Below are 42,869 nucleotides of genomic sequence, written 5' to 3' on the forward strand. Positions count from 1 at the left end.
GCGGCGCATCGCGAGCTTTGCTCGCTCCTACGTTTGTTTCGGGCCAATTATGCCGGGGGCGTTTGTGCGCGAACGCCTTTGCGCAGGGCGCGATATCGTGCCGTACGAACCAGGCAGGCGCCGCCGCTCAGTGCCCACCCAGGTAGGCGCTGCGCACCTCTTCGTTCACCAACAACTCCTGCCCCGTCCCGGTCATGCGGATTTGCCCGTTGACCATCACATAGGCGCGGTCCGACAGTTTCAGCGCATGGTTGGCGTTCTGCTCCACCAGAAAAATAGTCATCCCGGTCTTGGCCAGCTCACGCAGGGTGGCGAAAATCTGCTTGACCACGATCGGCGCCAGCCCCAGCGAAGGCTCGTCCAGCAGCAGCAACTTCGGCCGGCTCATCAGTGCGCGGGCAATTGCCAGCATCTGCTGCTCGCCCCCGGACATGGTCATGGCACGCTGGTTGCGCCGCTCCTTGAGGCGCGGGAACAATTCGTACATGCGCTGCATGTCCTCGTCGGCGTGCTTGTCGCCGATGGGGATGGTGCCCATCATCAGGTTTTCTTCCACGCTCATGTCCGGGAACACCCGCCGCCCCTCCGGGGATTGGGCAATGCCGTTGGCCGCGATGTAGTGCGTGGACTTGCGGGTGATGTCCGTCCCCCGGTAAATGATCTGCCCGGCAGCGGCGCGCGGTTGGCCAAAGATCGACATCAACAAGGTGGATTTACCCGCCCCGTTGGCGCCAATCAGGCTCACCGTCTCACCTTCATCGATGTGCATGGACACTTGCTTGAGGGCTTGGATCGGGCCGTAGAACACGTCCAGGTCACGCAGTTCGAGAATGGGTGCAGTCATACCAGTTCCTCTTCGTCGGCACCCAGGTAGGCAGCGATCACGGTCGGGTTGTTGCGGATATCCTGCGGGGCGCCTTCGGCGATCACGTTGCCGTGGTCCAGCACGACGATATGGTCGGAAATGCTCATGACCATGCCCATGTCGTGCTCGATCAGCACCACCGTGATGTCGTGCTCGTCACGCAGCACCCGCACCATACGGCTGAGCGCCTCGGTTTCCTGCGGGTTCAGGCCGGCCGCAGGCTCGTCCAGGCAGATCACCTTGGGCCGCGTGCACATGGCCCGGGCAATCTCCAGGCGCCGCTGCTGGCCGTACGACAGCTCGCCAGCCAGGCGGTTGGCACAATCAACCAGGTCGACCACCTCCAACCAGTAGAAGGCGTGGTCCAGTGCATCGCTCTCGGACTTGCGGTACGCCTTGGTGTTGAGCACCCCGGCCAGCAGGTTGCGGTTTACCCACATGTGCTGCGCCACCAGCAGGTTCTCGATGACCGACATCTCCTTGAACAGGCGGATGTTCTGGAACGTACGGGCCAGGCCTGCGCGGTTCACCAGGTGTGTGCCACCGAACATCTTGTAGTAGAGACGGCTGGCGAAACGGGACGGGGAGACAAAATCCGCCGCCTGGAAGCTCTCGCCCAGCAACTGGATAACATTGGTGTGGCCGCCCCGCACGTTCAGCTCTATGCGCCCGCCGCTGGGCTTGTAGAAGCCGGTAAGGCAGTTGAAAACCGTGGTCTTGCCGGCGCCATTGGGGCCGATCAGGGCGAAGATCTGGTTGCGCCTGACCTTCAGGCTGACGTCGCTGAGCGCCTTGATGCCACCAAACTGCATCATCAGGTTATCCACAGACAAAATGATTTCGTCGCTCATGGCGCCACTCCTTTACGCGGGGTCACACCGGTACGGCTGATGCGAATCAGGCCCCGCGGTCGCCAGATCATCATCAGCACCATCAGCACGCCGAACAGCAGCACCCGGTATTCCGAGAAGCTGCGCAGCAGCTCGGGGGCGACGGTGAGCACGAAGGCCGCGATGACCACGCCCACGGTCGAACCCATGCCGCCCAGCACGACGATGGCCAGAATGAGCGCCGACTCGAAGAAGGTAAACGAAGACGGGTTGACGAAGCCCTGGTAGGTGGCGAAAAACACTCCGGCAAGGCCTGCAGTCGATGCGCCCAGGGTGAAGGCCGACAGCTTGACCAGCACATGGTTGAGCCCCATGGAACGGCAGGCGATCTCGTCCTCGCGCAGCGCTTCCCAGGCCCGCCCAACCGGCATCCGGGTCAGCCGGTGCTTGATGTAGAGCACCGCCAGCACGACCAGAAACAGCACCCCATAAATGAACACGAACTTGAGGTTGGCGTTGTAATCGAAGCCGAAGAACTCGTGAATCGGCACGCCGCCGTCCTTGGCACGCCGCCCGAACTCCAGGCCGAAGAAGGTCGGCGAAGGCGCCGGCATGCCGTTGGGCCCGCCCGTGAACGACAACCAGTTGTTCAGTACCAGGCGGATGATTTCACCAAAGCCCAGGGTGACGATGGCCAGGTAGTCGCCGTGCATGCGTAACACCGGGAACCCCAGGATGCACCCAGCCAACGCAGCGGCGATGGCCGCAAGCGGCAGTACGCTCCAGAAGCCCAGCCCCAGGTACTGGTAACCCAGCGCCAGGCCATAGGCGCCGATGGCGTAGAACGCCACGTAGCCCAGGTCGAGGAGGCCTGCCAGGCCCACCACGATGTTCAAACCAAGGCCCAGCAAAACGTAGATCAGCCCCAGGATGACTACGGTCAGCAGGTACTTGTTGGCAAAGATGGGGAACACGATGGCGATGATCACCAGCGCCGGGATGATGTAGCGCAGGCGCGACTTGTAGTCCGGTGCGTTGACATGCACGCCCGAGCCACCGCTGTCGAAGCCCTGCAGCATGCGCCGGCCAGCGGCGGTCTGCAGGTACAGGCTGAGCAGAAAGCGCCCCACCATCACCCCGCCAACCAGCCAGGCCACACGGCGCGGCTCGGCGTTGAAACTGTAGCCATCGAGCACCACGCCCACTACCGGGCCAAACACGATCAGCGCCAGCAGCCCTGCGACCAGGGTTTCCAGCAGGCTGCGCTTCAGGTCGAAACCCTTGGTTTCGGAAACAGAGGCAATTTTGGTAACGGACATGATCACACCTTAGCCACGAGTGGGCGACCCAGCAGGCCTTGAGGGCGGAAGATAAGGATGAGCACCAGCAGCGAGAAGCTGAATACGTCCTTGTAGTCCGAGTTGATCAGCCCCGAGAACAGCGATTCGGAAATCCCCAGGATGATGCCGCCAAGCATCGCCCCCGGCAGCGAGCCGATGCCGCCGAGCACGGCAGCGGTAAATGCCTTGATGCCGATGATGAAGCCTGCATAGAAGTCGAAGGTGCCGTAGTTCATGGTGATCAGCACACCGGCCAGCGCGGCCATCACCGCACCGATCACGAATACGTAGGAAATCACCCGGTCGGTGTTGATCCCCAGAATCGACGCCATCTTGCGGTCCTGCTGGGTGGCACGGCACATGCGTCCAAGCTTGGTGTACTTGATGACATAGGTCAGCAGGCCCATGCCGACGAACGCAGCCACCAGGATGAAGATCTTGGTGTAGGTCAATTGTACGAAGCCACTGCCCACATCGACGCGCCAGGCGCCCTCGAGCAACGTCGGTACACCCTGCTGGCGGGCGCCCTGGCTGATCTGCGCGTAGTTTTGCAGGATGAGCGAAATGCCGATGGCACTGATCAGCGGTGCCAGGCGGGTGGAGTTACGCAGGGGTTTATAGGCGATGCGCTCGATGGTGAAGCCATACACCCCGGTGACCACGATGGTGAACAACAGCGTGCCCAGCATCAACAGGGGGAAGGATTCGATACCGAAGTAAGCCAGCAATGCCAGGCTGATCGCCGCCAGGTAAGCGGAGATCATGTACACCTCGCCGTGCGCGAAGTTGATCATGCCGATGATGCCATAGACCATTGTGTAGCCGATGGCGATCAGGCCATAGACCGACCCAAGGGTCAGGCCATTGACCAGTTGCTGCAGGAAAATACCATCCATAACGCAATCTCACCTGATGGAGACTGCACGGGCGCCGCCCACGGCGGGCCCGGGTCAAGGCGGCCCTCGCAGTGCAGACCCGTGCAGGTCTACGAATAAAGACAGGTACCGCAGGGGCCTGGGCCCAGGGCGTGTGCACCTGGGCCTTGGGCCGTTGTTATTGTTGTTTTTCCAGCTGGTGGTACTTGCCGTCCTTATCCCACTGGTAGACCACGTAGTCGGACACCGTCAGGTCGCCCTTGCTGTCCCACTTCTTCTCACCCATCACGGTCTGCACCGGGTTGGCTTTCAGCCACTTGGCGGCGTCCTCGCCCTTGTTCGACTTGGCGCCGTTGAACGCCGCTGCCAACGCCTGCAGCGAGGCATAGGCATACAGGGTGTAGCCTTCAGGCTCGGTGCCGGCCTTGCGGAATGCTTCCACCACCGCCTTGCTGTCCGGCAGCAGGCGCGGGTCGGCGCCGAAGGTCATGTACACGCCATCGACGTACTGCGCGCCGCCAGCAGTAGACACCAGCTCGTCGGTGACGATGCCGTCGTCAGACATGAACTTCACGTCCTTCAGGCCCTGCTCGCGCAGTTGCCGAACCAGCGGCCCGGCCTCTGGGTGAAGGCCGCCGAAGTACACCACGTCGGCGCCCACGGAGCGGATCTTGGTGACCACGGCGCTGAAGTCTTTCTCGCCACGGGTCAGGCCTTCATACAGCACCGGTTTCACGCCGCGCTTTTCCAGCTGCGCCTTGGTCGCGTCGGCCAGGCCCTGCCCGTAGGTGTCCTTGTCGTGCAACACCGCCACCTTCTTGCCCTTGAGCACATCGACGATGTAGTTGCCCGCGACCACGCCCTGCTGGTCGTCCCGGCCGCACATGCGGAACATGGCAGAAAGGCCACGCTCGGTGACCTGCGGGTTGGTCGAGCCGGGGGTGATGGCGATCACGCCTGCTTCGTCATACACCTCCGAAGCCGGGATGGTGTTGGACGAGCAGAAATGGCCGACCACGCCAATGACCTTGTCCTGGTCCACCAACCGGTTGGCCACGGCCACGGCCTGCTTGGGTTCGCAGGCATCATCGCCCTTCACCAGCACGATCTTCTCGCCGTTCACGCCACCTGCCGCGTTGATCTTGTCGGCGGCGGCCTGGGCCCCCTTCATGTACTGCTCGCCAAACGCTGCGTTCGCCCCGGTCATCGGGCCCGCGACACCGATCTTCACGTCGGCCTGAACATACGAAGAAACACCCAGTGCCGTGGCGACGGCCAGGGCCAGAAAACCTTTCTTGTAAAACGTCTGCGACATGAGGTGGTGCTCCTGAATTTTTTTTGGTTGGCACTACAACGACTCAGCCCTGTCCTCCGAGCAAGGGCCGTGCCATCAGTTTTACATCGCTGTTAAACACTTCGTTTAACGGACGTGCCAGCGTGGCATGGCCTTTTGTTACTGAGCGTGCAACCGTCTGCGACGCGCAAGGCGCCACCCTCATCCAGCAACCAGGGCAACCCGACCCTGCCATCATTGCAACCCTGCGCCACACCACCGTGCAACCCGCCTGTAACAAACAACGTCACCGAACTGCACACACGTGGTGCGCGACTGCTACAGCCGGCACCGTTTCAAGGCTGGCCGAAACATCAAAGTGAAAAGGCTGGCACAATGGCCGCCATTCGCCGTTTCTGGAGTCACCCCTGATGAGCGAGAGCGCATTCGCCGAGCGCATCGTGCATAACCTGCTCGACACCGATTTCTACAAACTCACCATGATGCAGGCTGTGTTGCACAACTACCCGGATGCCGACGTGGAATGGGAGTTCCGCTGCCGCAATGGCGAGGACCTGCGCCCGTACCTTGGCGAAATCCGTCAGCAGCTCGAACGGCTCAGCGACCTGACCCTGGATGACGGGCAGTTGGGCTTTCTGGAACGCATCAGCTTTCTGAAGCCGGACTTTCTGCGGTTTCTGCGGTTGTTCCGCTTCAACCTGCGCTACGTACAACTGGGCATCGAGGACGATCAGCTGTGCCTGCGCCTCAAAGGCCCCTGGCTGCATGTGATTCTGTTCGAAGTCCCGCTGCTGGCCATCATCAGCGAGGTCCGTAACCGCCACCTGCACCCGCACATGCGGCTGTCGGAGGCACGCGACCAGCTCTATCGCAAATTCGACTGGCTCAATGCCAATGCCAGCGGTGACGAGCTGGCCGAGATGCAGGTCGCCGACTTCGGCACCCGCCGGCGCTTTTCCAGCCGCGTGCAACAGGAGGTGGTGCGGGTGCTGCGCGACGACTTCCCGGCCCGCTTCGTGGGCACCAGCAACGTCGACCTGGCCTGGAAGCTGGATATCAAACCCCTGGGCACCATGGCCCACGAATGGATCATGGCCCATCAGCAGCTCGGCCCCCGGCTGATCGACAGCCAGATCGCCGCACTGGACTGCTGGGTGCGGGAGTACCGCGGGTTGCTGGGCATCGCCCTGACCGACTGCGTCACCATGGACGCCTTCCTTGGTGATTTCGACCTGTATTTCGCCAAGCTCTTCGACGGCCTGCGCCATGACTCCGGCGAGCCGGTGGCCTGGGCGGAAAAAGCCATCGCCCACTACCAGCACCTGGGCATCGACCCGATGACCAAGACCCTGGTGTTCTCCGATGGCCTGGACCTGCCCCGGGCGCTGCAAATCTTCCGTGCGCTGCGCGGTCGCATCAACGTAAGCTTTGGTATCGGCACCAACCTGACATGCGACATCCCGGGGGTAGCGCCGATGAGCATCGTGCTCAAGATGACCGACTGCAACGGCGCCCCGGTGGCGAAGATTTCCGACGAGGCGGCCAAGACCCAGTGCCGCGACCCGAATTTCGTCGCCTACTTGCGTCATGTATTCAAAGTCCCCAGCAAGGAGTAACCCATGCAAGCGGTTCAACAGGAAATTGCCCAGGCCCTGAAGGTACAGCCGCCGTTCGCCGACGCCGCTGCCCTGGACGCCGAAGTCGCCCGGCGTGTGGCGTTCATCAAGGGCTGCCTGGCCAACGCCCGCCTCAAGACCCTGGTGCTGGGCATCAGCGGCGGTGTCGACTCACTCACCGCTGCACTGCTCGCCCAGCGCGCCATCAACGAGCTGCGTGCAGAAACCGGCGACAAGGCCTACACCTTCATCGCCGTACGCCTGCCCTACCACGTCCAGCACGATGAGCATGACGCCCAGGCCTGCCTGGAAGTGATCAAGGCCGACGAAGTACACACCGTCGACATCGCCCCTGCGGTGAAGGCACTGGCCGCCGAAGTGGTCGAGCTGAAGGCCGGTTCGCCCACCCTTGTGGACTTCGTGGTCGGCAACGTCAAGGCACGTACGCGCATGGTGGCGCAGTACACCATTGCCGGCGCCCGTGCGGGGCTGGTGATCGGTACCGACCACGCCGCCGAAGCGGTAATGGGCTTCTTTACCAAATTTGGTGACGGTGCCTGCGACCTGGCCCCGTTGAGCGGCCTGGTGAAGCGCCAGGTACGGGCGATTGCGCGCAGCTTCGGGGCGCCCGACTCACTGGTGGAGAAGGTGCCAACGGCTGACCTGGAAGACCTGGAACCGGGCAAGCCGGACGAAGCGTCGCACGGTGTGACATACCAGCAGATCGACGACTTCCTGCAGGGGCAACCCATCGATCAGGCGGCGTTCGACATCATCGTCGCCAACTACCGCAAGACCCAGCACAAGCGCGAGCTGCCGTTTGCGCCGTAACAATGCAATGGGGCCGCAAAGCGGCCCCAATGACACGTACCCACGCGCTTTAGATCACTTGACGACAACCTTGCCCTTCATCATCGAGATGTGGCCAGGGAAGGTGCAGAAGAAGCTGTAGTCACCGCCGGCATCCAGCTTGGAGGTGTCAAACTTGATCTCGGTTTCTTTCTCAGGCGCACCAATCATCTTGGTGTGGGCAATGATCGCGGCGTTGTCGGCCTTGATGTAGTCCTTCTCCAGGCCCTGGCTCATGCCTTCGGTCGCAATGCCCTGCATGTCGGCAGTCTTGCTGATGACCAGGTTATGGCCCATGACGTTCTTCGGCAGGTTGCCGGAGTGCGTCAGTTTTACCGTGAACTCCTTGCAGCTCTTGTCGACGGTAATTTCCTTGGTGTTGTACGACATCTGGTCGGTGGAATCGACAGTCACCGAACACTCGGCTGCGAAGACAGAGGCGCTGGCGAGGGTCAGCAGGGATACCGCTACAGCTTTCGCAAACATCATGAATCTCCTTGGCAGGGTTTTATCAATTGCGAGACTGCCTTAAACCGTTCAGCCCCTCGCTGATGTGGGTCAAGGGGGTGTCAATAGGCCAGGCAGTTGAATTGTTCAATGGATTGTATACAACCAATCTAAGGGCACATCATGCCCCTTTATTAGACGATGGGACAACCACTCATTTAGGAGCAATACCAAATGCCCATGTCCAGCCTCATCAACAGCCTGCTCGCCGCTTACGCACACGCAGCCACCGGGGCGATCTGCGAATTCTCGCGCCCGGAATAACAACTGATTGAAGGATTCACAGTGTTGCGGGGCCGCCAGGCGGCCCCGAACGAGGTCGACTAGCGCGGGATGACCGGCTGACGCGGTTTCTTGCCCTTGCCCGCTTTACCACCTTTGCCTGCATCCTTGCGCTCTTTGGCGGCTTGCTGGTTGCGCGCGAATGCTTCGGCCTTGGCCTTTTCTCGCTTGTCCCAAGGCTTGCTGCCATCACTGGCACGCGGCGGCAGGCCGGTGTGCTGGGTCAGCACCTTCTGCTCCTTGGCCACCTTGTGGCTACCTGCAGGCGTGGAGTTCTTGCGCCGAGCACTCTGGTAGGTGTCCGATTGCGGCTGGTGCAGGGGGATCAGCTGGTGCTTGCCCGGGCCGATCAGGTCGGCGCGGCCCATGCGCTCCAGCGCCTCACGCAACATCGGCCAACCCTTGGGGTCGTGATAGCGCAAAAATGCCTTGTGCAGCCGGCGCTGCTCGTCGCTCTTGACGATATCCACGCCTTCGCTCTTGTAGGTCACCTTGCGCAGCGGGTTCTTGCCCGAATGGTACATGGCCGTGGCCGAGGCCATCGGCGAGGGGTAGAACGCCTGCACCTGATCGGCACGGAAGCCGTTGCCCTTGAGCCACAGGGCCAGGTTCATCATGTCTTCATCGGTGGTGCCTGGGTGCGCGGCGATGAAGTACGGGATCAGGTACTGCTCCTTGCCCGCTTCTTTCGAGAACTTCTCGAACATGCGCTTGAAGCGGTCGTAGGTGCCGATACCGGGCTTCATCATCTTGTCCAGCGGGCCACGCTCGGTGTGCTCCGGGGCAATCTTGAGGTAACCGCCCACGTGGTGGGTGACCAGCTCCTTCACGTATTCCGGCGACTCGACCGCCAGGTCGTAGCGCAGGCCCGAGGCAATCAGGATTTTCTTCACACCTGGCAAGGCACGGGCCTTGCGGTACAGCTCGATCAACGAGCTATGGTCGGTGTTAAGGTTCTCGCAGATACCGGGGAACACGCACGACGGCTTGCGGCAGTGCTTTTCGATGTCCGGGCTTTTACAGGCGATGCGGTACATGTTGGCGGTCGGGCCGCCCAGGTCAGACACCACGCCGGTGAAGCCAGGCACCTTGTCGCGCATTTCTTCGATCTCGTGGAGGATCGACTCGTGCGAACGGTTCTGGATGATCCGGCCTTCGTGCTCGGTGATCGAGCAGAAGGTGCAGCCGCCAAAGCAGCCGCGCATGATGTTCACCGAGAAACGGATCATCTCGTAGGCCGGAATGCGCTCCTTGCCGTAGGCAGGGTGCGGCACACGCGCATACGGCATGCCGAACACGTAGTCCATTTCTTCGGTGCTCATGGGAATGGGTGGCGGGTTGAACCACACATCCACTTCGCCGTGTTTTTGCACCAGGGCGCGGGCGTTGCCGGGGTTGGTCTCCAGGTGCAGCACACGGTTGGCGTGGGCGTACAGCACCGGGTCGTTGCGCACTTTCTCGAACGAAGGCAGGCGGATCACCGACTTGTCGCGGGTCATGCGCGGGCTGTCGAGAATCTGCACCACCTTGGCTTCGTTCGGGTCTTCCTGGTCACCTTTGGCCTGCTCGATGGCGCAGGCCTGGGTGTCCTGGGTATTCACGTAGGGGTTGATGATCTTGTCGACACGGCCCGGGCGGTCGATGCGGGTGGAGTCGATCTCGTACCAGCCTTGCGGGGTATCGCGGCGCACGAACGCGGTGCCACGTACGTCGGTGATGGTGTCGATGCGCTCGCCATTGGACAGGCGCTGGGCGACTTCGACCACGGCCCGCTCGGCGTTGCCGAACAGCAGGATGTCGGCGCTGGCGTCGATCAGGATCGAGTGGCGGACCTTGTCCTGCCAGTAGTCGTAATGCGCGATACGGCGCAGCGAGGCCTCGATGCCGCCCAGCACGATCGGCACGTGCTTGTAGGCTTCCTTGCAGCGCTGGCTGTACACCAGGCTGGCTCGGTCAGGGCGGCTGCCGGCCAGCCCGCCCGGGGTGTAGGCGTCATCGGAGCGGATTTTCTTGTCTGCGGTATAGCGGTTGATCATCGAGTCCATGTTGCCGGCGGCCACCCCGAAGAACAGGTTCGGCTCGCCCAGCTTCATGAAGTCGTCTTTGGACTGCCAGTTCGGCTGGGCAATGATGCCCACGCGGAAGCCCTGGGCCTCCAGCAGGCGGCCGATGATGGCCATGCCGAACGACGGGTGGTCGACGTAGGCATCCCCGGTCACGATGATGATGTCGCAGGAATCCCAGCCGAGCAGATCCATCTCCTCCCTGCTCATTGGCAGGAAAGGTGCTGGCCCGAAGCATTCGGCCCAGTACTTGGGATAGTCGTAGAGTGGTTTGGCTGCTTGCATGTCAGTGACCGGTTCTGGTGTGCAGGAAAATCGCGGGCGCGAAATATAGCACAAATTTTAACCAAGTCCGACTGGAATCGTAGGGGATAGGTGGGTTGCGCGACAGTTGGTGTAAAGGCCCGCCGTGGTGATAGCTTCGCTTGTCAGATCGAGCGCCGCCCTCGCGGCGCTTGAACTCAACAACACTGAAACTGCCAAGGCGAACGCCTGGTCGAGCCTTACTCGTCGTCGTCGAAGTTATACATCCCCGGCGCCAGGTTCTCGAAGCGGGTGTATTTACCAATAAACGCCAGCCGCACAAAACCAATCGGCCCGTTACGCTGTTTACCGATGATGATTTCCGCCACGCCCTTGTGCTCGGTTTCGGGGTGGTACACCTCGTCACGGTAGACGAACATGATCACGTCGGCGTCCTGCTCGATTGCACCGGATTCACGCAAGTCGGAGTTCACCGGGCGTTTGTTCGGGCGCTGCTCCAGGGATCGGTTCAGCTGGGAGAGCGCGATGACCGGGCAGTTGAACTCCTTCGCCAGCGCTTTCAGCGAGCGGGAGATCTCGGAAATTTCGTTGGTACGGTTGTCACCGGCCGACCCCGGGATCTGCATCAGCTGCAGGTAGTCGACCATGATCAGGGCAATTTCGCCGTGTTCGCGGGCCAGGCGCCGCGTACGCGCACGCATCTCCGATGGGCTGATGCCGGCGGTATCGTCGATGAACAGCTTGCGGTCGTTGAGCAGGTTCACAGCCGAGGTCAGGCGCGGCCAGTCATCATCGTCCAGCTGCCCGGAACGCACCTTGGTCTGGTCGATACGGCCAAGCGACGACAGCATACGCATGACCAGCGATTCGCCTGGCATCTCCAGCGAGAACACCAGCACTGCCTTGTCGGTACGCAGCACCGCGTTTTCAACAAGGTTCATGGCGAAGGTGGTTTTACCCATGGAGGGTCGACCCGCAACGATGACCAGGTCGGCCGGCTGCAGGCCGCTGGTTTTCCCGTCCAGGTCGGTAAAGCCGGTTGATACCCCGGTGATATCGCTGTCGGAGTTGAACAGTGTGTCGATACGGTCGATGGCCTTGGTCAACAGCTCGTTGACACCCACCGGGCCACCGGTCTTGGGCCGCGCCTCGGCGATCTGGAAGATCTGCCGCTCGGCATCGTCGAGAATTTCCGCGGCATCGCGCCCCTGCGGGTTGAACGCGTTGTCGGCAATGTCGGTACTGATGCTGATCAGCTGGCGCAGCGTGGCCCGCTCGCGAATGATCGCGGCGTACGCCTTGATGTTGGCCACCGACGGCGTGTTCTTGGCCAGTTCGGCGAGGTACGCCAAGCCACCCACCTGCGTGGAAAGGCCTTCCTTGTCCAGCTGCTCGTGCAGGGTCACCACGTCGAATGGCTGGTTGGCGTCGGCCAACTTGTGCACGGCACGGAAGATCAAACGGTGGTCATGCCGATAGAAGTCGCCATCCGACACCTGGTCCAGCACCCGCTCCCAGGCATTGTTGTCCAGCATCAGGCCACCGAGCACGGCCTGTTCGGCCTCGATGGAATGCGGCGGCACCTTCAGGGCTGCGGTTTGCAGGTCAAGCTGTTCGGAGGAAGTGATCTCGTTCATGTCCACGGAAGAATGCTGGAGGATTAGAAACACAAAGGGCACGGCCTGTCGAAGACAGGACCGTGCCCGATGTTAACCGGCTGACACCTGACGGGCCAGCCGGTCAGCGCAGCTTAGGCAGCTACGACGACCACACGTACGGTGGCTTCAACGTCGCTGTGCAGGTGCACGGCTACGTCGTATTCGCCAACCTGACGGATGGTGCCGTTCGGCAGACGCACTTCAGCTTTGGCCACTTCAACGCCAGAGGCGGTCAGGGCGTCAGCGATGTCGTGGGTGCCGATCGAACCGAACAGCTTGCCTTCGTCGCCAGCGGTGGCAGTGATGGTCACTTCCAGCTCGGCCAGTTGGGCAGCGCGGCTTTCAGCCGAAGCTTTCTTGTCAGCGGCTGCTTTTTCCAGCTCGGCGCGACGCTCTTCGAACGCAGCCAGGTTGGCGGCGGTCGCAGCGGTGGCCTTGCCGAATGGCAGCAGGTAGTTACGGCCGTAGCCAGCCTTAACATTTACTTTGTCGCCCAGGTTACCCAGGTTGGCGACTTTTTCCAGCAGGATCAGTTCCATTTGGTAAAACCTCTTAACTTTTAACCTTCACCGTTCGCGGAGTCATTCCCCTTGGGGGACTTGCGACCGCGAAAATCAATCAGGCTGTCGACAATGGCCAAAACCACCAGCAACGGATAAATCAGCTGCATGATCAGCGGCAACGTCACGTAGATCCCCACCAGCCAGAAACCAGCCAGTCGGCCCTGTGCCACGAGCCCATGCATCAACGCGATGCCGGCCAGCACCAGTACCAGGCTCGAAGCCGATGCCAGGATGATGAACTGCGGCCCGATGAACGGAGCCACCACCATCACTGCCACCAAGACCGCCATGGTCTGTTTCGACAACTTCAGTGCGCGAAATTCGCGACCGAAGCCTCCAGGGTTGTACAACGCTGCCTGCCAATAACGCGCCAGCACCAAAGCCAGCACGCAGAACAATTGCACCGTCACGGCTGTGGAAGCGACCAGCACAGGGCGGATCGTTTCGCCGGAGAGCACCGGTTGCCCCTCGACTTGCGGCATGGCGTCGGAAAACGCCTTGGCCAGCGCATCGAAGGTCGGGGCCAGCGCCAGATCGAGCACGTGGCTGAAAACCACGGCGAACACGGCGCTGACCACCAGAACCCGGCTCCAGGAATGCTCGGCACGCAACATGGCGGCCAAGGCCAGGGCACCGGCGATCACCATGAAGGTGATCGGATCGCCCATGACCCACACGGCCAGCCCGGCGAGCAAGCCGCCGGCGATGACCGTTGTAGCATCCTTGAAACCCCGCCGCAGCAGCACAAGGCTGCCGGCAGCGGCACTCAACCAGAACAGCAGCGGCAGTACCGCGCTGATGACCACCACGAGGGTGGCCTGCACACGACCGCGCATGATGAAACTTGCTAACGCTCGCATGCTAATCCCTTACTGCTTGTCGACGACCCGGTCTCAGCGGCCGTGGCTGTCGGTGTAGGGCAGCAGGGCCAGGAAGCGGGCGCGCTTGATAGCGGTAGCCAGCTGACGCTGATAACGAGCTTTGGTACCGGTGATACGGCTTGGAACGATCTTGCCGGTTTCGGATACGTAAGCTTTCAGGGTGTTGAGATCTTTGAAGTCGATCTCTTTCACGTCTTCAGCAGTGAAGCGGCAGAATTTACGACGACGGAAGAAACGTGCCATTTAATAGGCTCCTCTAAAGGTCCGTGGATTACTCGTCAGCGTTATCGCTGGAGTCGCTGTCATTGCTGTCGTCGCCATCGGCGGACTCGGCATGCTCAGGACGCTCGCGACGCTCACGGCGCTCGCTGCGGTTTTCTTCAGCCTTCAGCATCTCGGACTGACCGGTAACGGCTTCGTCACGACGGATGACCAGGTTACGGATAACGGCATCGTTGTAGCGGAAGTTGTCTTCCAGCTCGGCCAGGGCCTTGCCAGTGCACTCAACGTTCAGCATCACGTAGTGAGCCTTGTGAACATTGTTGATTGCGTAGGCCAGTTGACGACGGCCCCAGTCTTCCAGGCGGTGGATCTTGCCACCATCTTCTTCGATCAGCTTGGTGTAACGCTCAACCATGCCGCCGACTTGCTCGCTCTGGTCCGGGTGAACCAGGAAGATGATTTCGTAATGACGCATGAATGCTCCTTACGGGTTAGTAGTCTGCCAGCGAATCTGGTCAGACAAGGAGTGAATGACACTGTATGTCTTGCACGGTGGGGAGGCACATGCGCGCCTGCCAGGTCGGCAAGGGGCGCAATTGTAGAGAAGGCCGCGCGTACAAGCAAGGTGATGGTGATTATTTGAACAGCCAGGCGTGAGCTGCGATGAGATAGGGACTGGGAGCTCACGCTCCGACACCAAACGCTGGCTTGATCGCTGGAGCGACGATGTCGCCGTCCACTCTCCGCCCGCCTGCCGGGAAACTGGCCCATCCTGGTGGAGAGACCAGTGCCTCGATCCTGTGCAGCTAGAAGCTCAGCACCCCGCCAGCTCATAGGCCGAGCGAAATGGTATAAAAGCCCTGAGATGCCAAGCCCCACCCACTGCGCTTGAGCCCCTCAGGCAAAGGATTCAAGTTTTGAAACTGAGGAATGGAAAAGTCACCTCGGTAATCCCCGCCATAGCAGCGTCTGGTCCCCGTCCCTGAAAGGCATAACTGCCCCATGCTAGGCATATACCCGCGCACTTTCATCGACATATAATAATTGTTGGCTTGACGAGGGCATTTCGATCTGTCAATCCACGTTTTATCGGCCCCAGGCAGCACATAGAGCGAGCAGGCCTCACCGGTGTATGAATGCCCCCTGAAGAGTTCAACGTGCAGCGAATTATTCGGAGGGGGTGGCGCAGGCCCAAAGCGGACGAACGATTCGCCTGCATCTGCAGTATTTACGACATTCTTGACGTGAAGGATATTCTCGTGCCAATCAAAATACAGGGCAAGGTAGGACCGGTCGAGCAGCGCCCCCGTTTGAAAAACAGGCACTTTCCCAATCGTCGTTTTACGGCCAATTTGTCTATGAAGATGCCCCGCAAACACTGCGATCACCCCCGTCTCTTCTATGAGGGCCTTGAAGGCACCGGTCTGCACTTGCGGATCCTTCCAACCTGTTCGTTTGTGCAAATTTACAATACTGACCTGACCTCGGCGTTTGGCATCGCGCAAATCTGCACTTAGCCAATTCATGGAATTTTCGATATCGAAATAAATGGGGAAATCGAGAGTGCCACCCTCAAACTGTCTCGTGTACGTAGGCTCGAGATTCAACTGCACAATGTGCAGCTTCCCCACATCGAATGAATACGAGAGGGACCCGGTATGTTTTGAGGGGGCCCCGCCGCCAGAGGTGAACCGGTGATCGAAATTGACCCCCCGCGATTTACTCTGGATTGTCTGGACCCACGCAATATGGTCACACACCGCATCGCGAGCACACCCGTTATTGGTGCAATCATTTACATTTTGATCGTAATCATGGTTACCCAATCCAGGCAAAATCAATGGCCCGGGTTTCAACGAGGGGGCCATCTTGAAGCGCTCCTGCACCGCGCTTCGCTCCTTACCATGCCCGAAGTCGGTTATATCGCCATTGATGATAAGGGGAACATACGCATCCCCCTGCCGCTGGATGCGTAAACTGGCCATGTAGCTTTCACCCAACACCGCCTTCCATTTTTTTTCATCCCTGGATTCATCATAGGGATTTCGGCTAGTGACTACACGAAACGCTTGGGGATCCGATGCGATGATTACTTTTTGCAACTGACCCGGGACTGGCGTCTGCCAGTCACCGGCTATGTAGGAGGCATAGTTGTCAGTGTCCGTTTGCGGGCAACCACTTACCCTGCCTAACGGCTCAGTGGTTGCGCTGGCCGCAACAGCCTGACCAGGTACCAGCGCAGAGAGCAACGACACTGTACAAAAGATTTTCCACGTGTTCGAAACCCGCATGATGCACATCTCCCATTCATTCCCAACGGCCCTTACCCGAAAGCAAACAGGGGCGGCCAGATAGACGCATGGGTAATTAGTACAAGCAGATGGAGAGCCCCTCAACTGGCAAAACTGCCAGGTGTAAACGAAGGATGTTTCCAACCATGCAGCTATAATCGGACACAGGCGGCACCACCCCTCAACCCACTAATGAAGGCACCCGGTAACACGCGACTAGCGTTGAAGACCAAGTGCCTTACATGCTGGAGAATGGATACAAGCAAGAGCCGACCGGGAATATCAGCGCTTGGCCTGGCGCTGACGCACGGCTTCGAACAGGCAAACCCCGGTGGCCACCGACACATTCAGGCTGCTGACACTGCCGCCCATCGGCAACTTGACCAGGAAATCACAATGCTCACGGGTCAGGCGGCGCATGCCCCTGCCCTCTGCGCCCATGATCATCACCAGCGGGCCGGTCAGGTCCTGCTGGTAGATTTCCTGCTCGGCCTCACCGGCGGTACCCACGACCCACAAACCGCGTTGCTGCAGTTTCTCGAGCGTGCGCGCCAAATTGGTTACAGCTACCAGCGGGATCACCTCTGCGGCCCCACAGGCCACCTTGCGCACCACAGGCGTCAGGGTGGCGGACTTGTCCTTGGGCACCACCACCGCCGTCGCACCGGCCGCATCGGCAGTGCGCAGGCAGGCACCCAGGTTGTGCGGGTCGGTCACACCATCGAGCACCAGGATCAGCGGCGGGGTTTCGGTGCGCTCGAGCAACTCTTCGAGCATCAACTCACCCCACACCTGGCTAGGGCTCACCTCGGCGACCACGCCCTGGTGAACGCCCTCGACCCAGGCATCAAGTTCGCGGCGCTCGGCCTGGCCGACCGCCACGCGGTTGTCGGCAGCCAGCGCCAGCAGGGCCTGCAGGCGCGGCTCGCTGCGCCCTTCCGACAGCCAGATCTGCTTGACCCGCTTCGGATGGTGCTGCAGCAGTGCCTGCACGGCATGCACGCCGTAGATTTTTTCCAGCTGACTCATGACTTGCTCTTGCTCTTGCGTTGGGTACCGGACTTCGACGGGCCTTTACGGTGCTTGGTGGGCTTGCCGGTGGCCTTGCTGCCCTTGTCGGACTTGCCACTGGCACTACCGCCGCTGCGGGCCTCGGTCATCAACGCCTTTTTCATTTCGCGGCTTTTGCGCACTTCGCTGTTGCGCTGTACGGCGTCCTTGGGGAAGTACGCTTCGGCGGTTTCGCTCTTGCGGCTACGCGGCTTCGGTGTGGCCTTGGCTTCCACCGGTTGCGCCTGCTCGGCGGGGGCGCCGGCAGGGGCTGCGCCACGCTGCTTGCGGCCAATCGGCGCGGCCAGGGTCTTGTCGGCCACCTCGAAGTCGATCTTGCGCTCGTCCAGGTCGACGCGCATGACCTTCACCTCGATGGTGTCACCCAGGCGGAAGCTGCGGCCGGTGCGCTCGCCGGACAGGCGGTGGTGCACAGGGTCGAAGTGGTAGTAGTCGCCCGGCAGTGCGCTGACGTGCACCAGCCCTTCCACATAGATGTCAGTCAGCTCGACGAACAGGCCAAAGCCCGTCACCGCCGTGATCACACCCGGGAAGGTTTCGCCCACACGGTCCTTCATGAACTCGCACTTGAGCCAGTTGACCACGTCACGGGTCGCTTCATCGGCCCGGCGTTCGGTCATCGAGCACTGCTCACCCAACTGCTCGAGGGTGTTCTCGTCGTACGGGTAAATGCGCGCTTTGGGGATGCTCATGGCGCCGGCACGCTTGACGTGCGGGGTATCCACCTTGGAGCGGATGATGCTGCGGATGGCGCGGTGCACCAACAGGTCGGGGTAACGGCGAATCGGCGAGGTGAAGTGGGTGTACGCCTCGTAGTTCAGGCCGAAATGGCCGTTGTTGTCGGTGCTGTACACCGCCTGGCTCAATGAGCGCAGCATCACCGTCTGGATCAGGTGGAAGTCCGGGCGCTCGGCGATGCTCGCCAGCAGGGCCTGGTAATCCTTCGGCGACGGGTCCTTGCCCTTGTGCAGCGACAGGCCCAGCTCGCCCAGGAAGGCGCGCAGTTTTTCCAGCCGCTCCGGCGGCGGGCCGTCGTGCACGCGGTACAGGGCCGGCACGCCATGCTTCTGCAGGAACTCGGCAGTGGCCACGTTGGCAGCCAGCATGCACTCTTCGATCAGCTTGTGCGCATCGTTACGCACAGTGGGGCGAATTTCCGCGATTTTGCGCTCTTCGCCGAAGATGATGCGGGTTTCCTGGGTTTCGAAGTCGATGGCACCGCGGGTATGGCGGGCATCCAGAAGCACCTTGTACAGGTTGTAGAGGTTCTTCAGGTCTGGCACGACCGCCTTGTATTCCTCGCGCAGGGCTTTGCCTTCACGGGTGCGGGAATGCTCGAGCATGCTGCTGACCTTGTTGTAGGTCAGGCGGGCATGGGAATGGATCACCCCTTCATAGAACTGGTAGTCGACCATCTGCCCAGCCTTGTTCATGGTCATTTCGCACACCATGGCCAAGCGATCGACATGCGGGTTCAGTGAGCAGAGGCCGTTGGACAGCTCCTCCGGCAGCATCGGCACCACACGCTCCGGGAAGTACACCGAGTTACCCCGCTGCTGGGCTTCCACATCCAGGGCGGAACCCAGGCGAACGTAACTGGAGACGTCGGCGATGGCCACGTACAGGCGCCAGCCACCGGAGAACATGCGCAGCTTGCCCAATGGCTCGCAATACACGGCATCGTCGAAGTCGCGGGCATCTTCGCCGTCGATGGTGACGAACGGCAGATGGCGCAGGTCAACGCGCTTCTCCTTGTCCTTCTCCTCGACTTCGGAGCGGAACTTGCGCGCCTCCTTGATCACGTCCTGGGGCCAGACGTGGGGGATATCGTAGCTGCGCAGGGCAACGTCGATTTCCATGCCTGGGGCCATGTAGTTACCGATGACCTCCACCACGTCGCCTTGCGGCTGGAAGCGCGGGGTTGGCCAGTGGGTGATCTTGATCTCGACGAACTGGCCGATTTTTGCCCCGCCGTTACGCCCCGCCGTTACCAGCACTTCCTGCTGGATCTTGGGGTTGTCGGGGGTCACGTAGCCGATGCCGCCTTCTTCGAAATAGCGGCCCACCACGCTTTCGTGGCCTCGGGAAATGACTTCGACCAGCACGCCTTCGCGCCGGCCGCGGCGGTCGACGCCCGAGACACGGGCAAGGCCGCGGTCGCCGTCGAACACCAGGCGCATCTGCGAGGGGCTGAGGAACAGGTCTTCGCTACCGTCATCGGGGATGAGGAAGCCAAAGCCATCGCGGTGGCCGGACACGCGGCCGCAGATCAGGTCCAGCTTGTCCACCGGGGCATAAGTGCCGCGCCGGGTATAGATAAGCTGGCCATCGCGCTCCATGGCCCGCAGGCGCCGGCGCAGGGCTTCGATCTGGTCTTCTTCGTGCAGACCGAACTCTGCCGCCAGCTCCTCGCGTGCGGCCGGTTCGCCACGGTCGGCGAGGCGCTGCAGGATCAGCTCACGGCTGGGAATGGGGTTGTCGTATTTTTCCGCTTCGCGAGCGGCCTCGGGATCGAGGGATTGCCAATCGGCCATCAGAAGGGGTTCACCTTGGGGTATATAGATAGGAATTCTGGCATAGGCGTATTGAAACCGGAAATGTCAGCCTTGGACAGCCCCAGTGGCGTGTCCGGCAAACGGGAATAGGCTCGTGAAATCAACAAGTTGAATTTTTTGAGATTTTTTTTGATCGGGGGCTTTACAGCCCTCGGAGGCATCCGTATAGTGCGCACCACAACGACGGACAACCCCGCAGTTGTAGTAGAGATGAACGGCGCTGTAAAGCATCTTTTATCTCGAATGTGTGCCCAGGTGGCGGAATTGGTAGACGCGCTGGTTTCAGGTATCAGTGACTTAACGGTCGTGGAAGTTCGAGTCTTCTCCTGGGCACCAAGATTTTCAAGTAATAGATGACCAAGGATCTGTTACTACTGTGTGAAGCGAACAATAGTCGCCTTCACCAGACGATGTAAAGCTTTGCCCAGGTGGCGGAATTGGTAGACGCGCTGGTTTCAGGTATCAGTGACTTAACGGTCGTGGAAGTTCGAGTCTTCTCCTGGGCACCATACAAAAACCCACTAGCTTGCTAGTGGGTTTTTTCTTGCCTGCTGGTTTTGTAATGTCCAGCCGGATTTGCAATATAGAATCATTCTCATCTAGCATCTGGCTTTCTCTCATGGAGCGAGCCTGCGATGAGCATGGACCTGACTACCCCTCACCCGCTTCAAGCCTGCTGGGACCTGCAACTGGCAGGCCTGGCCGCCGACGCCCTGCGCACGGCACTCACGGTTGAACTGTTCGATCACCTGCAGCACTTCACTGCCCCCGCGCAATTGGCCAAGGCGCTGGACCTTGAGCCCTTCAACACGGGCTACCTGCTGGAAATGCTCTGGGCCCAAGGGCTGCTGGAACGTGATGAGCAAGGCAACCAGTACCGCAATGGCGACACAGCCCGCCGTTACCTGAGCCGCAGCGCGCATGATTACTGCGGTGACGCCCTGCTGTTTCGACACCAGGTACTGCGCCAGGCAGGCGCGCCCCTGGAGCAGGCGCTACGTAACGGCCTGCCGCCGGCTACAGCGCCCGGCCCAGAGATGGCTCGCCGCTGGGCAGAGGCAGCGCGGGTGCAGATCGCCCAGGAGCAGCAAGCGGTGACAGCCGACGTTGCGTGCCAGTTGGTCGACCGGCTGCCGCACGCCACGCGCCTGAAACACATGCTGGACCTGGGCGGCGGGCCAGGCCTGGTTGCCATCGCCCTCGTTGAACGGTTCACGGCATTGCAGGGCACGGTGTTCGACTTCGCCGAAACCGCCGCCGTTGCCCAGGACAATATTCTGCGCGCCGGGCTGGAGAAGCGCCTGAATATCATTGGTGGTGATCTGGACCATGACGGGTTTGGCAGTGGCTATGACCTGATCTGGTGCTCGTCGGTGTTCCACTTCGCCCGTGACCTCGATGGGCTGATACGCCGACTTCATACGGCGCTCAACCCCGGCGGTGTGCTGATGTGCTGCCACGCCGAAGTGCCACGCAACCGGCACACGGCAGCGCGGGTACTGCCTTATTACCTGCATATGCGCATGCAAGGGCGGCATGTATTGCCAGCCGGCGAACTGGCGCAGCGGCTGCGCAATGCCGGGTTCGTGGATGTTCGCCAGGAGGATGGCCTGAGGTACCCGGTGGCGCCGGTGACGGCAGTGGTTGCCTGTAGGTGATGGCAGCACCCAACCATGAATTTCTTCTCACGTGGCCACTTGAGAAACGATTTCGTTTACCATTGTTTCCAAATATGTAGCCGTAAGCGAGGAAGTACCCGCATGACGATCCGCCCGCAACCGCTGATGCGCACCCTGGCTGCCGCCGTGCTGAGCCTGGTCATCGGCGCTCCGGCCGCCATGGCAGACGCCCCGGTCACCCTGACCATGTACAACGGTCAGCACAAGGAAATCGGCGAAGCCATCGCCAAGGCCTACGAGGCCAAGACCGGCATCCATATCAATATTCGCAAAGGCAGCAGTAACCAGCTGGCCAGCCAGATCATCGAGGAAGGCGACCGCTCGCCCGCCGACATCATCTACACCGAAGAGTCGCCGCCGCTGAACAACCTGGGCGAACTGGGCCTGCTGGCCAAGATCGACGACGCTACCCTGAACATGCTGCCCAAGGAATATGTGGCCGCCAACGGCAGCTGGATGGGCGTTACCGCCCGTACCCGTGTGGTGGTGTTCAACCCTAAGAAGATCGACGAGAAAGACCTGCCCACCACGGTAATGGACTTTGCCGACCCTGAATGGGACGGGCGCGTCGGCTTTGTGCCGACCAGCGGTGCATTCCAGGAGCAGGCCGTGGCCATCCTCAAGATGCATGGCCGCGAGGCCACCGAAGAATGGCTCACGGGCCTGAAAGCATTCGGCAAGACCTACACTAACAACATGGTGGCGCTGAAGGCCGTTGAAAAAGGTGAAGTGGCTGCGGTGCTGGTGAACAACTACTACTGGTACGCCCTGGAGCGCGAGCGCGGCAAGCTCGACTCCAAGCTGTACTACCTGGCCGATGGCGATGCCGGCAACCTGGTGACCATCTCTGGTGCTGCGGCCGTGAAGGCCAGCAAACACCCCAAGGAGGCACAGGCCCTGCTGAACTGGATGGCCAGCGAAGAAGGCCAGCGGGTGATCACCCAGACCACCGCCGAGTACCCACTGCACAAAGGCATGGTGTCTGACCGCGGCCTCAAGCCGTTCGAAGACCTGCGCCCACCTAAGATCTCGCCAGCCGACCTGGGCAACGCAGAGGAAGCGATCGAACTTGAACGTGAGGTCGGCCTGCTCTGATGACTGCCGCCTTGACCCAGCCGGCGCCGGTACGCTTCGTGCCGCGCCGCAAGCGCCCCTCTGTCTGGGTGGTGCTGCCCGTACTGTTCCTGGTCGCCATGAGCCTGCTGCCCTTGCTCTACGTGGCCATCAAGGCCTGGGAAGCCGGCTGGCGAGAGGCGCTGCACCTGCTGTGGCGGCCCTTCGTATGGGGGTTGATGCGCAACACCCTGCTGTTGATGGTGGGTGTAACGCTGACCTGCATGGTGGTGGGCCTGGCGCTGGCCTGGCTGCTCGAGCGCAGCAACCTGCGCGGCCGCAGGCTTTGGGGGGTAGTGCTGTGCCTGCCCTTTGCGGTGCCATCCTTTGTCAGCAGCTTCACCTGGGTATCTCTGAGTTCGGACTTCGAAGGCCTGGGCGGGGCGATCCTGGTGATGGCCCTGTCAAAGTACCCCTTGGTGTTCTTGCCCGTGGCAGCCACCCTGCGCAACCTCGACACCTCCCTGGAAGAGTCGGCGCGTACCCTTGGCTGCAGCCGCTGGGGGGTGTACCTCAAGGTCACCCTGCCACTGCTGTGGCCGTCGATGCTCGGTGGCGCGCTGCTGATTGCCTTGCACATGCTGGTGGAATTCGGCGCCCTGTCGATCCTCGGTTTGCAAACCTTCACCACGGCGATTTACCAACAGTTCGAACTGGAGTTCAGCAACGCCAATGCCGCCATGCTGTCCGCCGTGCTGCTGGCAATGTGCTTGGTGATGCTGTGGCTGGAACTGCGTGTACGCGGCAAGGCTCGCCATGTGCGCATCGGCCAGGGCGTGGCGCGCCGGGCGCAACCTGTTCGGCTGGGCGGTTGGGCACTGCCCGCGCAGCTGTTCTGCCTGGGCTTGGCGGTACTGGGCAGCGGCATCCCATTGGCGATGCTCGGTTACTGGTTGAGTGTGGGTTCGTCGGCCGCCTTCCCAGTAGCAGCCATCTCCAAGGCGCTGTTCACATCGCTTTCGGTATCGCTGGGCGGCGCGGGCTTCTGCGTGCTGCTGGCATTGCCGATCAGCTTCCTGGTGGTGCGCTACAAAGGCCGCCTGGCCATCTGGGCAGAGCGCCTGCCGTACCTGCTGCACGCCCTGCCCGGGCTGGTGATCGCCCTGACGCTGGTGTTCTTCGCCCTGCACTACGTGCCGGCGCTGTACCAGACGTCGGCGCTGCTGCTGCTGGCCTATGCGCTGCTATTCCTGCCGCTTGCCCAGTCACCCGTACGCACCGCGCTGAACAAGGCCTCGCCGACGCTTGAAGAGGCCGCCAGAACGCTGGGCGCGAGCAGCTTCACGGCATTTTGCAGGGTTACGTTGCCGATCATCTTCCCCGCCATGGCGGCCGCCTTTGCCTTGGTGTTCCTGGATGCCATGAAGGAACTGACCGCCACATTACTGCTAAGCCCGACCGGCATGACTACCCTGGCCACCGAGGTTTGGGCGCACACGGCCAATGTCGAGTTCGCGGCAGCGGCGCCGTATGCGGCGCTGCTGATTGTGGTGTCGGGGTTGCCGGTGTATTTGCTGACTACGCGGATGTATCTGAACAAGGCCTGACCAGCGCACAACGTCAGGCATAGCGCGGCGCGCTCCCACAGTGATTGCGCCAGCTTTGAGATCTTGTGGAAGACAGTTTCATCTACAAGGATTGCGCAATTTTTCTGACTAGCAGTGTGGGTGCCTCTATGGGAGCCTGATTCTGCTGTCTGTCTCGTTGGTGACCTTCTTCGTCTGGTACTTCAGCCGCCAACGCCCCGCAGCCCTGCTGCGACCAAGGCCAGTTGGGCGCTTCCGCCTGACCAGGCGCCTTCACCGGTGAACCCCCATCCTGTGGGAGCGGGTTCACCCGCGAAGCAGGCAGCGCGGTGCATGGCACCGGCTTCGCCGGTGTTCGCGGGTAAACCCGCTCCCACAGTGATTGCGCTAGCTTTGAGATCTTGTGGAAGACAGTTGCTCCCAGGGGTGGCGTGGGTGCCTGGGATAGCTCAGGCACGGAACTGGCCCAAACTTGCCCGCAACTGAGCCGCCAGGTCATCCAGTACCTTGCTGCTGGCGGTGGTCTGCATCACCACCTCGGCCGAGCGCTCCGCCTGGACGTGGATGGTTTCCACCCGCCCCCGCACCGCCTGGGCCCCACTCGCCTGTTGTTCAGCCGCACGGGTAGCCAAACCGATGGCCGCGTGCACCTGCTCCACCGCCGCCTGTACCGACTGCTGACGGCGCTCGTTGTCACGCAGCACCAGCAACCCTTCATTGGCCTTCACCCCCGCCTGGCTGATGGTAGCGACGGCTTCCTTGGCACCCTTCTGCAAGGCGGCGATATGTGCCTGGATGTCCCCGGTAGAGCTCTGGGTCTTGCTCGCCAGGGCGCGTACCTCGTCAGCGACCACGGCGAAGCCCCGGCCCGTTTCACCGGCACGCGCGGCCTCGATGGCGGCGTTCAGGGCCAACAGGTTGGTCTGCTCGGCGATGCCATGGATCACCGTCAGCACCACCTCGATCTGCTCGCTCTGCTTGGCCAGCCTTTCGATTACCTGGGAGCCCGCATCCACCTGGCCGGCCAGGTTCTCGATCAGGCCGGCCAACTGGGTAGAGGTGCGGGTGTTTTCATCGGTCGCCTGGCGGATATCCACCACCTGCTGCAGCGCGGCTTGCATCGCATGGCTTTCGGCCTGGGCCTCGTCGGCCATGCTCGACAAGTCGCGCAGGCTGGCAGCCACTTCATCACGCTGCAGCGCGGCAGCCGCATCGGCACCGGCGTTACGCTGGGCCATGGCGCCGATCTCCACCCCGGTGCGCTGGGCCACCTCACCGGCCTCGCGAACGATGGGCTGCAACTTGTCGACAAAACGGTTCACGGCCGAGGCCATGTCGCCGATCTCGTCACGGCTGTCCATACGCACCCGCTTGGTCAGGTCGCCCTCCCCGGCTGCCAGGTCGTCGAGCGCCGCAATCAGCAGGCGCAGCTTGCTCACCACCCGCCGGCCCAGCACCACGGCCACCACCAGCAATACCCCCAGCCCTACCAGCACCAGGCCCAGGCCAATGCGCCAGCGCAGCTCGCCTGCTGCATCACGAACCGTCTGGGCGGTATTGGCCTGCATCGCGGCGGCGCTGCCTTGCGCCTTCTCCAGGCGCTCGCGCAAGGTCTTGCCGCTGTCGGCTGCAGCGCCCACCAGGCTGTCGCCCACCAGTTGCTCACCACTGGCGATCAATGCAGCGAAACGTTGGTCGAGGGCCGCCAGCTGCTGGTCGATGCCCGCTGTCGACACCCCCATCAGTACCTTGCCGATCTCCGCACCATTGGGGTTGATGGGTGCCTCTACCACATACACAGCCGGGTCGCGGCGGGCCGCCTCGATGACCTTGTCCAGCGCACGCTCACCCTGCCCCTTTTCCATCAGGGCCTGGTTGATGGGGTTTTGCCGGTTCAGGTAGCGGGTCAGGTGCTGGCCCTGGGCGTCGTCGTAGATGACGAACAGCACGTTGGGGTTGCGCTGGGCACGCCGGGCGAAATCGGAAAGCACCGGTACATCGTTGTCCCAGATGGCCCGAGGTGCCACCGAAGCCAGCAGTTCGGCCATATCGTTGGCCGATTCCCTCAGGCTTTTTTCGAGGGTGGCGCGCAGTTGCTGCTGTTCGGCCTGCAGGCGCTCCGAAAGGCCTGCACTCAAGCGCTGGCGGGTACTGCTGGACAACCCGTCAAGGCCGGCGCGGACATCTTGCCCGGCCTGCTCCAGGTCGCCAGTGAGTTGCTGGCTGTCCTGGCCGAGCCGCTCGCTCAGGTCGGCCTCAAGGGCTGTGACTGTGCTTCGCGTGAGGGCAACAGCCACCAGTACCTGCACCAAAAGGGCGATACCCAGGGCCACAAAGACAGGCCGCAAGAGGCGGCTTCGTAACAGTGAGAGGATGGCAGACACGGTGTAACCCTCGTGTTTTCTGGCGCCACTATTTTGATGGCATCGACAGATATTTCTTACAGCAAGGGTTGTGCCGGGGCAGCGGGGATAAGCGCCAAGGTTGAGCAATCTGCGGGCGCGGGTACAGTCGCGCAGAGGCCGCAACAGGCATTGCACAATGAAAAACGCCGCGCCCCCTTGCAGGGACGCGGCGTCAGGTCAACCTGGCAGGCCGATCAGGCGAACGGATGGCGCAACACGATGGTTTCGTTGCGGTCCGGGCCGGTGGAGATGATGTCGATCGGCGCGCCAATCAGCTCCTCGATGCGGGTGATGTAGGCGCGCGCATTGGCAGGCAGTTCTTCCAGGGTCTTGGCACCCAGGGTCGACTCGCTCCAGCCCGGCAGTTGCTCGTACACCGGCTGCAGGCCGATGTAGCTGTCGGCGTCGGTCGGTGCTTCGATCACTTCGCCGTTGGCATCTTTGTAACCTACGCAGATGCTGATGGTGTCCAGGCCGTCGAGCACGTCCAGCTTGGTCAGGCAGATGCCCGAGATGCTGTTGACGTCGATGGCGCGGCGCAGGATGACGGCGTCGAACCAGCCACAACGGCGGGCACGGCCAGTAGTGGAGCCAAACTCATGGCCACGCTTGGCCAGGGTAGCGCCAGTTTCATCGAACAGTTCGGTCGGGAACGGGCCAGAGCCCACGCGCGTGGTGTAGGCCTTGGTGATACCGAGGATGTAGTCCAGGTACATCGGGCCAACGCCGGAGCCGGTGGAAATACCGCCGGCGGTGGTGTTGGAGCTGGTGACGTACGGGTAGGTACCGTGGTCGATGTCCAGCAGCGAGCCCTGGGCGCCTTCGAACATGATGTCCTTGCCGGCACGGCGCAGCTTGTGCAGCTCGGCGGTGACGTCGAGCATCATCGGCTTGAGCTGTTCGGCATAGGCCATGCACTCGTCCAGGGTCTGCTGGAAGTCGATGGCAGGCTCTTTGTAGTAATTCACCAGCTGGAAGTTATGGTAGTCCAGCAGCTCACCCAGCTTGGCGGCGAAACGCTCACGGTGGAACAGGTCGCCCACGCGCAGGCCACGGCGTGCCACCTTGTCTTCGTAAGCGGGGCCGATACCACGGCCGGTGGTGCCAATCTTGGCTTCGCCACGGGCTTTTTCACGGGCCTGGTCCAGCGCCACGTGGTACGACAGGATCAGCGGTGCAGCCGGGGAAATGCGCAGGCGCTCGCGCACCGGTACGCCCTTCTCTTCCAGCTTGGTGATTTCACGCATCAGTGCATCCGGGGCAACGACCACGCCGTTGCCGATCAGGCACTGCACGCCTTCACGCAGGATGCCGGACGGAATCAGGTGCAGAACGGTCTTCTCACCGTTGATCACCAGGGTGTGGCCCGCGTTGTGGCCACCCTGGTAGCGCACTACGGCGGCAGCATGTTCGGTCAGCAGATCGACGATCTTGCCTTTGCCCTCATCACCCCATTGGGTGCCCAGGACGACGACATTCTTACCCATTACATTGGTCCTCATTCACGCAAACTTGGTTGCCGGCCTTTGCCGACGCAGAAACTCACTGGGCCAGCGGCAGAACCTGCCAGCGCCCGTCTTGCTGAATCAATTGCCGATCACAATCCGCTTCGAAGGCAGCACTCAACGGCTGGCCAGGCAGCGCCTGGACCACTCGCTGGCCCTCGTTGCGCAACTGGCAGACTTGCTGCCAGAGGGCCGCATCGCCACTGTCCGGCATCCAGATGCCGCCCGTGGGCAATACGACCTCCGCTCGCCCCAGTGTGACCAGGGTCTTCAAATCCGTGGAGAAACCAGTGGCCGGGCGCGCCCGACCGAAATCAGCGCCAATGTCATCATAGCGCCCACCCTGGGCGATCGATTGACCTTCGCCCGGCACGAACACCGCAAACACCACACCCGTGTGGTAGTTGTAACCGCGCAACTCGCCCAGGTCGAAGTACAGCGGCAGGGCCGGGTAGCGCGACGCCAGGCGATCCGCGATCGCCAGCAGGTCGTCCAGCGCGGCCAGTACGCTGGCCGGAGCACGGCCCAGGCGTACGCGGGCCTCGGCCAGCACCTCGCGGCCGCCGCACAACTCGACCAACGCGCGCAACATGTTGCCCAGGTCCTTGGGCAAGTCGGCGGTCAAGGCCTGCACTTCATCCACAGCCTTGCGCTGCATGGCGTCGAACAGTTGCTGTTCCACAGCGCCGGACAACCCGGCAGCACGGGCCAGGCCGCGGTAGATGCCCACGTGGCCCAGGTCCATGTGCACGTCGGGCACATCGGCCAGTTGCAGCGTGGCCAGCATCAGGCTGATGATTTCGACGTCACTGGTGGGGCTGGCATCGCCGTACAGCTCTGCGCCCAACTGGATCGGGCTGCGCGAGGTGGACAAGGCCCGCGGCTGGGCATGCAGCACGCTGCCGGCGTAGCACAGGCGGCTTGGGCCTTCACGGCGCAAGGTATGGGCATCGATGCGTGCCACTTGCGGGGTGAAGTCGGCGCGGAAGCCCATCAGGCGGCCGGACTGCGGGTCCACCACCTTGAAGGTGCGCTGATCCAGGTCCTGGCCGGCGCCGGTGAGCAGCGACTCCAGGTACTCGATATGCGGGGTGACGACCAGTTCGTAGCCCCAACTCTGGAACAGGTCCAACACCTGGCGCCGCGCGATTTCAATGCGCGCAGCCTCAGGTGGCAGTACTTCCTCGATGCCATCTGGCAGCAGCCAGCGGTCTACCGTTGCCATTACGCCATTTCCCCTCTGGTCCGGGCGGCCGCCCGCAGGCCAGCCGTCAGTAAAGCCGGTATCGCGCACAGCAACGGGCAGCACTGATCCCAGCGCAGCCACCGTACCCGATACCCTCGAATTGCCTTGCGAGCTGAGCAAACCGTCAACCGGCGCGTGCCAATCAACCTTGCAGACGCAAAAAAGCCGGGAAATTTCCCGGCTGACTCATGATACACCCGTTTTCATTCAGGATGCACCCCGCCAGGCGTTTTAGCTGCCAGGCGGGGCACCAACCCGAGCGAGCCTCAGGGCCGGCTCTTGTCCATGAAGCGGAAGAACTCGTTCTTCGGGTCCAGGACCAGTACATCGCTCTTGCTCGAGAAGCTGTCGCGGTACGCTTGCAGGCTACGGTAGAACGCGTAGAAATCGGCGTCCTGGGTGTAGGCCTTGGCGTAGATGGCAGCGGCCTGGGCATCACCGTCACCGCGGGTTTCCTCGGCCTCACGGTAGGCCTCGGCCAGCAGTACGCGGCGCTGGCGATCAGCGTCGGCACGGATGCCTTCTGCCAACTCGTTACCCTTGGCGCGGTGCTCGCGGGCCTCACGCTCACGCTCGGTGCTCATGCGGTCAAACACACTGCGGTTGACTTCCTTCGGCAGGTCGATGGCCTTGACGCGAACGTCGACAACCTCGATACCCAGCTCCTTGTTGGCCATGCGGTTAAGCGAAGCGGTGATGTCTGCCATCAACGCGTCACGCTCACCGGACACCACCTCGTGCAGGGTGCGTTTACCGAACTGGTCACGCAGGCCGCTTTCCAGGCGACGGGACAGGCGCTCGTCGGCGATCTGCTTCATGCCGGAAGTGGCGGTGTAGAAGCGCTCGGCGTCCTTGACGCGCCATTTGGCGTACGCATCGACCATCACCGCTTTTTTCTCCAGGGTCAGGAACCGCTGGGTGGGGGCGTCGAGGGTCATGAGGCGTGCGTCGAACTTGCGCACCTGGTTCACGTACGGAATCTTCACGTGCAGGCCAGGCTGGACATCCGCCTGGACCACCTTACCGAAGCGCAGCAGCACTGCCCGTTCGGTCTGGGCCACGATGTAGAAGCTGTTCCAGGCCACAATACCCAGTACCACAGCGACGATCAGGGCGATCAGCGATCGGTTGCTCATCAGCGGCTCTCCCTAGTGCGCAGCGGTTGCTGTTGCTGTTGCGTGTCCTGCGCCGCACGGGCGGCGGCTGCATCATTCGCCGACGATACGCCGCTGCTTGGCGCGGCGGGGTTGCGGCTGCCTTCGACCATCTTGTCCAGTGGCAGGTAGAGCAGGTTGTTCTGCCCGTCCTTGGTGGCCACCATGACTTTGCTCGAGTTGCTGTAAACCTCTTGCATGGTCTCCAGGTACAGGCGCTGGCGGGTCACGTCAGGCGCCTTGTGGTATTCGGTGACCAGCTTGACGAAGCGGTCGGCCTCACCTTTGGCACGGGCAATGACTTCGTCGCGGTAGCCGTTGGCGTCCTCGATGATGCGCTGGGCCTGACCACGGGCCTCGGGTACCACGCCATTGGCGTAGGACTCGGCCTGGTTGCGGGCACGTTGCTCGTCTTCGCGGGCACGGATCACGTCATCGAAGGCTTCCTGCACTTCACGCGGGGCTGCCGCGCTCTGTACGTTGACCTGGGTCACGGTGATGCCGGTACGGTAGTTGTCGAGGAAGCGCTGCAGGCGTTCGCGGATATCCACGGCCATCTGTTCACGGCCTTCGGTCAGCACCTGGTCCATCGAAGTGGAACCCACCACATGGCGCAGGGCACTGTCGGTCGCGTGCTGCAGGCTCACCTCAGGCTGGTCGACGTTGAGCACGAAGTCCTGCAGGTTGGTGATCTTGTACTGCACGGTCAGCGGCACTTCGACGATGTTCTCGTCCTCGGTCAGCATCTGGCCCTGCTTGGTGTAGGCACGCTCACGCGTGACGTTTTCCATGTACTTGCGATCGATAGGCGGGAAGTAAATGTTCAGGCCGGGGCCGACTGTTTCATAGTACTTGCCGAAGCGCAGCACCACGGCCTGCTCCTGCTCGTCGACCACGTAGACAGCGCTATACAGCCAGATGGCAGCCAGCACAGCCAGGCCGATGCCCAGCAGGCCCAGGCCACCACCCTTGCCGACATTGCGGTCACCGCCGCCGCCACGTTTTTTATTACCGCCGAACATGCCATTCAGGCTGTCCTGCAGTTTGCGGAAGGCCTCGTCCAGATCCGGTGGCCCTTTTTTGTCACCGCCACCGCCGCCGCCACCATTACCGCGGCGACCGCCCCAGGGATCCTGATTGTTCGAGTTGCCACCCGGCTCGTTCCAAGCCATAGCGCTCTCCATCTGATAAAGCAAAGACGCGCCCACGGCGCGCCGTCCAATGCTACAGAATGCCTGTCATTGCTGCCCGGCGACGTCGACGAGCATTTATTGCAAAGTGTGTTGCTCGACAAACACTTGCGGCTCCATGCCTTCCCGGCTGACCAGGCGGTTGAGCTCGACCCGGGGCAGCCGCACACTCAGCAGGCTGCGCCCTTCTTCATCATGCGCTTCACTCTGCACCGCGCCCAGGTCAAAGAATTGCGCGCGCAAGCGGGCAAAACGCTGCTCCAGGCACAGGGTGCCAACAAACAGATCATCGCCGAGCAGCTCGGCAATCGCCTGGCCAACCAGCTCCAGGCCACGCCCATCGCGTGCCGACACCCAGACCCGCTCGGGTTTGCCGTCGGCATTGCGCTGGATCTGCGGCTCGACATCTTCAAGCAGGTCGAGTTTGTTATACACCTCGAGGATCGGCAAGCCTTCGGCGCCAATCTCTCCCAATACCGCCAGCACCTGCTCGATCTGCTCCATGCGCTCGGGCTCATGGGCATCGATGACGTGCAGCAGCAGGTCGGAGTTGCTCGACTCTTCGAGCGTAGCCCTAAAAGCCTCGACCAGCTTGTGCGGCAAGTGGCGGATAAAGCCCACCGTGTCGGCCAATACGATTGGCCCCAGGTCGTCCAGTTGCAGGCGGCGCAGGGTTGGGTCGAGCGTGGCGAACAGCTGGTCGGCGGCGTACACCTCGGACTGGGTCAAGGCGTTGAACAGCGTGGACTTGCCGGCGTTGGTGTAGCCCACCAGCGAAACCGAGGGGATGTCTGCCCGCTTGCGGCCGCGACGCGCCTGCTCACGCTGGCTGCGCACCTTTTCCAGGCGTGACTTGATTTGGCGTATGCGCACCCGCAGCAGGCGGCGGTCGGTTTCCAGCTGGGTTTCACCCGGCCCGCGCAGGCCGATACCACCTTTTTGCCGCTCAAGGTGCGTCCAGCCGCGTACCAGACGGGTACTCATGTGCTCCAGCTGGGCCAGTTCGACCTGCAGCTTGCCTTCATGGGTACGCGCCCGCTGGGCGAAAATATCGAGGATCAGCCCGGTGCGGTCGAGCACACGGCACTCGAACACGCGCTCGAGGTTGCGCTCCTGGCTGGGCGTAAGGGTGTGATTGAAAATCACCAGGTCTACCTGTTCGGCATGGACCAGGTCGTGCAATTCCTCGACCTTGCCACTGCCAATCAGGTATTTGGCGGAAGGCTGATGCCTTGTCACCGTGACCAGCGAGACGATGTCGGCTCCTGCCGACAGCGCCAGCTCCTGAAACTCCTGCGGGTCTTCACGCGCCTCAGGGTTCTGACCTTCCAAGTGAACGAGCAAGGCCCGTTCACCACCACCGTGGCGCTCAAAGAACAATGCAGGCTCCTATCAGGCGTTGCCTGGCTCGCTGTCGCCGTTCTCGGAATCGGACGGGCTTGGCAGACGAACCGGACGGGCAGGTACGACAGTGGAAATGGCGTGCTTGTAGACCATCTGGCTGACGGTGTTTTTCAGCAGTACCACGAACTGGTCGAAGGATTCGATCGAACCCTGCAGCTTGATACCGTTGACCAGGTAGATCGAAACCGGAACCTTTTCTTTTCTCAAGGTGTTCAAGTAAGGGTCTTGTAGCGAATGCCCTTTTGACATATGCCGCACTCCTGTAAGGATAAATAATTGGAAAATCTGAAAAAACGATAAATTGGGCCGCCCATCGCAAGGATAGACGGCAATCTGCAGGGACTCAGCTCAATATGGAGATGGCCCCAAGGTATTTCAAGGTGCGGGACAGATTGTCGCAGGCAAGGCTGTCGAGCCACTGCACGCCCGGCCAGCCACGCAACCAGGTGAACTGCCGCTTGGCCAGCTGCCGGGTGGCAATGATACCGCGCTCGCGCATCTCATTCTCATCCAGTGTGCCGTCCAGGTAGTCCCAGACTTGCCGATACCCCACAGCCCGTATAGACGGCAACCCGGCGTGCAAGTCACTTCTGGCTCGCAGCATTCGGACCTCGTCGACAAAGCCCTGTTCCAACATCTGTGAAAATCGTAACGCAATTCGGTGATGCAGAATGTGACGATCTGTAGGCGCTATCGCCAAACTCGCGACAGTATAGGGCAAATGGCCGCCCGCGCCTGCGTCTGCGCCGCTACTTTCAGCCAATTGACGCTGGCGATGGGCCGTCATGCTCTGGCCGCTGACCCGGTACACCTCAAGCGCCCTGATCAACCGCTGAGGGTCGTTGGGGTGAATGCGGGCAGCTGATTCCGGGTCGACCTCGGCCAGTTGCCGGTGCAGCGCCGCCAAGCCCTGCGCCTGCGCCAGGGCTTCCAGCTCGGCGCGCACCTGGGCGTCCGCTGCCGGCATGTCCGCCAGGCCGTCGATCAAGGCTTTGTAGTAGAGCATGGTGCCGCCCACCAGCAGCGGGATGTTGCCCCGCGCGGTGATCTCGCCCATGACCTGAAGGGCGTCGGCGCGAAACTGCGCCGCCGAGTAGCTTTCGGCAGGGTCGCGAATATCGATCAGATGGTGCGGGTGAGCCGCCAGCACGGCCTTGGACGGCTTGGCCGAGCCGATGTCCATGCCCCGGTATACCAACGCCGAATCAACGCTCACCAGTTCACAGGGCATGACCTTGCTCAGCTCGATGGCCAGGTCGGTCTTGCCGGACGCCGTCGGGCCCATCAGGAAGATTGCAGGGGGCTTGCCACTCATGTCATCGGCCGCGCAAAAAGAGTTTGTCCAGGTCATCCAGGCCCATCTGCGTCCAGGTAGGGCGCCCGTGGTTGCACTGGCCGCTGCGCTCGGTGTTTTCCATGTCACGCAGCAGGGCGTTCATCTCCGGGATCGCCAGGCGCCGGTTGGCACGCACGGCACCGTGGCAAGCCATGGTGCCGAGCAGTTCGTTGAGGTGCGCCTGAATGCGATCGCTGGTGCCGTATTCCATCAGGTCGGCCAGTACGTCCTGTACCAGGCGGTTGGCCTCCGCCTGCTTGAGCAGTGCCGGGATCTGGCGAATCGCCAGGGTTTCCGGGCCAAGGCGCTGCAACTCGAAGCCCAACCGCTGGAACCATTGGCCATGTTCCTCGGCGCAGTCGGCTTCGCGCTGGCTCAAGGCCAGGGTTTCGGGCACCAGCAACGGCTGGCCGCTGAGGCCTTCGCTGGCCATGGCCACCTTCAGCCGTTCATACATGATGCGTTCATGGGCTGCATGCATGTCCACCAACACCAGGCCGACCGCGTTTTCGGCCAGGATGTAGATACCCTTGAGTTGCGCCAGGGCATAGCCCAGCGGCGGAATATCACCCTGGCTCTCCGGCAGTGCGGCAGGCGCAGTGGCGCCTTCGGCCAGCGGCTTGTAGAACTCGCGGTACACCGCCTGTGCCTCAGCGGCGGGCAACGGCTGCGACGGGCGCGGCGTGTACGGGTACTGGTAGCCGGCGCCGCTGCCCCCGTTGCTGAACGACGGCTGGGCACGGGGTAGTTCCAGCACCGCAGCTGCCAGGCGCATTTCACCTTGCGGGCCGAATTCGCCAGCCTGCTGGCCGGTGGGGCGCACAACCTCGGGCAAGGCAGCCGGGGCAGCCAACTGGTCCTCTGGCCGCACATCGGCCAGGGCGCGGTGCAAGGTGCCGTAGAGGAAGTCGTGCACCGAACGCCCTTCACGGAAGCGCACTTCGTGCTTGGTGGGGTGCACGTTGACGTCGACGCCGTTGGGCTCAAGCTCAAGGAACAGCACGAACGTGGGGTGCCGGCCATTGAACAGCACATCACGGTAAGCCTGCCGTACGGCGTGGGCCACCAGCTTGTCGCGGACCGCACGGCCATTGACGAAGAAATACTGCAGGTCGGCCTGGCTGCGCGAGAACGTCGGCAGCCCAACCCAGCCCCACAAGCGCAGCCCGTTGCGCTCTACCTCGATGGGCAGTGCCTGCTCCATGAAGCCAGGGCCACAGATGGCGCCCACCCGCCGCGCACGGGCCGTTTCGTCATGGGCCTCGTGCAGGCTGAGAATGCTCTTGCCGTTGTGGCGCAGGTGGAAGGCAACATCAAAACGCGCCAGCGCCAGGCGGCGCACCACTTCCTGCAGGTGATCGAACTCGGTTTTTTCGGCCTTGAGAAACTTGCGCCGGGCCGGCGTATTGAAAAACAGGTCGCGCACTTCCACCGACGTGCCCACCGGGTGAGCCGCCGGCTGCACCCGCGGGGTCATCTCACGGCCTTCGGTTTCCACCTGCCAGGCTTCGCTGGCACTGGCGGTACGCGAGGTGAGGGTCAGGCGGGCAACGGAGCTGATCGAGGCCAGCGCCTCGCCCCGAAAGCCCAGGCTCAGCACCCCTTCGAGGTCTTCCAGTTCGCGGATCTTGCTGGTGGCGTGCCGTGCCAGCGCCAGCGGCAGGTCGTCGGCAGAAATCCCGCCCCCGTCATCGCGCACCTTCAACAACTTCACGCCGCCCTGCTCCACCTCCACGTCGATACGACGGGCCCCGGAGTCCAGGCTGTTTTCCAGCAGTTCCTTGGCGACCGAGGCAGGCCGCTCGACCACCTCACCCGCCGCAATCTGGTTGGCCAGCCGCGGGCTGAGCAGCTGGATGCGTGAACCGCCACTCATTGCGAGGCCAACGTGGTAGCAGGGATATCCAGGCGCTGGCCCACCTTCAGTTCATCGGTCTTCAGGCTGTTGGTGTTGCGCAGGCTGCTCACACTGACCTGGTAGCGCACAGCCAGCATGGCCAGGGTCTCGCCGGGGCGCACCGTGTGCTCACGTGGGCCCTGGGCGATCTTGCCGCTGTCACGCAGCCAGGCGATATAGGTGCCTGGCGGCGGGTTTTGCTGGAAGTACTGGCGCACGCCGGTATGGATCGAGCGGGCAAGTGCCTGCTGATGACTGCGGGTCGACAGCTTGGCGGCCTCGGCATTGTTGGAGATGAACCCTGTTTCCACCAGAATCGAAGGGATGTCGGGCGACTTCAATACCATGAAGCCCGCTTGCTCGACCCGCTGCTTGTGCAGCGACGTGATACGCCCCATGTTGCCCAGCACCTTCTGCCCCACGTTGAGGCTGGAGCTGAGCGTGGCGGTCATCGACAGGTCCAGCAGTACACCTGCCAGCATGCGGTCCTTGTCATCCAGGCTGACGTTGCCTGCCCCCCCGATCAGGTCGGAGCGGTTTTCCGTGTCGGCCAGCCAACGTGCGGTTTCGGACGTGGCGCCACGGTCAGACAACGCAAACACCGATGCGCCGAAGGCAGCACGGGACGGCGCGGCATCGGCATGGATCGAAATGAACAGGTCGGCGCCTTTCTTGCGCGCGATTTCGGTTCGTTTGCGCAACGGGATGAAATAATCGCCCGTACGCGTCAGCTCGGCCCGGAAGCCCTTTTCGGCACTGATCTGGCGTTGCAGCTCGCGGGCGATCTGCAGCACGATATCTTTTTCATGCTGACCACTGGACCCGGACGCGCCAGGGTCTTCGCCGCCGTGACCGGCGTCGATGGCGACCACGATATCGCGCTTGCCACTGGGTACCGGCGGTAACTTGATGGCAGGCTGCGTGGGCGTCACCGGCACAGCCGGGGTGGTTGCCGGCGCCTGCACCGGTGGTGGAGCCGGCGGCGGCGCAGTGGCGGCGATGGCGTCGGCTTCCTGGTCATACAGGTCGACCACCAGACGGTTGCCATACTGCGCGTTGGGCGCCAAGGTGAAGCTCTTGGGGGTGACCGACTTTTTAAGGTCGACCACCACCCGCAAATCGGTAGGGGTACGCTGGGCAGAGCGCACGCTGCTGATTGGCGTGTTGGAGGTGGCAACCTTCAACGGGGCGGCCAACGTCGCACCATTGATATCGATAACCAGCCGGTCCGGTGCGCTCAGGGTAAAGACGCTGTGCTGCACGGGGCCAGACAGGTCGAAAACCAGCCGTGTGTTGTCCGGCGCGCGCCACAGGCGCACGCTCTTGACTTGAGTGACGGCCAGAGCGTCAACGGTCACCGTTGTCAGCAGCAGCCCAACGATGGCGACCAGTGCGCGTATGCGCATACCTACCCCACTTACTGTTTATAGTGTTCGGCCAGTGCCACGCACCAGGCCTCGCCGCGAGCCCCCTGCGGCGACAGGTCAAGCGAGCGTCCGCCAGCTTGGGGGCTTATGGTAATGGTCAGGTCGGGCTTTGGCAAAACGCCCGCACCCTTTTGTGGCCACTCGAACAGGCACAGTGGGTCCCCCTCGAAATAGTCACGAATACCCATGAACTCAAGCTCCTCTGGATCGACCAGCCGATAAAGGTCGAAGTGAAAAGCTCGGACATCACCGATCTCGTAGGGTTCGACAACGGTGAACGTCGGGCTTTTCACTGCACCAGTATGGCCCAGGCCACGGATCAGGCCACGTGACAACGTGGTCTTGCCCGCCCCCAGGTCCCCTTCAAGAAAAATCACACCGCAGCCACCGGTGACAGTAGCCAGGTGTGCGCCGAAGGCGACAGTGGCCGCTTCGTCGGCCAGAAACAGGTTTAAGCCAGGCACGCGCTGTGCTCCTCCAACAAATAACGAATGACAGGTATCAGGTCACTGGCTGCCAGCCCCCGGCCTTCACTGCCCAGGCGTTCACCGGCACGGGCGTGCAGCCACACCCCTAGCCCTGCGGCTTCCCAGGCGCTCAGGCCCTGCGCCAGCAGCGCGGCCAGCACGCCACTGAGTACATCGCCCAGGCCAGCGCCGGCCATGGCCGGGTGGCCACGGTCGCAAAGCATCAGTTGCCCATCCGGGTCGGCCACCAAGGTACCGGCGCCCTTCAGCACGCACACGCTGTTGTAGCGCCGCGCCAGTTTGCGCGCAGCCCCCGGCCGGTCGGCCTGCACCGCTTCGGTAGAAATGCCCAGCAGCCGCGCAGCCTCCCCCGGGTGCGGCGTGAGCACGCTGCCGCTGGGCAGCGCCAGGGGCGCACTGGCCAGCAGGTTCAGGGCGTCGGCATCCCATACCTGCGGGCGGTCGGCATTGGCCACCGCCGACAGCAGGCTGCGCCCCCACCCCGCCTGCCCCAGGCCAGGGCCCACCACCAGCACCGAGGCGCGCTCCAGCACGCCCATCAGCTGGTTGGCCGACTGCACCCCTAGGCACATGGTTTCAGGCAGGCGGGCGAGGCCTGCGGCAACGTGCTCCGGGCGCGTTGCAAGGCTGACCAGCCCTGCCCCGCAGCGCAGCGCCGCCTCGCCGGCAAGCAGCACAGCGCCCCCGGTGCCCAGGTCGCCGCCTACCACCAGCACATGGCCGAAGTCGCCTTTATGGGCCTGCGCAGGCCGCGGCGGCAGGTGCGCGACGGTGAGGCTGCTGAGCAGCTGCGGGGCAGGGTTTGGGTGTTTGGTCTGTGGCATGGGGTCAAAAGCTCCAATGTCTGGCAGAATTATACGCACCTGAGCCCGTATTGCTTGCCCATCCATGCCCGCCTCCACACCCGACCTCGAACAGTTGGCCCAATCGATCAAGATGTGGGGCCAGGAACTCGGCTTTGCCCACGTAGGCATCGCCGGGGTCGACCTTGGTGAACACGAACACCACCTGCAGCGCTGGCTTGATGCTGGCTACCAGGGCGAGATGGAATACCTGGGCGCCCATGGCAGCAAGCGCGCCCACCCCGAGCAGTTGATCCCCGGCACGGTACGGGTGGTGTCGCTGCGCATGGATTACCTGCCTGGCGACACGCAGATGGCGCAGCGCCTGGCCCAGCCCGAAAAAGCCTACGTCTCCCGCTATGCCCTGGGCCGCGATTACCACAAGCTGGTGCGCAAGCGCGTGCAGTTTCTGGCCGACCGCATCCAGGAGGCCATCGGCCCGTTCGGTTACCGGGCCTTTGTCGACAGCGCCCCGGTGCTGGAAAAAGCCCTGGCCGAACAGGCCGGGCTGGGCTGGATTGGCAAGAACACCCTGCTGCTCAACCGCAAGGCCGGCAGTTACTTTTTTCTTGCCGAACTGTTCGTCGACCTGCCGCTGCCGGTGGACCCGGCCACCACCAGCGAGCACTGCGGGCGCTGCCAGGCCTGCCTGGACATCTGCCCGACCCAGGCTTTCGTCGGGCCGTACGTGCTGGACGCGCGCCGTTGCATCTCCTACCTCACCATCGAGCTGAAGGGCCCGATACCGGTGGAGCTGCGCCCCATGATGGGCAACCGGGTATTCGGGTGCGACGACTGCCAGATCGTGTGCCCCTGGAACCGCTTTGCCAAAGCCACCCGCGAGCAGGACTTCCAGCCACGCCATGGGCTGGAGAATGCCGAACTGGCCGAGATGTTTCTGTGGGACGAGAAAACCTTCCTGCGCAAGACCGAGGGCGGCCCCTTGCGCAGGGCGGGGTACGAGCGCTGGCTGCGCAACCTGGCAGTGGGGCTGGGCAATGCGCCGTCGACGATCCCGGTGATCGAGGCGCTGAAGGCACGCCGTGACGATGGCTCGGAGCTGGTGCGTGAGCATGTGGCGTGGGCATTGGCCCGGCACCACATTCAATAGCCCCGTGCCCAAGCCTGCGGCATCAGGCCTGAAATGGCCTATTGCTGGTCGTTGTAGTGGAACTTGGGCATTTCCCAGTGAAAACGGATGGCTAGCAACCGCACCAGGAACCCGCCGAACAAGGTCAGCAGCATCGCCTGCTCGGCTGGCACGTTGAAATACACGCACCCCAGGTAGAACCACGCGGCTGCGAACGACACACTGGCATACAGCTCGCGGCGGAAGACCAAGGGGATATCGTTGCAGAAGATATCCCTCAAAATCCCGCCGAACACCCCGGTGATGACCCCGCTGATCGACGCCACCAACATGCCCTGCCCCATTTCCAGGGCAGTCATGCAGCCGATCAGCGTGAACGCCACCAACCCCAGGGCATCGAGCACCAGAAACAACGAGCGCAGGCGGCGCATCATCGGTGCGATGAAGATGGTGAACAGTGCCGCGCAACTGGTAAGCACCAGGTATTCAGGGTGCTTGACCCAGGTCAGCGGGTAATGGCCAAGCAGCACATCCCGTACCGAGCCGCCGCCCAGTGCCGTCACGCAGGCAATCAGCACCACACCGAACCAGTCCATGCCACGACGCCCGGCAGACAGCGCGCCCGTCATCGCTTCAGCGGTGATGGCGATCAGGTAAAGCATCAACAACATGAAGCACGTTCCTTGAAGCGGCAAGTGGCAAGTGGCAAGCGTTAGGCGGCAAACGCCGCCTTCGGTCTGCTGGCTGATGCTCAGAACTTGATGAAGTGCTCGCGATAGTGGCGCAGCTCGGCGATGGACTCGCGAATGTCGTCCAGTGCCAGGTGGGTGCCGCCCTTGACGAGGCTATCGCGCACCTCTGGTGCCCAGCGTGCGGCGAGCTCCTTCAGCGTGGACACGTCCAGGTTGCGGTAGTGGAAGTAGTTTTCCAGGTTGCGCATGTGACGGTAAAGGAAGCGGCGGTCCTGGCAGATGCTGTTGCCGCAGATCGGCGACTTGCCCTTGGGCACCCACTGTTCGAGGAAGGCGATGGTCTGCGCCTCGGCCTCGGCCATGCTGACCGTGCTTTCGCGCACCCGCTGGGTCAGGCCCGAAGCGCCATGGGTACGGGTGTTCCAGTCGTCCATGCGCGCCAGCACCTCATCGCTGTGGTGGATGGCGATCACCGGGCCTTCGGCCAGGGTATTCAGGTCGCTGTCGGTGACGATGGTGGCCATCTCGATGATGACATCGCTGTCCGGATCCAGGCCGGTCATTTCCAGGTCGATCCAGATCAGGTTCTGTGGGTTTTGCATGGGGCGCTCCTCGAATAGGCGCTCATTTTAGCCCAGACGCCCCGGTACCGGTCAAAAAGCCAAGCGCACAGGCCGTGGGGCCGACGTGCTAGACTGCCTGCCGATTTCAACGCCCCGCGTGGGGCTCTCCTACGGAGCGTTCATGGCCAAACGCCAGCTCAACCGCCGTCAGAACTGGCGTATCGAAAAAATCCAGAACGAACGCGCTGCCCGTGCAGCCAAGCGTGAGCAGCACGTGCTGCACGAACTGGAAGGTGGTGACCTGGGGCCGGAACAACTGGGCCTGGTAATTGCGCACTTTGGCGTGCAGGTCGAAGTGGAAGCCCAGGACGGCGACACCGCCGGCCAGGTGTTCCGCTGCCACCTGCGGGCCAACCTGCCAGCACTGGTGACCGGCGACCGGGTAGTCTGGCGGGCGGGCAACCAGGGTATCGGCGTGATCGTGGCGCAGATGCCTCGCAGCACCGAGCTGTGCCGGCCCAACAACCATGGGCAGCTGAAGCCGGTGGCGGCCAACGTCGACCTTATCGTCATCGTCTTCGCACCCGCCCCCGAGCCACACCCCAACCTTATCGACCGCTACCTGGTGGCCGCAGAACACGCAGGCCTGCGTCCGTTGTTGCTGCTGAACAAGGCGGACCTGATCGACGAACAGAACGGCCCCGGCCTGCACCAGTTGCTTGAGGTGTACCGCGAGCTGGGCTACCCGCTGCTGGAGGTATCCGCGCACCAGGGCGACGGCATGCAGCGCCTGCAGCAGACGCTCGACGGCCACATCAGTGTGTTCGTTGGCCAGTCGGGCGTGGGCAAGTCTTCCCTGGTCAACAGCCTGCTGCCCGATGCCGGCACGCGCGTGGGCGACCTGTCGGAGTGGTCAGGCCAGGGCACCCACACCACCACCACCGCCCGCCTGTACCACTTCCCCAATGGCGGTGACCTGATCGACTCGCCGGGCATCCGTGAGTTCGGCCTGGGTCACGTCAGCCGTACCGACGTGGAAGAGGGTTTCATCGAGTTCCGCGACCTGTTCGGTACTTGCCGCTTCCGCGACTGCAAGCATGACCGCGAACCGGGCTGCGCACTGCTCAAGGCCCTGGATGACGGGCGTATCAAGCCGCAGCGCATGAACAGCTACCGGTCGATCATTGCCAGCCTGACCTAAGGTAGATGCTCTCGCCGTGGTAGTTGCGCTGGCCGTGAGACCGAGCGCCGCCCGCGCGGCGCATCGCGAGCTTTGCTCGCTCCTA

General features: G+C 62.4%; 36 protein-coding genes and 2 tRNA genes. 9 read left to right on the forward strand and 29 right to left on the reverse strand.

Features of this window, described 5'->3' with window-relative positions; translation table 11 throughout:
• Positions 1-127 precede the first annotated feature (127 nt).
• The 5 genes from IAE33_RS19270 to IAE33_RS19290 all read right to left on the reverse strand — a co-directional run bounded on the left by IAE33_RS19270 (position 128) and on the right by IAE33_RS19290 (position 5,225).
• Positions 128-844 carry an ABC transporter ATP-binding protein gene (locus IAE33_RS19270; RefSeq protein ID WP_028631812.1) on the reverse strand — a complete coding sequence of 239 codons (717 nt, stop codon included), beginning with the start codon at positions 842-844 and terminating at the stop codon, positions 128-130.
• Positions 841-1,716, reverse strand: a complete 876-nt coding sequence (locus tag IAE33_RS19275; RefSeq protein WP_028631813.1) for an ABC transporter ATP-binding protein — start codon at positions 1,714-1,716, stop codon at positions 841-843. The genes IAE33_RS19270 and IAE33_RS19275 overlap by 4 nt, the downstream gene beginning before the upstream one ends.
• Positions 1,713-3,014, reverse strand: a complete 1,302-nt coding sequence (gene livM / locus IAE33_RS19280; RefSeq protein ID WP_201164684.1) for a high-affinity branched-chain amino acid ABC transporter permease LivM — start codon at positions 3,012-3,014, stop codon at positions 1,713-1,715. The genes IAE33_RS19275 and livM overlap by 4 nt, the downstream gene beginning before the upstream one ends.
• A gap of 2 nt (positions 3,015-3,016) precedes the next feature.
• Positions 3,017-3,931, reverse strand: coding sequence for an ABC transporter permease subunit (locus tag IAE33_RS19285; protein WP_028631815.1), 915 nt, complete (start codon positions 3,929-3,931; stop codon positions 3,017-3,019).
• A gap of 157 nt (positions 3,932-4,088) precedes the next feature.
• On the reverse strand, positions 4,089-5,225 hold the full coding sequence (locus IAE33_RS19290) for a branched-chain amino acid ABC transporter substrate-binding protein (protein WP_060480676.1): 1,137 nt from the start codon (positions 5,223-5,225) through the stop codon (positions 4,089-4,091).
• A 389-nt stretch (positions 5,226-5,614) separates the two neighbouring features.
• Here IAE33_RS19290 and pncB point away from each other — a divergent pair, with 389 nt between their 5' ends.
• Together pncB and nadE are read left to right on the forward strand one after the other, a co-directional pair.
• A complete protein-coding gene (pncB, locus tag IAE33_RS19295) occupies positions 5,615-6,820 on the forward strand; it encodes a nicotinate phosphoribosyltransferase (RefSeq protein ID WP_060480677.1) in 1,206 nt (401 codons plus the stop codon).
• Positions 6,821-6,823: 3 nt separating this feature from the next.
• On the forward strand, positions 6,824-7,651 hold the full coding sequence (nadE, locus tag IAE33_RS19300) for an ammonia-dependent NAD(+) synthetase (protein ID WP_201164685.1): 828 nt from the start codon (positions 6,824-6,826) through the stop codon (positions 7,649-7,651).
• 54 nt (positions 7,652-7,705) lie between these two features.
• On the opposite strand, the gene azu is transcribed toward nadE, so the two are convergent.
• From azu to rnr, 10 genes are all read right to left on the reverse strand, one after another.
• Positions 7,706-8,155, reverse strand: coding sequence for an azurin (gene azu, locus IAE33_RS19305; protein ID WP_028631819.1), 450 nt, complete (start codon positions 8,153-8,155; stop codon positions 7,706-7,708).
• 344 nt (positions 8,156-8,499) lie between these two features.
• The gene (locus IAE33_RS19310) at positions 8,500-10,806 is read right to left on the reverse strand and encodes a YgiQ family radical SAM protein (RefSeq protein ID WP_201164686.1); all 2,307 of its coding nucleotides are present in this window, start codon (positions 10,804-10,806) and stop codon (positions 8,500-8,502) included.
• A gap of 218 nt (positions 10,807-11,024) precedes the next feature.
• On the reverse strand, positions 11,025-12,422 hold the full coding sequence (gene dnaB / locus IAE33_RS19315; protein WP_028631821.1) for a replicative DNA helicase: 1,398 nt from the start codon (positions 12,420-12,422) through the stop codon (positions 11,025-11,027).
• Between the two features lie 113 nt (positions 12,423-12,535).
• Positions 12,536-12,982, reverse strand: a complete 447-nt coding sequence (rplI, locus tag IAE33_RS19320) for a 50S ribosomal protein L9 (RefSeq protein WP_028631822.1) — start codon at positions 12,980-12,982, stop codon at positions 12,536-12,538.
• 20 nt (positions 12,983-13,002) lie between these two features.
• Complete coding sequence (locus IAE33_RS19325; RefSeq protein ID WP_201164687.1) at positions 13,003-13,866, reverse strand: hypothetical protein; 864 nt, start codon at positions 13,864-13,866, stop codon at positions 13,003-13,005.
• A 33-nt stretch (positions 13,867-13,899) separates the two neighbouring features.
• A complete protein-coding gene (gene rpsR / locus IAE33_RS19330; protein WP_003249563.1) occupies positions 13,900-14,130 on the reverse strand; it encodes a 30S ribosomal protein S18 in 231 nt (76 codons plus the stop codon).
• Positions 14,131-14,158: 28 nt separating this feature from the next.
• A complete protein-coding gene (gene rpsF, locus IAE33_RS19335) occupies positions 14,159-14,584 on the reverse strand; it encodes a 30S ribosomal protein S6 (RefSeq protein ID WP_013974420.1) in 426 nt (141 codons plus the stop codon).
• 355 nt (positions 14,585-14,939) lie between these two features.
• On the reverse strand, positions 14,940-16,400 hold the full coding sequence (locus tag IAE33_RS19340; RefSeq protein WP_201164688.1) for a metallophosphoesterase family protein: 1,461 nt from the start codon (positions 16,398-16,400) through the stop codon (positions 14,940-14,942).
• A 282-nt stretch (positions 16,401-16,682) separates the two neighbouring features.
• Positions 16,683-17,429, reverse strand: coding sequence for a 23S rRNA (guanosine(2251)-2'-O)-methyltransferase RlmB (gene rlmB / locus IAE33_RS19345; RefSeq protein ID WP_028631824.1), 747 nt, complete (start codon positions 17,427-17,429; stop codon positions 16,683-16,685).
• Entirely contained in the window at positions 17,426-20,005 is a 2,580-nt protein-coding gene (gene rnr, locus IAE33_RS19350) for a ribonuclease R (RefSeq protein WP_201164689.1), read from the reverse strand. The genes rlmB and rnr overlap by 4 nt, the downstream gene beginning before the upstream one ends.
• A 270-nt stretch (positions 20,006-20,275) precedes the next feature.
• On the opposite strand from rnr, the gene IAE33_RS19355 reads away from it, so the two are divergent.
• The 5 genes from IAE33_RS19355 (at position 20,276) to IAE33_RS19375 (ending at position 24,365) form a co-directional block, all read left to right on the forward strand.
• Positions 20,276-20,362: transfer RNA gene (locus IAE33_RS19355), tRNA-Leu, on the forward strand.
• Between the two features lie 86 nt (positions 20,363-20,448).
• Positions 20,449-20,535 (forward strand) — tRNA-Leu (locus IAE33_RS19360).
• 126 nt (positions 20,536-20,661) lie between these two features.
• On the forward strand, positions 20,662-21,684 hold the full coding sequence (locus IAE33_RS19365) for a methyltransferase domain-containing protein (protein ID WP_201164690.1): 1,023 nt from the start codon (positions 20,662-20,664) through the stop codon (positions 21,682-21,684).
• Between the two features lie 102 nt (positions 21,685-21,786).
• Positions 21,787-22,800 (forward strand): extracellular solute-binding protein, encoded by a 1,014-nt coding sequence (locus IAE33_RS19370; protein WP_028631827.1) that lies wholly within the window; start codon positions 21,787-21,789, stop codon positions 22,798-22,800.
• Positions 22,800-24,365: an ABC transporter permease gene (locus tag IAE33_RS19375; RefSeq protein WP_028631828.1), complete on the forward strand. Its 1,566-nt coding sequence runs from the start codon at positions 22,800-22,802 to the stop codon at positions 24,363-24,365. Before IAE33_RS19370 ends, IAE33_RS19375 begins: the two co-directional genes overlap by 1 nt.
• A 428-nt stretch (positions 24,366-24,793) precedes the next feature.
• Here IAE33_RS19375 and IAE33_RS19380 read toward each other — a convergent pair whose 3' ends face one another.
• The 12 genes from IAE33_RS19380 to IAE33_RS19435 all read right to left on the reverse strand — a co-directional run bounded on the left by IAE33_RS19380 (position 24,794) and on the right by IAE33_RS19435 (position 39,220).
• Positions 24,794-26,728 carry a methyl-accepting chemotaxis protein gene (locus tag IAE33_RS19380; protein ID WP_201164691.1) on the reverse strand — a complete coding sequence of 645 codons (1,935 nt, stop codon included), beginning with the start codon at positions 26,726-26,728 and terminating at the stop codon, positions 24,794-24,796.
• Positions 26,729-26,943: 215 nt separating this feature from the next.
• Complete coding sequence (locus tag IAE33_RS19385) at positions 26,944-28,236, reverse strand: adenylosuccinate synthase (protein ID WP_060480686.1); 1,293 nt, start codon at positions 28,234-28,236, stop codon at positions 26,944-26,946.
• A 55-nt stretch (positions 28,237-28,291) separates the two neighbouring features.
• Positions 28,292-29,479 carry an ATP phosphoribosyltransferase regulatory subunit gene (locus IAE33_RS19390; RefSeq protein ID WP_201164692.1) on the reverse strand — a complete coding sequence of 396 codons (1,188 nt, stop codon included), beginning with the start codon at positions 29,477-29,479 and terminating at the stop codon, positions 28,292-28,294.
• Positions 29,480-29,766: 287 nt separating this feature from the next.
• On the reverse strand, positions 29,767-30,636 hold the full coding sequence (hflC, locus tag IAE33_RS19395; protein WP_028631832.1) for a protease modulator HflC: 870 nt from the start codon (positions 30,634-30,636) through the stop codon (positions 29,767-29,769).
• Entirely contained in the window at positions 30,636-31,826 is a 1,191-nt protein-coding gene (gene hflK / locus IAE33_RS19400; protein WP_201164693.1) for an FtsH protease activity modulator HflK, read from the reverse strand. Before hflK ends, hflC begins: the two co-directional genes overlap by 1 nt.
• Positions 31,827-31,922: 96 nt before the next feature.
• A complete protein-coding gene (hflX, locus tag IAE33_RS19405) occupies positions 31,923-33,224 on the reverse strand; it encodes a ribosome rescue GTPase HflX (RefSeq protein WP_201164694.1) in 1,302 nt (433 codons plus the stop codon).
• 12 nt (positions 33,225-33,236) lie between these two features.
• On the reverse strand, positions 33,237-33,497 hold the full coding sequence (hfq, locus tag IAE33_RS19410) for an RNA chaperone Hfq (protein WP_060480687.1): 261 nt from the start codon (positions 33,495-33,497) through the stop codon (positions 33,237-33,239).
• A gap of 94 nt (positions 33,498-33,591) precedes the next feature.
• Positions 33,592-34,563, reverse strand: a complete 972-nt coding sequence (gene miaA, locus IAE33_RS19415; RefSeq protein ID WP_201164695.1) for a tRNA (adenosine(37)-N6)-dimethylallyltransferase MiaA — start codon at positions 34,561-34,563, stop codon at positions 33,592-33,594.
• A gap of 1 nt (position 34,564) precedes the next feature.
• A complete protein-coding gene (mutL, locus tag IAE33_RS19420; protein WP_201164696.1) occupies positions 34,565-36,460 on the reverse strand; it encodes a DNA mismatch repair endonuclease MutL in 1,896 nt (631 codons plus the stop codon).
• The gene (locus IAE33_RS19425) at positions 36,457-37,887 is read right to left on the reverse strand and encodes an N-acetylmuramoyl-L-alanine amidase (RefSeq protein WP_028631838.1); all 1,431 of its coding nucleotides are present in this window, start codon (positions 37,885-37,887) and stop codon (positions 36,457-36,459) included. Before IAE33_RS19425 ends, mutL begins: the two co-directional genes overlap by 4 nt.
• 11 nt (positions 37,888-37,898) lie before the next feature.
• Positions 37,899-38,372: a tRNA (adenosine(37)-N6)-threonylcarbamoyltransferase complex ATPase subunit type 1 TsaE gene (tsaE, locus tag IAE33_RS19430; RefSeq protein WP_201164697.1), complete on the reverse strand. Its 474-nt coding sequence runs from the start codon at positions 38,370-38,372 to the stop codon at positions 37,899-37,901.
• Positions 38,360-39,220 carry an NAD(P)H-hydrate dehydratase gene (locus IAE33_RS19435; RefSeq protein ID WP_028631840.1) on the reverse strand — a complete coding sequence of 287 codons (861 nt, stop codon included), beginning with the start codon at positions 39,218-39,220 and terminating at the stop codon, positions 38,360-38,362. The genes tsaE and IAE33_RS19435 overlap by 13 nt, the downstream gene beginning before the upstream one ends.
• A 64-nt stretch (positions 39,221-39,284) precedes the next feature.
• Between IAE33_RS19435 and queG the strand changes: the two genes are divergently transcribed.
• On the forward strand, positions 39,285-40,349 hold the full coding sequence (queG, locus tag IAE33_RS19440) for a tRNA epoxyqueuosine(34) reductase QueG (protein ID WP_201164698.1): 1,065 nt from the start codon (positions 39,285-39,287) through the stop codon (positions 40,347-40,349).
• A gap of 38 nt (positions 40,350-40,387) precedes the next feature.
• On the opposite strand, the gene IAE33_RS19445 is transcribed toward queG, so the two are convergent.
• Complete coding sequence (locus IAE33_RS19445; RefSeq protein WP_028631842.1) at positions 40,388-40,999, reverse strand: trimeric intracellular cation channel family protein; 612 nt, start codon at positions 40,997-40,999, stop codon at positions 40,388-40,390.
• 80 nt (positions 41,000-41,079) lie between these two features.
• The gene (orn, locus tag IAE33_RS19450; RefSeq protein ID WP_201164699.1) at positions 41,080-41,622 is read right to left on the reverse strand and encodes an oligoribonuclease; all 543 of its coding nucleotides are present in this window, start codon (positions 41,620-41,622) and stop codon (positions 41,080-41,082) included.
• Between the two features lie 142 nt (positions 41,623-41,764).
• Between orn and rsgA the strand changes: the two genes are divergently transcribed.
• A complete protein-coding gene (rsgA, locus tag IAE33_RS19455; protein ID WP_028631844.1) occupies positions 41,765-42,784 on the forward strand; it encodes a small ribosomal subunit biogenesis GTPase RsgA in 1,020 nt (339 codons plus the stop codon).
• Positions 42,785-42,869 lie beyond the last annotated feature (85 nt).

It is taken from the genome of Pseudomonas sp. S60 (assembly GCF_016647865.1).
Lineage (GTDB): Bacteria > Pseudomonadota > Gammaproteobacteria > Pseudomonadales > Pseudomonadaceae > Aquipseudomonas > Aquipseudomonas parafulva.

Excerpts from the sequence above, each read along its gene's own strand:
- IAE33_RS19435 (WP_028631840.1), bottom strand. The coding sequence starts at position 39,220 with ATGCCACAGACCAAACACCCAAACCCTGCCCCGCAGCTGCTCAGCAGC.
- hflK (WP_201164693.1), bottom strand. The coding sequence starts at position 31,826 with ATGGCTTGGAACGAGCCGGGTGGCAACTCGAACAATCAGGATCCCTGG.
- rnr (WP_201164689.1), bottom strand. The coding sequence starts at position 20,005 with ATGGCCGATTGGCAATCCCTCGATCCCGAGGCCGCTCGCGAAGCGGAA.
- livM (WP_201164684.1), bottom strand. The coding sequence starts at position 3,014 with ATGTCCGTTACCAAAATTGCCTCTGTTTCCGAAACCAAGGGTTTCGAC.
- rlmB (WP_028631824.1), bottom strand. The coding sequence starts at position 17,429 with ATGAGTCAGCTGGAAAAAATCTACGGCGTGCATGCCGTGCAGGCACTG.
- hfq (WP_060480687.1), bottom strand. The coding sequence starts at position 33,497 with ATGTCAAAAGGGCATTCGCTACAAGACCCTTACTTGAACACCTTGAGA.
- rpsR (WP_003249563.1), bottom strand. The coding sequence starts at position 14,130 with ATGGCACGTTTCTTCCGTCGTCGTAAATTCTGCCGCTTCACTGCTGAA.
- IAE33_RS19290 (WP_060480676.1), bottom strand. The coding sequence starts at position 5,225 with ATGTCGCAGACGTTTTACAAGAAAGGTTTTCTGGCCCTGGCCGTCGCC.
- IAE33_RS19340 (WP_201164688.1), bottom strand. The coding sequence starts at position 16,400 with ATGCGGGTTTCGAACACGTGGAAAATCTTTTGTACAGTGTCGTTGCTC.
- IAE33_RS19325 (WP_201164687.1), bottom strand. The coding sequence starts at position 13,866 with ATGCGAGCGTTAGCAAGTTTCATCATGCGCGGTCGTGTGCAGGCCACC.
- IAE33_RS19375 (WP_028631828.1), top strand. The coding sequence starts at position 22,800 with ATGACTGCCGCCTTGACCCAGCCGGCGCCGGTACGCTTCGTGCCGCGC.
- IAE33_RS19370 (WP_028631827.1), top strand. The coding sequence starts at position 21,787 with ATGACGATCCGCCCGCAACCGCTGATGCGCACCCTGGCTGCCGCCGTG.
- IAE33_RS19385 (WP_060480686.1), bottom strand. The coding sequence starts at position 28,236 with ATGGGTAAGAATGTCGTCGTCCTGGGCACCCAATGGGGTGATGAGGGC.
- IAE33_RS19285 (WP_028631815.1), bottom strand. The coding sequence starts at position 3,931 with ATGGATGGTATTTTCCTGCAGCAACTGGTCAATGGCCTGACCCTTGGG.
- rpsF (WP_013974420.1), bottom strand. The coding sequence starts at position 14,584 with ATGCGTCATTACGAAATCATCTTCCTGGTTCACCCGGACCAGAGCGAG.
- IAE33_RS19365 (WP_201164690.1), top strand. The coding sequence starts at position 20,662 with ATGAGCATGGACCTGACTACCCCTCACCCGCTTCAAGCCTGCTGGGAC.
- IAE33_RS19390 (WP_201164692.1), bottom strand. The coding sequence starts at position 29,479 with ATGGCAACGGTAGACCGCTGGCTGCTGCCAGATGGCATCGAGGAAGTA.
- IAE33_RS19445 (WP_028631842.1), bottom strand. The coding sequence starts at position 40,999 with ATGTTGTTGATGCTTTACCTGATCGCCATCACCGCTGAAGCGATGACG.
- IAE33_RS19275 (WP_028631813.1), bottom strand. The coding sequence starts at position 1,716 with ATGAGCGACGAAATCATTTTGTCTGTGGATAACCTGATGATGCAGTTT.
- IAE33_RS19425 (WP_028631838.1), bottom strand. The coding sequence starts at position 37,887 with ATGCGCATACGCGCACTGGTCGCCATCGTTGGGCTGCTGCTGACAACG.
- queG (WP_201164698.1), top strand. The coding sequence starts at position 39,285 with ATGCCCGCCTCCACACCCGACCTCGAACAGTTGGCCCAATCGATCAAG.
- nadE (WP_201164685.1), top strand. The coding sequence starts at position 6,824 with ATGCAAGCGGTTCAACAGGAAATTGCCCAGGCCCTGAAGGTACAGCCG.
- dnaB (WP_028631821.1), bottom strand. The coding sequence starts at position 12,422 with ATGAACGAGATCACTTCCTCCGAACAGCTTGACCTGCAAACCGCAGCC.
- miaA (WP_201164695.1), bottom strand. The coding sequence starts at position 34,563 with ATGAGTGGCAAGCCCCCTGCAATCTTCCTGATGGGCCCGACGGCGTCC.
- IAE33_RS19310 (WP_201164686.1), bottom strand. The coding sequence starts at position 10,806 with ATGCAAGCAGCCAAACCACTCTACGACTATCCCAAGTACTGGGCCGAA.
- hflC (WP_028631832.1), bottom strand. The coding sequence starts at position 30,636 with ATGAGCAACCGATCGCTGATCGCCCTGATCGTCGCTGTGGTACTGGGT.
- mutL (WP_201164696.1), bottom strand. The coding sequence starts at position 36,460 with ATGAGTGGCGGTTCACGCATCCAGCTGCTCAGCCCGCGGCTGGCCAAC.
- IAE33_RS19270 (WP_028631812.1), bottom strand. The coding sequence starts at position 844 with ATGACTGCACCCATTCTCGAACTGCGTGACCTGGACGTGTTCTACGGC.
- orn (WP_201164699.1), bottom strand. The coding sequence starts at position 41,622 with ATGCAAAACCCACAGAACCTGATCTGGATCGACCTGGAAATGACCGGC.
- rplI (WP_028631822.1), bottom strand. The coding sequence starts at position 12,982 with ATGGAACTGATCCTGCTGGAAAAAGTCGCCAACCTGGGTAACCTGGGC.
- rsgA (WP_028631844.1), top strand. The coding sequence starts at position 41,765 with ATGGCCAAACGCCAGCTCAACCGCCGTCAGAACTGGCGTATCGAAAAA.
- pncB (WP_060480677.1), top strand. The coding sequence starts at position 5,615 with ATGAGCGAGAGCGCATTCGCCGAGCGCATCGTGCATAACCTGCTCGAC.
- azu (WP_028631819.1), bottom strand. The coding sequence starts at position 8,155 with ATGTTTGCGAAAGCTGTAGCGGTATCCCTGCTGACCCTCGCCAGCGCC.